The sequence below is a fragment of the Desulfosarcina sp. genome, assembly GCF_046496365.1.
Lineage (GTDB): Bacteria > Desulfobacterota > Desulfobacteria > Desulfobacterales > Desulfosarcinaceae > Desulfosarcina.
On sequence record NZ_JAWOHB010000205.1, the window covers coordinates 57,672 to 115,342 of the forward strand.

52 protein-coding genes and 1 tRNA gene (2 of these 53 cut by a window edge) are annotated in these 57,671 nt (G+C 57.8%); 28 read left to right on the plus strand and 25 right to left on the minus strand.

What is annotated here, in order from left to right:
- The 3 genes from proC to R6V78_RS19670 form a co-directional block, all read left to right on the plus strand.
- On the plus strand, nt 1-558 hold the 3' portion of the coding sequence (proC, locus tag R6V78_RS19660) for a pyrroline-5-carboxylate reductase (RefSeq protein WP_410291090.1). 297 nt of this gene lie to the left of the window's left edge; the window shows 558 of its 855 coding nt (coding positions 298-855); its start codon lies beyond the left edge, outside the window; its stop codon occupies nt 556-558.
- 221 nt (nt 559-779) lie between these two features.
- Nucleotides 780-1,478 (plus strand): cytochrome c biogenesis CcdA family protein, encoded by a 699-nt coding sequence (locus R6V78_RS19665; RefSeq protein WP_410291091.1) that lies wholly within the window; start codon nt 780-782, stop codon nt 1,476-1,478.
- Nucleotides 1,479-1,491: 13 nt separating this feature from the next.
- The gene (locus R6V78_RS19670; protein ID WP_410291092.1) at nt 1,492-1,968 is read left to right on the plus strand and encodes a thioredoxin family protein; all 477 of its coding nucleotides are present in this window, start codon (nt 1,492-1,494) and stop codon (nt 1,966-1,968) included.
- A 32-nt stretch (nt 1,969-2,000) separates the two neighbouring features.
- Here the strand turns inward: R6V78_RS19670 and R6V78_RS19675 are convergent, their stop codons facing one another.
- The gene (locus tag R6V78_RS19675; protein WP_410291093.1) at nt 2,001-2,255 is read right to left on the minus strand and encodes a hypothetical protein; all 255 of its coding nucleotides are present in this window, start codon (nt 2,253-2,255) and stop codon (nt 2,001-2,003) included.
- 76 nt (nt 2,256-2,331) lie between these two features.
- On the opposite strand from R6V78_RS19675, the gene R6V78_RS19680 reads away from it, so the two are divergent.
- The gene (locus R6V78_RS19680; protein WP_410291094.1) at nt 2,332-3,255 is read left to right on the plus strand and encodes a ChaN family lipoprotein; all 924 of its coding nucleotides are present in this window, start codon (nt 2,332-2,334) and stop codon (nt 3,253-3,255) included.
- 98 nt (nt 3,256-3,353) lie between these two features.
- Here R6V78_RS19680 and R6V78_RS19685 read toward each other — a convergent pair whose 3' ends face one another.
- Nucleotides 3,354-5,834, minus strand: coding sequence for a vitamin B12-dependent ribonucleotide reductase (locus tag R6V78_RS19685; RefSeq protein WP_410291095.1), 2,481 nt, complete (start codon nt 5,832-5,834; stop codon nt 3,354-3,356).
- Between the two features lie 443 nt (nt 5,835-6,277).
- Between R6V78_RS19685 and R6V78_RS19690 the strand changes: the two genes are divergently transcribed.
- From R6V78_RS19690 to R6V78_RS19700, 3 genes are all read left to right on the plus strand, one after another.
- Nucleotides 6,278-8,500 carry a ribonucleoside triphosphate reductase gene (locus R6V78_RS19690; RefSeq protein WP_410291096.1) on the plus strand — a complete coding sequence of 741 codons (2,223 nt, stop codon included), beginning with the start codon at nt 6,278-6,280 and terminating at the stop codon, nt 8,498-8,500.
- A 141-nt stretch (nt 8,501-8,641) separates the two neighbouring features.
- Entirely contained in the window at nt 8,642-9,364 is a 723-nt protein-coding gene (locus R6V78_RS19695) for an anaerobic ribonucleoside-triphosphate reductase activating protein (RefSeq protein WP_410291097.1), read from the plus strand.
- A 283-nt stretch (nt 9,365-9,647) separates the two neighbouring features.
- Complete coding sequence (locus tag R6V78_RS19700) at nt 9,648-11,090, plus strand: choice-of-anchor U domain-containing protein (protein ID WP_410291098.1); 1,443 nt, start codon at nt 9,648-9,650, stop codon at nt 11,088-11,090.
- A 152-nt stretch (nt 11,091-11,242) separates the two neighbouring features.
- On the opposite strand, the gene thiD is transcribed toward R6V78_RS19700, so the two are convergent.
- Nucleotides 11,243-12,055, minus strand: a complete 813-nt coding sequence (gene thiD / locus R6V78_RS19705; protein WP_410291099.1) for a bifunctional hydroxymethylpyrimidine kinase/phosphomethylpyrimidine kinase — start codon at nt 12,053-12,055, stop codon at nt 11,243-11,245.
- A gap of 160 nt (nt 12,056-12,215) precedes the next feature.
- Between thiD and R6V78_RS19710 the strand changes: the two genes are divergently transcribed.
- The gene (locus R6V78_RS19710) at nt 12,216-12,776 is read left to right on the plus strand and encodes a hypothetical protein (protein ID WP_410291100.1); all 561 of its coding nucleotides are present in this window, start codon (nt 12,216-12,218) and stop codon (nt 12,774-12,776) included.
- A 137-nt stretch (nt 12,777-12,913) separates the two neighbouring features.
- Here the strand turns inward: R6V78_RS19710 and nifA are convergent, their stop codons facing one another.
- On the minus strand, nt 12,914-14,437 hold the full coding sequence (gene nifA, locus R6V78_RS19715) for a nif-specific transcriptional activator NifA (protein ID WP_410291179.1): 1,524 nt from the start codon (nt 14,435-14,437) through the stop codon (nt 12,914-12,916).
- A gap of 193 nt (nt 14,438-14,630) precedes the next feature.
- On the opposite strand from nifA, the gene R6V78_RS19720 reads away from it, so the two are divergent.
- Nucleotides 14,631-15,806, plus strand: coding sequence for a DNA polymerase IV (locus R6V78_RS19720; RefSeq protein ID WP_410291101.1), 1,176 nt, complete (start codon nt 14,631-14,633; stop codon nt 15,804-15,806).
- Nucleotides 15,807-15,924: 118 nt separating this feature from the next.
- Here the strand turns inward: R6V78_RS19720 and R6V78_RS19725 are convergent, their stop codons facing one another.
- Entirely contained in the window at nt 15,925-16,917 is a 993-nt protein-coding gene (locus R6V78_RS19725) for a tRNA 4-thiouridine(8) synthase ThiI (RefSeq protein ID WP_410291102.1), read from the minus strand.
- A gap of 302 nt (nt 16,918-17,219) precedes the next feature.
- Here R6V78_RS19725 and R6V78_RS19730 point away from each other — a divergent pair, with 302 nt between their 5' ends.
- The 3 genes from R6V78_RS19730 to R6V78_RS19740 all read left to right on the plus strand — a co-directional run bounded on the left by R6V78_RS19730 (nt 17,220) and on the right by R6V78_RS19740 (nt 20,928).
- Complete coding sequence (locus R6V78_RS19730) at nt 17,220-17,711, plus strand: (2Fe-2S)-binding protein (protein ID WP_410291103.1); 492 nt, start codon at nt 17,220-17,222, stop codon at nt 17,709-17,711.
- A 5-nt stretch (nt 17,712-17,716) separates the two neighbouring features.
- Nucleotides 17,717-18,595: an FAD binding domain-containing protein gene (locus R6V78_RS19735; RefSeq protein WP_410291104.1), complete on the plus strand. Its 879-nt coding sequence runs from the start codon at nt 17,717-17,719 to the stop codon at nt 18,593-18,595.
- Between the two features lie 62 nt (nt 18,596-18,657).
- Nucleotides 18,658-20,928 carry a xanthine dehydrogenase family protein molybdopterin-binding subunit gene (locus R6V78_RS19740; RefSeq protein WP_410291105.1) on the plus strand — a complete coding sequence of 757 codons (2,271 nt, stop codon included), beginning with the start codon at nt 18,658-18,660 and terminating at the stop codon, nt 20,926-20,928.
- A gap of 203 nt (nt 20,929-21,131) precedes the next feature.
- Here R6V78_RS19740 and R6V78_RS19745 read toward each other — a convergent pair.
- Nucleotides 21,132-21,207: transfer RNA gene (locus R6V78_RS19745), tRNA-Ala, on the minus strand.
- Nucleotides 21,208-21,246: 39 nt separating this feature from the next.
- Nucleotides 21,247-21,468, minus strand: a complete 222-nt coding sequence (locus tag R6V78_RS19750) for a hypothetical protein (protein ID WP_410291106.1) — start codon at nt 21,466-21,468, stop codon at nt 21,247-21,249.
- Nucleotides 21,469-21,579: 111 nt separating this feature from the next.
- On the opposite strand from R6V78_RS19750, the gene R6V78_RS19755 reads away from it, so the two are divergent.
- From R6V78_RS19755 to R6V78_RS19770, 4 genes are all read left to right on the plus strand, one after another.
- The gene (locus tag R6V78_RS19755) at nt 21,580-23,472 is read left to right on the plus strand and encodes a SurA N-terminal domain-containing protein (protein ID WP_410291107.1); all 1,893 of its coding nucleotides are present in this window, start codon (nt 21,580-21,582) and stop codon (nt 23,470-23,472) included.
- A 55-nt stretch (nt 23,473-23,527) separates the two neighbouring features.
- On the plus strand, nt 23,528-23,776 hold the full coding sequence (locus tag R6V78_RS19760) for a hypothetical protein (protein ID WP_410291108.1): 249 nt from the start codon (nt 23,528-23,530) through the stop codon (nt 23,774-23,776).
- Nucleotides 23,777-23,895: 119 nt separating this feature from the next.
- Entirely contained in the window at nt 23,896-24,387 is a 492-nt protein-coding gene (locus R6V78_RS19765; RefSeq protein WP_410291109.1) for a hypothetical protein, read from the plus strand.
- A 212-nt stretch (nt 24,388-24,599) separates the two neighbouring features.
- A complete protein-coding gene (locus tag R6V78_RS19770; protein WP_410291110.1) occupies nt 24,600-27,551 on the plus strand; it encodes a M16 family metallopeptidase in 2,952 nt (983 codons plus the stop codon).
- 84 nt (nt 27,552-27,635) lie between these two features.
- Here R6V78_RS19770 and R6V78_RS19775 read toward each other — a convergent pair whose 3' ends face one another.
- The 4 genes from R6V78_RS19775 to R6V78_RS19790 form a co-directional block, all read right to left on the minus strand.
- Entirely contained in the window at nt 27,636-28,730 is a 1,095-nt protein-coding gene (locus R6V78_RS19775; RefSeq protein ID WP_410291111.1) for a DUF4340 domain-containing protein, read from the minus strand.
- 3 nt (nt 28,731-28,733) lie between these two features.
- Nucleotides 28,734-30,617, minus strand: a complete 1,884-nt coding sequence (locus tag R6V78_RS19780) for a Gldg family protein (RefSeq protein ID WP_410291112.1) — start codon at nt 30,615-30,617, stop codon at nt 28,734-28,736.
- Between the two features lie 15 nt (nt 30,618-30,632).
- The gene (locus R6V78_RS19785) at nt 30,633-31,385 is read right to left on the minus strand and encodes an ABC transporter permease (protein ID WP_410291113.1); all 753 of its coding nucleotides are present in this window, start codon (nt 31,383-31,385) and stop codon (nt 30,633-30,635) included.
- A 122-nt stretch (nt 31,386-31,507) separates the two neighbouring features.
- Entirely contained in the window at nt 31,508-32,446 is a 939-nt protein-coding gene (locus R6V78_RS19790; RefSeq protein WP_410291114.1) for an ABC transporter ATP-binding protein, read from the minus strand.
- A gap of 638 nt (nt 32,447-33,084) precedes the next feature.
- Here R6V78_RS19790 and qrcA point away from each other — a divergent pair.
- The 8 genes from qrcA (at nt 33,085) to thiC (ending at nt 43,944) form a co-directional block, all read left to right on the plus strand.
- A complete protein-coding gene (qrcA, locus tag R6V78_RS19795; protein WP_410291115.1) occupies nt 33,085-33,774 on the plus strand; it encodes a menaquinone reductase multiheme cytochrome c subunit QrcA in 690 nt (229 codons plus the stop codon).
- Nucleotides 33,775-33,834: 60 nt separating this feature from the next.
- On the plus strand, nt 33,835-36,003 hold the full coding sequence (gene qrcB, locus R6V78_RS19800) for a menaquinone reductase molybdopterin-binding-like subunit QrcB (RefSeq protein ID WP_410291116.1): 2,169 nt from the start codon (nt 33,835-33,837) through the stop codon (nt 36,001-36,003).
- Between the two features lie 21 nt (nt 36,004-36,024).
- The gene (gene qrcC, locus R6V78_RS19805; RefSeq protein ID WP_410291117.1) at nt 36,025-36,852 is read left to right on the plus strand and encodes a menaquinone reductase iron-sulfur cluster-binding subunit QrcC; all 828 of its coding nucleotides are present in this window, start codon (nt 36,025-36,027) and stop codon (nt 36,850-36,852) included.
- A gap of 68 nt (nt 36,853-36,920) precedes the next feature.
- Nucleotides 36,921-38,225: a menaquinone reductase integral membrane subunit QrcD gene (gene qrcD / locus R6V78_RS19810; RefSeq protein ID WP_410291118.1), complete on the plus strand. Its 1,305-nt coding sequence runs from the start codon at nt 36,921-36,923 to the stop codon at nt 38,223-38,225.
- Nucleotides 38,226-38,245: 20 nt separating this feature from the next.
- Entirely contained in the window at nt 38,246-38,407 is a 162-nt protein-coding gene (locus R6V78_RS19815) for a hypothetical protein (RefSeq protein ID WP_410291119.1), read from the plus strand.
- A gap of 223 nt (nt 38,408-38,630) precedes the next feature.
- Nucleotides 38,631-40,979 carry a GAF domain-containing protein gene (locus R6V78_RS19820; protein ID WP_410291120.1) on the plus strand — a complete coding sequence of 783 codons (2,349 nt, stop codon included), beginning with the start codon at nt 38,631-38,633 and terminating at the stop codon, nt 40,977-40,979.
- A gap of 315 nt (nt 40,980-41,294) precedes the next feature.
- Nucleotides 41,295-42,566 (plus strand): UDP-N-acetylglucosamine 1-carboxyvinyltransferase, encoded by a 1,272-nt coding sequence (murA, locus tag R6V78_RS19825; RefSeq protein WP_410291121.1) that lies wholly within the window; start codon nt 41,295-41,297, stop codon nt 42,564-42,566.
- 70 nt (nt 42,567-42,636) lie between these two features.
- Entirely contained in the window at nt 42,637-43,944 is a 1,308-nt protein-coding gene (gene thiC / locus R6V78_RS19830; protein ID WP_410291122.1) for a phosphomethylpyrimidine synthase ThiC, read from the plus strand.
- 23 nt (nt 43,945-43,967) lie between these two features.
- Here the strand turns inward: thiC and cysK are convergent, their stop codons facing one another.
- Together cysK and epsC are read right to left on the minus strand one after the other, a co-directional pair.
- Nucleotides 43,968-44,891 carry a cysteine synthase A gene (gene cysK, locus R6V78_RS19835; RefSeq protein WP_410291123.1) on the minus strand — a complete coding sequence of 308 codons (924 nt, stop codon included), beginning with the start codon at nt 44,889-44,891 and terminating at the stop codon, nt 43,968-43,970.
- Nucleotides 44,892-44,910: 19 nt separating this feature from the next.
- On the minus strand, nt 44,911-45,885 hold the full coding sequence (epsC, locus tag R6V78_RS19840) for a serine O-acetyltransferase EpsC (RefSeq protein WP_410291124.1): 975 nt from the start codon (nt 45,883-45,885) through the stop codon (nt 44,911-44,913).
- Between the two features lie 291 nt (nt 45,886-46,176).
- On the opposite strand from epsC, the gene R6V78_RS19845 reads away from it, so the two are divergent.
- Entirely contained in the window at nt 46,177-46,521 is a 345-nt protein-coding gene (locus R6V78_RS19845) for a hypothetical protein (protein WP_410291125.1), read from the plus strand.
- Nucleotides 46,522-46,555: 34 nt separating this feature from the next.
- Here R6V78_RS19845 and R6V78_RS19850 read toward each other — a convergent pair whose 3' ends face one another.
- On the minus strand, nt 46,556-47,017 hold the full coding sequence (locus tag R6V78_RS19850; RefSeq protein ID WP_410291126.1) for an Lrp/AsnC family transcriptional regulator: 462 nt from the start codon (nt 47,015-47,017) through the stop codon (nt 46,556-46,558).
- Between the two features lie 92 nt (nt 47,018-47,109).
- Between R6V78_RS19850 and R6V78_RS19855 the strand changes: the two genes are divergently transcribed.
- On the plus strand, nt 47,110-47,724 hold the full coding sequence (locus tag R6V78_RS19855) for a LysE family translocator (RefSeq protein ID WP_410291127.1): 615 nt from the start codon (nt 47,110-47,112) through the stop codon (nt 47,722-47,724).
- On the opposite strand, the gene R6V78_RS19860 is transcribed toward R6V78_RS19855, so the two are convergent.
- Together R6V78_RS19860 and R6V78_RS19865 are read right to left on the minus strand one after the other, a co-directional pair.
- The gene (locus R6V78_RS19860; RefSeq protein ID WP_410291128.1) at nt 47,721-49,340 is read right to left on the minus strand and encodes a B12-binding domain-containing radical SAM protein; all 1,620 of its coding nucleotides are present in this window, start codon (nt 49,338-49,340) and stop codon (nt 47,721-47,723) included. The two genes, R6V78_RS19855 and R6V78_RS19860, sit on opposite strands and share 4 nt — an antisense overlap.
- A 29-nt stretch (nt 49,341-49,369) precedes the next feature.
- A complete protein-coding gene (locus R6V78_RS19865; protein ID WP_410291129.1) occupies nt 49,370-50,518 on the minus strand; it encodes a sigma-54-dependent transcriptional regulator in 1,149 nt (382 codons plus the stop codon).
- Nucleotides 50,519-50,726: 208 nt separating this feature from the next.
- Here R6V78_RS19865 and R6V78_RS19870 point away from each other — a divergent pair, with 208 nt between their 5' ends.
- Nucleotides 50,727-51,206 (plus strand): low molecular weight protein-tyrosine-phosphatase, encoded by a 480-nt coding sequence (locus R6V78_RS19870; RefSeq protein WP_410291130.1) that lies wholly within the window; start codon nt 50,727-50,729, stop codon nt 51,204-51,206.
- 8 nt (nt 51,207-51,214) lie between these two features.
- Nucleotides 51,215-51,508 (plus strand): hypothetical protein, encoded by a 294-nt coding sequence (locus R6V78_RS19875; RefSeq protein WP_410291131.1) that lies wholly within the window; start codon nt 51,215-51,217, stop codon nt 51,506-51,508.
- 33 nt (nt 51,509-51,541) lie between these two features.
- Here the strand turns inward: R6V78_RS19875 and R6V78_RS19880 are convergent, their stop codons facing one another.
- From R6V78_RS19880 to rimM, 9 genes are all read right to left on the minus strand, one after another.
- Nucleotides 51,542-53,116, minus strand: coding sequence for an MBL fold metallo-hydrolase RNA specificity domain-containing protein (locus R6V78_RS19880; RefSeq protein ID WP_410291132.1), 1,575 nt, complete (start codon nt 53,114-53,116; stop codon nt 51,542-51,544).
- A 111-nt stretch (nt 53,117-53,227) separates the two neighbouring features.
- Nucleotides 53,228-53,746 carry a 4'-phosphopantetheinyl transferase family protein gene (locus R6V78_RS19885; protein ID WP_410291133.1) on the minus strand — a complete coding sequence of 173 codons (519 nt, stop codon included), beginning with the start codon at nt 53,744-53,746 and terminating at the stop codon, nt 53,228-53,230.
- Nucleotides 53,747-53,866: 120 nt separating this feature from the next.
- On the minus strand, nt 53,867-54,760 hold the full coding sequence (rsmI, locus tag R6V78_RS19890) for a 16S rRNA (cytidine(1402)-2'-O)-methyltransferase (protein ID WP_410291134.1): 894 nt from the start codon (nt 54,758-54,760) through the stop codon (nt 53,867-53,869).
- Nucleotides 54,735-55,106 (minus strand): YraN family protein, encoded by a 372-nt coding sequence (locus R6V78_RS19895; protein ID WP_410291135.1) that lies wholly within the window; start codon nt 55,104-55,106, stop codon nt 54,735-54,737. Before R6V78_RS19895 ends, rsmI begins: the two co-directional genes overlap by 26 nt.
- Before the next feature lie 70 nt (nt 55,107-55,176).
- Complete coding sequence (locus R6V78_RS19900) at nt 55,177-55,788, minus strand: ribonuclease HII (RefSeq protein WP_410291136.1); 612 nt, start codon at nt 55,786-55,788, stop codon at nt 55,177-55,179.
- Nucleotides 55,789-55,854: 66 nt separating this feature from the next.
- A complete protein-coding gene (gene rplS, locus R6V78_RS19905; RefSeq protein WP_410291180.1) occupies nt 55,855-56,205 on the minus strand; it encodes a 50S ribosomal protein L19 in 351 nt (116 codons plus the stop codon).
- Nucleotides 56,206-56,340: 135 nt separating this feature from the next.
- Complete coding sequence (locus R6V78_RS19910) at nt 56,341-56,910, minus strand: RNA methyltransferase (RefSeq protein ID WP_410291137.1); 570 nt, start codon at nt 56,908-56,910, stop codon at nt 56,341-56,343.
- Complete coding sequence (gene trmD / locus R6V78_RS19915) at nt 56,891-57,637, minus strand: tRNA (guanosine(37)-N1)-methyltransferase TrmD (protein WP_410291138.1); 747 nt, start codon at nt 57,635-57,637, stop codon at nt 56,891-56,893. The genes R6V78_RS19910 and trmD overlap by 20 nt, the downstream gene beginning before the upstream one ends.
- Before the next feature lie 12 nt (nt 57,638-57,649).
- Nucleotides 57,650-57,671: the final stretch of a ribosome maturation factor RimM gene (gene rimM, locus R6V78_RS19920; RefSeq protein WP_410291139.1), read on the minus strand. Its footprint extends 521 nt past the window's final position; 22 of the gene's 543 nt are visible here — the last part of the coding sequence; its start codon lies beyond the right edge, outside the window; it ends in the stop codon at nt 57,650-57,652.

Here is a 57,671-nt window from a genome sequence, read left to right on the forward strand (position 1 = left end):
GCCGGTGTTCCGTTGGCGGCGATCGAGTCGCTGCTCAAAAAAGACCTGCGTCTGATCCGGGTCATGCCCAACGTTGCCGTGGCGGTCCGTGAAGGTGCCACGGCCGTCGCCGCCGGCGGCCATGCGGCCAAGGAAGACGTTAAACTGGCCATGGCGATTTTCGATTCGGTGGGGAAAACGATTTTTCTCAAGGAGAACGATTTGATGGACGCGATTACCGGTCTGAGCGGCAGCGGACCGGCCTACATATTCATGATCGTGGATGCCCTGGCCGATGCCGGCGTCAAAGTGGGCCTTTCCCGAAAAGACGCCCTGCTCCTATCGTCCCAGACCATTTTGGGTGCGGCCAAGTTGCTGTTGGAAACCAATGCCCACCCCGGCCAACTCAAAGACTCGGTCACCTCACCCGGCGGTACAGCCATCGCCGGCCTTCATACGTTGGAAAAAGGTGGGCTGCGCACGACACTAATCAACGCCGTGGAAGCGGCTACCAACCGTTCCAAGGAGTTGGGGGAGGCCATGATCAAGAATTTTGCCAATGGCCGGACGCATACCTGAAGCAGCCATCCACCGTTGGGTTGGATGCCCTGCTTTGCCGAATTGGTTTCACCTGCTTATTATTTGGGTCGATGCATGGATTCTCTGTTTTCAGGGCTGCAGGCAGCCGCCGTCTGTGCGCCGACAGACCCATTTTTATTGTAACCCGCCAAGGGTTTGGCGGCTCACCAGCAGATAGACGTCGTTTTTGATGCTAACTGAGCCGGAGGTCAAGCTGACGCATGTTCACAGAATCGATCTCGTACCCGGCAGCGCTGCTCGCTGGCGTACTCTCTTTTTTTTCTCCGTGCATTCTGCCACTGATCCCGGCCTATTTCACCTTTATCACCGGGCTTTCACTGGATGAATTGACCGGTGCCCGGACCACCGCTGTCCGGGTGCAAGTCATCCGGAAAACCTTGAGCTATGTTCTTGGTTTTTCATTGGTTTTCATTCTTATGGGGGCATCCGCCTCACTCATCGGGGGGGCCATATTCAGATATCGGGAATGGATACGGATCATCGGCGGAATCATGATCATCCTTTTCGGTATTCACATGACCGGACTGATCCGGTTCAGATCGCTGGAGTTCGAGCGGCGCCTCCAGGTGCGGAAAAAACCACTGCATTTTCTGGGTACCTTTTTCGTGGGAATGGCTTTCGGGGCGGGATGGAGCCCGTGCATCGGTCCGCTGCTGGGGTCCATTCTCATTGTGGCGGGCAACCAGGAAACGGTGGCCAATGGTATCGGACTGCTGTCCATTTATGCCGCTGGATTGGCGATACCTTTTATGGTGCTGGCCTTGTTCGTCGATCGATTGATGACCTTTATAAAGAAAGCGTCATGGTCGATACGGTATATTAACCTAACCGCAGGCGTGCTGCTGCTGATTTTAGGTCTTTTGCTGGTTACCAACAAACTGAATCTGATCAGCGTATAGGAAACATGAACCCATGAAAAAACGATTCATTTCGACGGCAATGCCCCTGGCGCTGATCGTCGCCCTGCTTACCCTTGCTGTCGATGCTGCGGCGGCCCAGACCGACGATGGAATCCAATGGTTTTCATACGCCGAAGGCAGGCAGCGGGGAGAAACCGAAAGCAAGAAGGTGTTCCTGTTCTTTAATTCAGACTGGTGCCGATATTGCGCTCAGATGGAAAAAGAGACCTTTCGAAATCCCACGGTCATCGCCTACGTCAACCGCAATTTTATTCCCATCAGCGTCAATTCGGACAAGGAGCAGGCGATCGCGGCAAAATACAAGGTTCAGGGGCTGCCAAACACTTTTTTCATATCCGAAACTGGTGACCCGATCGCCAACCGTCCCGGCTACATCGCCCCCGACGAAATGTTGAAAATCCTGAAATTTATAGGGACAGACAGCTACCGGAGCATGAGTTTCAAGAGCTTTATGGAAAAGGGCCAGTAGGGCGGCTGCACACGCCGGGGCTGAAGAGCGATTCAGATCGATCCGGCAGAATCTCTTCTGATCAGGCGGATGAGCGTGGAAATGGTGACGGCCAGGGACAGGACCCCCAACAGGCAGGGAACCCAGACGTACTCTTTGTAGTCGGGTGTATCCAGAGCTGCGGCTATACCGGCCATGCTGAACAGGAGCACCACCAGGGCAAAGGTCAGGGTCAGCACGATGGCCGGTTCGGTGTCGTACCACGGAACAAAAGCCTTACGGAAAAGCAGCTCGCTCTTGAGTTTCACTTGCGCTCACACCTTTGGGACCCATTGACCCATGACGCTATCCTGCGATGAAAAACAAGTCCGCCCAAAGCACCATATGGCTCACCGGCTTCTGATGGCCTCTGCGGCGCTGGTGATGCTTTATGCCGGTGGGTGCGCCGTTGCACCGAAAAGCCTCTCCGTCAAGGGCATCCCGGACCGGTTGATGGAAAACACCATCTTGAATACCGCCACAGGTTCGGTGGTCTCCCGTGAACAATTGATAGCCGACCTGACCACGGCCGAGGTGGTCTACGTCGGAGAGAGCCATACCAACCCGGTTCACCACGCCATTCAACTGGATATCATCAAAGCACTGGTGCAAACGACACCGCACCTGGTCATCGGCATGGAGATGTTCGATCACACCTACCAGCCGGTGTTGGATCGCTGGACAAGCGGTGAACTGGAAACAACCGATTTCATCGAGAAGACCCACTGGTACGCCAACTGGCGCTTTGATTTTGACCTGTACCGCGACATCCTGGAATTTGCAAAGGAAAAAGGAATTCGGGTCGTGGGCCTGAACGTGCCATTTCACATCCCCGCCAGAATCAGCGTGGGCGGCATCGACAACCTGTCCGCCGATGACCGCCGACACCTGCCGCGCACCATCGACACCACCGATGCCGACCATCGGGCCTATGTGGAGGAAATTTTCAACATGCACACCATCCGGGGCCGGGAAAAGTTCACTTACTTCTATGAAGCCCAATGCACCTGGGAAGACGCCATGGCTGAGGCCGTGGCCAAAAATACAGGCCCCGGAAAGATGGTGGTGCTGGCCGGAAACGGACACATCATCCGCAAATTCGGTATCCCCAAGCGGGCCTTTTCCCGGACCCGGGCCCCCTTCAAGACCGTCTACCTGGCGCCGGTGGGCGGCAAGGCCGAGCTCACCTGGGCCGATTACCTGTGGAGCACCTCGGAGCAGCGCATGCTTCGCGGCCCGATGCACGCAGATGAAATCAAAAAACCATAAACGCTTCCTTCCACAGGAGCAGGCGCCAGTGCCCGCTCCGACACAACGGGGCGAACACCTGGGGGTTTGCCTGCGGCAACGCCCTCGAACAGATCAACCTAGCCGCACTTGGTGAAACCGCAGAAATGGCAGGTCATGCACCCCTCTTCGAAACTGATGGTCTGGCTGCACTCCGGGCAGACTTCACCCATCAGACTGCCACCCCTTCTTTTGGTTTTCTCGTCCTTCAGATAGCGGTTTTCCAGCACCCGGGAAATGGCATCGGGGATGGAAAGCACCAGGCCCCCATTTTGAAAGATGGGGTGTTCACCGCCGATTCCCTTGAGCTGTTCCACCACCTTGTCCGCCGTGACCCCCGACCGGAAGGCCAGGGATACCAGCCGACCGATGGCTTCGGTCTTGGCGGTGGTTGACCGACCCGACTTCCCGATGGTGGCAAAAACCTCAAAGGGTTTGCCGTGGTATTCGGTCACGGTCACATAGAGCTGCCCCAGTCCGGTTTTGACCCGGGTGGTGAAGCCGTCTAGGGTGTCGGGTCGCTTGCGGACCGCGGTCATGAAGGCGTCCTCTTCCTTTTTAGCCGACGAGAAGGCAAGCACCTGGTTCTCCTTGCTGCCGTCCCGGTAGATCGTAACGCCCTTGCATCCGAGTTGCCAGGCCAGGTCGTATATTTTCTGCACATCCGCCACCGTGGCATCCCGGCTCAGGTTGACCGTCTTGGACACGGCGTTATCGGTGTGTTTTTGAAAGGCGGCCTGCATGCGCAGGTGCCATTCAGGGGAAATATCGTGGGCGGTCACGAAAATCTGTTTGACCGCCTCCGGAATACCGTCAATGTGGGCGATGCTTCCGGCACCGGCAACGGCCTCCATGAGCGCCTCGGAGTAAAATCCCTGCCGCCTGGCCACGGCCTCGAAGTGAGGATTGACTTCCACGAGCTTATCGTTGTCCATGACCGTGCGAACGAAACTCAGGGCAAAAAGGGGTTCAATGCCCGACGAGCAGTTGCTGATGATGCTCAATGTGCCGGTGGGGGCGATGGTGGTGGTGGTGGCGTTGCGGTAGGCCATGAGGCTGTCTGCGCTGAAGCGGCTACGTTCGTAGTTTGGAAATACCCCGCGCTGCTGGGCCAGAGCCAGCGATGCCTGATGGGATTCGGACTGAATAAATCCCATGACCTCCTCGGCAACGGCCAGCGCCTGCTCACTGTTGTAAGGAATCTCCAGCTGAAACAGCAGATCGGCAAATCCCATGACGCCCAGCCCGATCTTGCGGTTGCCCTTGACCATCCGGTCGATGGCCTCCAGCGGGTAGCGGGACATGTCGATGGTGTCATCCAAAAAGCGCACCGCATGCCATACGGTTTCCTTCAGGGCCCCATAGTCGATGCGAGCCTGGTCCTGCGCTTCGGCCACAAACTTGGCCAGATTGATGGATCCCAGGTTGCAGGCTTCCATGGGCAGCAGCGGCTGCTCACCGCAGGGATTGGTGCTTTCGATATCGCCCAGATCAGGCGTGGGGTTGTCACGATTGATGCGGTCAAGAAAAACAATTCCCGGATCACCGTTGCTCCAGGCCTGTTTGACCAGTGCCGCATAAACCTCCCGGGCATGGAGGGTTTCCACCGTCCGGCGGTTGCGGGGATCGACCAGATCGTACCTGGCATCGGCGTTGACCGCCTCCATGAAAGCCTCGGTAATTCCCACGGAGATGTTGAAGTTGTTCAACTCGCTGTTGGTGGACTTACAGTGGATAAACTCCATGATATCCGGGTGATCCACTCGCAGGATCGCCATATTGGCACCCCGGCGGGTGCCGCCTTGTTTCACCTGTTCGGTGGCGGTATTGAAAATCTTCATGAAGGAAATGGGGCCCGAGGCAATGCCGCCGGTGGTACCCACCATGGAGTTCTTCGGCCGCAGCCGGGAAAAGGAAAAACCGGTACCGCCACCCGATTTGTGAATAACGGCGGCATTTTTAAGCGCGTCGAAAATACCTTCCATGCTGTCTTCGATGGGCAACACAAAACAGGCGGCCAGTTGTCCCAGATGCCTGCCCGCATTCATCAGCGTGGGTGAGTTGGGCAAAAATCTGAAATCGGTCATCAGCGTGTAGAACTGTTCGGTGATCTTCTGCAGGTCAGCGTCTGCTTCGTACTGCCTCTCCGCCAGGGCGATGTGCCGGGCCACCCGGTGAAACATCTGGGCCGGGGACTCCAGAATCTTTCCGTCGGTATCTTTTTTCAGATATCGACGTTCCAATACGATCTTGGCATTGGCGGAAAGATCGAGTCCGTTTTTCACGAACATCTCACGGGTCAAGCGCACCGGTTCCTGGGCATCCAGACCGTATTCGGCCAGTTTGGCCTTGACCATCTCGTCAACCATTGGAAGGGTGATATGCTTGAGGTCCATCCGGTCGATGGTCGACCGAATGAATCGGGTGATCTCTCTGGCCTGGTTTTTATCGACCGCATTGGCGCCGATGAGACTCTGGCAGAAAATTTGGTCATCCCAGACATGCGTGTTCAGGTCGACCTTTCCATCGGCCACGATGAGGATTTTCTCTTTTTGTGCCATAGGGTGTCCAAACTCCTTGGAATAGAAGCGTTCAATACCGCAATCCTGCCGTACCGGCTTGTCGATGGTCTCTCATACAACATATTGTATGTCAAGTAAATTTTAACACAACATATGCGCACTAAAATGCGACCATTTTTTCACTGGAGGGGTTGGCCGGGTTGATCGACGGGCCGGGACCGGGTCTTTTTTTTTCCAGCAAACACAGTGGGTTGACCGGTGCCGCGCCAGTCAACCCACGCCACAACATATGGAAAAAGTTCCTTGACAGACAACTACATCTTGTAATATGAACGCTGACACTGCCTGACGATCCAGGGACAAGGAAGTTCACCATATCCGACGTTACCCGATGTGTTGCACCCCCTGAAAAAATGCCGTCGCCGGCATTTTTTCGTCGTTTCAAATCATCACAACCGACGGTTGCACCCGAGGAGAGACCCGTGATTGAAAAAATCAAAAAACGTGACGGCCGAATTGTCGAGTTTGACTCATCCAAGATCACCGCTGCCATCGCCAAGGCCGGTCAGGCCACGGGGGAATTTGGAGAACGGGATGCTAAAAAGATGACCCTGCGGGTCCTTACCCTGGCCCACGAGCTTCGCTTGAGTCCCACACCGGAGGTCGAAGAAATACAGGATATTGTGGAACGGGTTCTGCTGGACTCCCCTTATTATAAAACGGCCAAGGCCTACATCATCTATCGGGAGCAGCATGCCCAGATCCGGCGGATCACAACCGAAGCCCAGGTGGACCTGGTCGAGCACTACATCCGCAAGCTGGACTGGAAAATCAAAGAGAACAGCAACATGTGCTACTCGCTGCAGGGACTCAACAACTATATCTCTTCGGATGTCACCTCGGAATACTGGCTCAACAAAATCTACCCGCCCGAGATTCGGCGGGCGCATGCCGACGGTGACCTGCACATCCATGACCTGAGCCTGCTGTCGGTCTATTGCGTGGGCTGGGACCTTACCGATCTGCTGCGCAACGGATTCAAGGGGGTCGAAGGCAAGGTGGAAAGTGCGCCACCCAGACACCTGCGTTCAGCCCTGGGCCAGATCGTCAACTTCTTTTATACCCTCCAGGGAGAGGCCGCCGGCGCACAGGCTTTGTCCAATTTCGACACGCTGCTGGCCCCATTCATCCGTTATGATAAGCTGAACTATGCCAAGGTCAAGCAGGCCCTCCAGGAGTTTGTCTTTAACATAAACATTCCCACCCGGGTGGGATTCCAGACCCCCTTCACCAACATCACCATGGACCTTTGCGTACCGGGCACCTTGAAGGACCACCCGGTGGTCATTGGCGGCAAGGATAAAAAGGCCACCTACGGCGAGTTCCAGGCCGAAATGGACACCTTCAACCGTGCCTTTGCCGAGGTGATGATCGAAGGTGACGCCAAGGGCCGCGTGTTCACCTTCCCCATCCCCACCTATAACATCACCAAGGATTTCGACTGGGACAACCCCAACCTGGAAACCGTCTGGCAGATGACCGGCAAATACGGCATCCCTTACTTTTCCAACTTCGTCAATTCGGACATGTCCCCGGAGGACGCGCGTTCCATGTGCTGCCGCCTGAGGCTGGACAACCGCGAACTGCTCAAACGCGGCGGCGGTCTTTTCGGGGCCAACCCCCTGACCGGCTCCATCGGTGTGGTGACCATCAACCTGCCGCGCATCGGCCACGCAGCCAAGGATGAAACCGACTTTTTCGACAATCTTCAGGCCCGGGTAGACCTGGCCATCGAAAGCCTGACCATCAAACGCAAGGTGCTCGAGCAGTTCACCGACAAGAACCTGTATCCCTATTCCAAATTCTACCTGAGATCCATCAAGAACCGCTCAGGCGTCTATTGGAAAAACCATTTTTCCACCATCGGTATCGTGGGCATGAACGAAGCCTGCCTCAACTTTATGGGAACGGACATCACCAGCAGTCGGGGACAGGCCTTTGCATTGAAGGTGATGGACAGGCTTCGGGCCATGATTACGGAAATCCAAGACCGTACCGGAGACATTTTCAACCTGGAAGCCACCCCGGCCGAAGGCACCTCCTACCGCCTGGCCATGATTGACAAGCGACGCTATCCGGACATCCTGTGCGCCAACGAGGAGGATGTTCAAAAAGGGGCTGTCCCCTATTACACCAATTCCACCCAACTGCCGGTGAACCACACCGACGATATCTTCGAGACGCTGATGCTTCAAGACAACCTGCAGACCAAATACACCGGCGGCACCGTACTGCACCTGTTTTTAGGTGAGCAGGTCACTGATATCGAGACGGTCAAGTCGCTGATTCGTAAGGTGTCTGATAATTATCATCTGCCCTACTTCACCCTTACACCCACCTTTTCGGTCTGTCCATCCCACGGCTACCTCAATGGTGAACAGACCCGCTGCGCCCACTGCAACCGTGAAACGGAAGTGTATTCCCGGGTGGTCGGATACCTGCGGCCGGTGAAACAGTGGAACGACGGCAAACAGGCGGAATACCGCCGTCGACGCCCATTCAGGGTCCCGCACGTGGAACACGGTGTAACGGCGGCGGTAGCCAGCCAGGCAGCAGTCCCGTGCACCCCGCCGATGACTAATCCGGTAGAAGTGATGGATCCGGTTTACGCAGACGGCGCCTTGAGACAGACAGGTTTTCTATAGCGCCACCTGTTGACGGACAAACAGCTGAAGACGGCGGCAGATCGATCCCGTTGCCGCCAGCCGCCAACGGGTCTGGTTGCCCCTCGACGATCGGTTTGGGTGAACCAACGGCTTGCGCATGCGACTGACGCAAAGATCCGCATGTCAATCCCACTCGGAGATGGATCCGTGATCCTGGCCGGCCTCCAGAAAAACTCGTTTATCGACTTTCCTGGAAAAATCAGCGCCGTGCTGTTCACCACCGGCTGCAACTTCGTTTGCCCCTACTGCCACAACGCGGACCTGGCGCGCGGCGAATACCCGACCCGCATCGAATCGGCGCAAGTCATTGATTTTTTAAAATCGCGCATCAACATGCTGGAAGGGGTTGTCATCACCGGCGGCGAACCCACCCTGGACAGCGGCATTTTCGATCTTTGCGGGTCCATTAAATCCTTGGGATATCCACTGAAGCTGGATACCAACGGCAGCCGACCCGATGTGCTTGGCCGGCTTCTGCAACAGGGGCTGGTTGATTTCATCGCCATGGACATCAAAGCCCCGCTGAACCGCTACGGCCCGTTTTCCCCCAACCCGAAAATCCATGAACGGCTGACAGCCAGTATCCGGATCATCATGGATTCCACTTGCGGCTATGAATTTCGCACCACCTGCGCAGCGCCGTTCGTCAACGCACCTGCGGTTGAAACCATCGCCAGAACGATCGAAGGCGCCGCCTGCTATGTGCTCCAGCCATTCAACCGCCGTGCCGCGTGCCTCGACCCCGAGTTCAACCGCCGGCAGGACCCGACCCTCTTTCCGGATGAAATGATACGGTTAAAAGCCCTGGCTGCACCCTTTGTCAGGCACTGCATAATCAGATAACCCTCCCGGCCTCCCTTTGTCTTCCCGCCATTGGGCCGATTACGGTTTTTGCGCATAAGCATTACTTGCCATTCCCGCACACCCGCGACCCGCCAGCGGAAATTTACCGGCATTTTTTTCCATTAGAATTAATTTACAAACGAATTCAAATAGATGTATCACGATGGCCACAATTATTGACCACCTGGCAAAACAATTGCTCTGAGGCAGGCAATCATTCCAACGGATACGCACAGACACGTCCCTGCGCCTCCATAAACGATCAGGAGAATTGCCTTCGACCATGCTAAAAAAGCCACTGCAACCGACCCTTGCCCGCATCATCGCCATCATTGTTCCCATTGTCCTTTTGCATGCATCGATTTCAGCCATGGCTGCCAGTGTCACCCTTCGCTGGGATCCCAATACCCCCACTCCCGAAGGCTACCGGGTGTTCGCCCGCAGGAGTGACCAGGCCTATAATTACAGCCAACCCCACTGGCAAGGCAAGGCCGACACCTGCACGCTGAACACACTCGCAGACCAGAGCGAATATTTCTTCGTGGTGCGCGCCTATGACGGCCCAATGGAAAGTGCCGATTCCATCGAGGCCCATTATATTCCGCCGGTGTCGGACAGCGACAACGACGGCATGCCTGATAATTGGGAAATCGACTTCGGTCTGAATCCAGCTATGGACGATGCCGATGGAGATCTCGATGGGGATGGCATCAGCAACCGCGATGAATACCGCGCCGGCCTGAAACCCGATCACCCGGGTGCGGGCAACGCACCCGTGCAGCCCGCTGCCATCCACCCGGAATCCGAGGCACTGGTAAAGCACGATCCGGTGCTTGATGCCGGAAACTTTTCGGATACCGATGGGGACGCCCACATTGCCACGCAATGGCAGATATTCGACGCCGGCTCCGAAGCGTGTCTGCTCGACGCGGTCTCGGACAGCCGACTCAACGACTTGAAGATCCCCCTCCTGTTGCTGAAAGGTGATACCCGGTACTACTGGCGCGCACGGTTCTTCGACAGCGGCGGGAAGGCGTCGTTATGGTCGCTGGAAACCCATTTCATCACTGAAGCGGCCGAAAACGACCTTGACGGCAACGGCATTCCCGATGACCGCGAAGGCGACGGCCTGACGGCGGTTGGATTCCACACATTGTCGTCGCCGACCGCCGCCGGTGTACTCACGGGCATCCGCACGGATCCTGAGGATACCATATCGGTCATCGAACAGGCGTTTCTTGTGGATCCGGTTACCTTCGACATGGATGTGCATACACCCGATCAGCTGCCGCTTGAAATGGTGGCTTATAAACTGATTTTAACCCAGCCCGGTCAGCAGGCATGGGTAACCATAGACCTGTCCGGCCCGGCTCCGGCCGGAGCCCGCTGGGTGAAATACGATGAAGTCAACGGCTGGGAGGATTATTCGGACCACGCACAGTTTTCCGCCGACCGGCGTTCGGTCACCCTATCGGTCAAGGATGGCGGCTTTGGCGATGCTGACGGTGTTGTCAACGGAATCATCATCGACCCGTCAGGGTTGGCCACAAACCCCGAAAGCGGCATTTCCACCTCAGGTGGCGGTGGCGGCGGATGTTTTCTCACCACTGTGCACAACGACGCCGATCAGTTTGCCAATCAGAAAATTTATGCCTGGCGATGGCTCCAACGATCGATCGGCCGTCTGCTTGCCGTCGTGATACCGACAGGCGCAGATGAGCGTTAATTGCCGACCGCCGGATCGACACGGACCGGCGGCGCAACGGCAATACGCACAGGCGGCCACCAATGACCGGGGTTCAACAGGCGATGATCCGCCTGATCATTGGGTGCGCCGGCGGTGCAATGCTGAAGGAAGGGGGGCGGTCCGCCCCCGCTTCAGCCCACATCCACACCCGCCCGGCGGTACAGATCGAAAAAATGGTGCGTAGGCCCGCATCCCTTGCCTAAAGACAAGGCGTTTTCAATCGCCCCGCTGATATAGACCTTGGCATGGGCGACCGCATCGAAAAACGACTCTCCCCTGGCCATATAAGCGGCAATGGCCGACGAAAAGGTGCACCCGGTGCCGTGGGTATTGGGCGTATTGATCCTTGGGCTCTCCAGCAGCCTGAATTGCTCTCCGTCAAACAACACGTCCGTGGCGTTTGCCCGCCCCAAATGCCCACCCTTGACCACCACCATTTTGGCCCCCAGGGCCGCAATTTCCCTTGCAGCGCTTTTCATGGCATCGACATCGGCTATTGTTTTTCCCAGCAGGGCCTCGGCTTCGGGCAGGTTGGGGGTCACTACCCGGGCGAGCGGAAACAGGTGGTTGACCAAAGCCGTCCGGGCATCAGGCCGAAGCAGGCTGCACCCGCTTTTGGAAATCATCACCGGATCCAGAATTACCGGCGGAAGCACTTGGATGCTGTTTAATGCCCGGGCGATGGCCTCGACCAGGGCGACGCTGGCCACCATACCTATTTTCAGCGCATGAATGGAGAAGTCATCGAACAGGCAGACGATCTGATCGTGGACGATATCCGGCCGTATCTCCTGAATGGCAAACACCTTTTGCGTATTCTGCACCGTGACTGCGGTCACGGCACTCATACCGAACACGCCCAACGCCTGGAAGGTTTTCAAGTCAGCCTGAATTCCTGCCCCTCCCGACGAATCAGACCCGGCAATGGTCAAGGCCACACGCATAACGAACTCCTCAGGGTAAGGTTGTGATGGATCGGAAACCGGCTGTCAAACAGGTCACCAGCCGGAAGCAGGCCCAAAGGCTTTCCAATGGACATCCTTGGGCAAAAATAGTCCAAAAACACTTACAGGTTTCTGCTTAACTGCCGATAATGGGTATCAAATGCATCCCAAAACACGCTATCCTGTCAATCCGACCAACAATGCCGCGGGCAGAACTGCCGGCATCCTCATTGTTCTGATCCTCGTGATGGCCCTGGCCGGCGGTGGGGGTTATCTGGCCTACAACCAATATTACAAAAAGGAGCCGCTGCGAACCAAACTGGCCTCCATGAAAACGAAAGAGGAGCTGATCCGTTTTACACGCGACCACGTGTCGACGGCCCTATACCGGAATTTGATAATGCTCGACGATGTCGTGGTAATGATGGACAAGGAGCTGGTCCGGCTGAAACGGATCGGCAAAAAATTTCCCAACCAGGGCGGCATCGTGGCCTCCCAGACCGAGGCACTGACCATCGCCCGCGGCCGGCTGGCGTCTGTGCTGGTCGATGTGACTGCCAAGGCCGAAAAAATCTATGTCACCTGGCTGGTCGATCGTTCCAGAGGAACCGGTCTGATCAAGGCCCAGAAGGGAACCCTCACCCGCCAGTTGGCCGACGCCATCCGTGGCGAAGCCGTATTGATCAGCCGGATCCGAACCAATCCCGACACGGCAACCTGACAGCGAACCACAAAATTCCCCCGGTTCTGTCACGGGTGTCGGATATATGGGTGGTTGAATACCCTGGATAATAAGCAAAACACAATCCCTGTCCAAATCGCCTTCACCCTCCGTGTCAGATCATGTAAATTAATTTATTATCGATAGTTACGGTAATCCACCCCGTACTTTTTGGCCTTGTAGGCAAACCTGCGCACCGTGGTTTTAAGGATATCCGCGGCCAGGGTGATATTGCCCCGGGTATTCTTCAGCGAGTCGATGATCATCTCCTTTTCAAGCGCACCCACGGCGTCTTCCAGGGAGAGGTCCGGAAGCGTACCGCTCTCTCTGCCTGTCTGCAGCGTGGGCGGCAAATGGTAGCTGTGGATGGCGCCCTCCTCACAGAGCAGCACGGCGCGCTCGATGCAGTTTTCCAGTTCACGTACGTTTCCGGGCCAATGGTAGGCCATGAGCATGTCGATGGCCGGCGTCGAGAGCCGCTTGACCTCCCGCCCGTTCTCATCGGCGTAGCGCTCCAGGAAATGGTCCGCCAGCAGCAGGATATCCGTTTTACGCTCCCTGAGCGGAGGCATGTAAATGGGGAACACGTTGAGGCGGTAGTAAAGGTCCCCCCGGAAGGTGTCATCTTCCACCGCCTGTTCCAGGTTCTTGTTGGTGGCCGCAATGATGCGCACATCCACCTTGATGGTCCTGTGGCCGCCCACCCGCTCGAACTCCCGCTCCTGCAGCACACGCAGCAGCCGTACCTGCACGTCGGGTTCGATGCTGCCGATTTCGTCCAAAAAAATTGTGCCCTTATGGGCCAGTTCGAAGCGTCCCGGCTTCTGTTTGACCGCACCGGTAAAGGCACCCCTCTCGTGGCCGAACAGCTCGCTCTCGATGAGGTTGTTGGGAATAGCCGCACAGTTGACCTTGACGAAGGGTCCTTTGGACCGGGTGGAATTGTAGTGGATGGAGTTGGCCACCAACTCCTTGCCTGTGCCGCTCTCTCCGCGGATCAGTACGGTGGCGTTGCTGCGCGACACCTGGCTGATCATCTGGAACACTTCGCGCATCTTGTTGCTGTTGCCGATGATGTTGTTGATGCGGTACTTGTTCTCCAATTCGTCCCGTAAACGCTTGTTTTCTTCCCGCAGGGCCTCCTTCTCCAGGTGAATGGTTTCCAGGTTGATGGCGTGGCGGGCCAGCATGGTAGCCACCACCGCAAGCAGCTTGGTGCCCTCCTCCAGGGGATAATCCGGATCATAGGCCCGATCCACACTCAGCGCACCCACCACCCGAGTGCCCTTTTGCACCGGAACACAGATAAATGAGATCTCGCCCATGCCTTTGATCCTGCGCGATGCCGTCCGATTGAGAAACAGGGGTTCTTCACTGATTTTGGGGATGGCCACAGCCTCACCGGTTTCAATCACCCGACCGATGATCCCCTCACCCAGCTTGTATTTCACACGATCCATGGCACTCTTGGAGAGGCTGTGGGCCACCTCGATGCTGATTTCGTTTCTCAGGGGGTTTAGAATCGAAACCGTCCCGCGCTCCATCTGCATGATTGTGGAAAGAATATCCAGCACCTTGTACATGGATTTTTTAAGATCCAAATGCTCGTTAAGGGCATTGGATATCTCATAAAACAGGGTAACCTGTTCAATGGCTTTCATCTTCATGTCTGTTTATATGCCCTCTCTGTGGATATACAAAATGGTTGTTCCCGTGATAATTACAACATTTTTGTAATCTCTGGCAACCCCGGAGACCGATGAAACCGATTTATTTTTTGTTGACCGACAAGGTCACCCCCGAAAGCTCATAACGGGTCTTGAAAGCAGGACGGGCAGCGGCTATTGTGCATGCATGATTCTGCACATCGATATGGATGCCTTTTTCGCCTCGGTAGAGCAACTGGACCACCCGGAACTGAAGGGCAGGCCGTTGGTTGTGGGCGGCGGCTCCGGCCGCGGGGTGGTGGCAGCCGCCAGCTACGAAGCCCGGCGATACGGGATCCACAGCGCCATGCCCATGTTCATGGCCAGGCAGCGCTGCCCCCAATTGGTGATCCGGCCCTCCCGCAGAGACCGCTACAGCAGCGTTTCCCGATCAATTATGGCCATTCTTCAGCGCTATTCACCGATCGTTGAGCAGGTATCCATCGACGAGGCTTTCCTGGATGCAACCGGGTGCACCCGGCTGCATGGCCCGCCCGAGGCCATGGCGCGCGCCATTAAACACCACATCGGGCAGGAGGTCGCCCTGACCTGTTCAATCGGCGTGGCACCGTTGAAGTTTCTGGCCAAAATCGCTTCGGACCTGCAAAAACCCGACGGGCTGACCGTGATCAGCGATGAAATGGCCGCCGGTTTTATCACCGGTCTTCCCGTTGAAAAAGTGCCGGGTGTCGGTAAGCATGCCCACCGGCAGCTCATGCAAATGGGGATCGCCACGCTGGGAGACGTCCGGTGCGTCAGGACATCGGTTCTTGTGGATCGGCTGGGCAAATTCGGCCATCGTCTCATGGACCTTGCCCACGGGCGTGATGCATCCACGGTGGCACCCCATTGCCCCACCAAATCCATATCAACGGAAAGAACCCTGTCCGCCGATACCCGGGACCGGGAAACGTTGAAACAACATCTGCTGGCACAGAGCCAGGAGGTGGGTCGCCAGCTTCGCCGCCAGGGTCTGCTCGCCCGGACGATCACTTTAAAGCTGAAGGACACGAATTTCAGGCAGATCACCCGCAGCATCACCCTGGACTGCCCCAGCCACTCCTCGGAAACGCTTTATCGCACGGTTGAAGCACTGTTGGCACATCAGGCGGTGGACAAGGCAGTCCGACTGATCGGTGTGGGGGCATCGGCATTGATTGCCGATACCACGCCGCTGCAGACAGGCCTGTTTTCTGGTGAGGACCGCAAGGCGCGCGGATGGGAAAAAGTGGATCGCATCGTGGATCGGATCGCTGAACGCTTCGGCCAGTCGGCGGTCCGCCGCGGGTCTTTGAGCCCCCCGGACGACCTGTCCATGGAATAAACCTGGGGCGGAACCCACATGTTCAGGCCTGAAGCGCGTTCAAACGCCAAAGAAATGCCGCTTGCGGTCTTCCGTATTCGGGTTTCAGGCTTTCCACCTGCGCCATGTCAACTGCGCGTTAAATCAGAAAACCCTTATTCTCGGCAGGTGCGATTCCCATCACCATCACTTGGCGGCAGCGGCTGCCCACCTGAAGGTTTACGGCAACCGGTGTATGATTGGGTGCCTTGCTGTAACCGGCACAGATACCGGCTGCCAGCATCAGCATGGGTTCGCTGCCGGCGCCCGGCATCACCACCAGCGGGCCGGGAAAATTGTCGACTTTCAACACCACGTCGTGTTGCGGGTCGATGCACTGGCCGATCTGTTCGTTTTCCTGGCGGGTGCGGCCCACCACGATCTTGGTTTGGGCGTCGAGACGCATGTGCCGGCCGAATTTGAGCAGTTCAAGATCTTTTTCCGGATAAGCCTCCTGGTGGTCGAACAGGTCCTTGAGCCGGCGGCTGAAGGTCTTGTCCGTCAACAGACAACCGCCGGCAGGCGCCGGGAAGTCGGTTACACCGAATTTTTCGGCCAGCTGCAGCTGGGGTTTTCTTGACCGACCGGAGAGATCCAGCAGCCGTTCCCGGTCCACCAATCCTGCTTGTTCCGGAAGGGTCTCGGGCAGACATCGGGCCGAAAGGGGACGCAAAATGCGCCCATCATAACCGGAGTGTTTTTCGACATAACGCAATGAGGTGCGCGTCTGGCTCATGGGCCGCTGCCCCAGCACCTCCCCGGAAAAGAGAAAATCGAAACCCCTCTCGGTCATGATATCACCGGCCAGGCGGAACATCAGCGTGTGACAATCCATGCACGGGTTCATGTTTTTGCCGTACTTGACCGACGGGGAACGCATCATCTCCATGTACAGCGGGGTGATGGTGCGCACCATCAGCGGAACACCGGTGTTCTGCGACGCCTTCCTGGCCTTTGCCGATGAAAAAAAGGGCGTCTCGAACGATATCCAGTGAACATCGATACCCTGCACCCGCAGCACCAGGGCGCTTAATATACTGTCCAGCCCGCCGGAGCAAAGCCCCAGGGCGCGAACGGTCATTGAGTCAGGCATAATTCCCTTTCCTGGTCGTTCCTGCGAAACAGCGCCGACCTTTTGCAAGAGGGTAAAGATGCACCGGGCCCCTGTCAAGCGACGGCGCATCATGTGCCGGAACGCGTCGGATTAAAAACGGGTCATCTGCCCGATGCCACCGGAATAATCAAGCCCATGATCAACAAAACCGGTTTAGGCCTTGACGAAATACATAACAGCTATGATATGGCTTCCCTTAGAAGATGGATGCCCGCACAACGCAGCGCCGGACTTTCATCCAGTCTTCGGCCCAAAAAACCTCATCCCCTTGGGAGCATCGCATGAAACATGAAATCAGCCTGACGGTCAACGGCGACACCTATGCCCTGGCCGTAGACCCCTGGCGCACCCTTAATGAGGTGCTGCGCGAGGACCTCAACCTGACGGGGACCAAGCTGGGCTGCGGATCGGGAGATTGCGGCGCCTGCACGGTGATGGTGGGCGGGAAAACCATCAGTTCGTGCCTCACCCTGGCCGTGGAGATGGACGGCAGGGAAATCCTGACCGTGGAGGGATTGGCGCCTTCCGGCGAAACGCTTCACCCCATTCAGGAGGCCTTTATCGAAAAAGGGGCCATCCAGTGCGGGTTCTGTACGCCGGGCATGGAGATCTCCGCCCTGAACCTGCTCAAGACCAATCCGTCGCCCAACGACGCTCAGATCCGATCCGCCATCTCCGGCAACCTGTGCCGCTGCACCGGCTATAATAAAATTGTGGATGCCATTGCCGAGGCCGGCCGGCGCATGAAATCCCAAGCCAAGGCCAGGAGGTGAGGGCCATGCCGGTATCCCGATTCGAATACATCGCCCCCAAAAGCATCGAAGAAGCCTTAGCCGCACTTGCCAGGGGGGGCAAGGAGACCCGGATCATCGCTGGCGGCACCGACCTGCTGGTCAAGATCCGCCATCGTATGCTGTTTCCCAGGCTGCTCGTGAGTCTCAAGGGGATTGACGGTCTGAACGCAATCACCTTTGACCGAAAAAACGGGCTGACCATCGGGGCAACGGCCCTGCTGGCCGATGTCGCCACCCACCCGGCCATCCGCCGGTATTATCCCACCGTTGCCGAAGCAGCCGGGTCCACCGCCAATGTACAGGTTCGCAACATGGGCACCGTCGTGGGCAACCTGTGCAACGCCTCTCCCTCTGCCGATAATATTCCCACGCTGATGGCCATGGACGCGACCGCGGTCATCGCCGGTCCCGAGGGCTATCGCCGCGTGGCGCTTGATCAATTTTTCCAGGGACCGGGCCTCACCGCCCTGGCAGCCGGCGAAATTGTCACCGCCATCACCGTTCCCCCGCCTCCTGCCGGATCGGGTACGGCCTACCACAGCATCTCTCAGCGGAGCAAGCTGGACTGCTCCGCCGTAGGCGTTGGCGCCATGGTTGTCATGAAGGCACAAGACTGCACTGCGGTGCGGCTGGTGGTCGGCGCCTGCGCGCCGGTGCCCATGCGCACCCACAAAGCGGAAAAGATGCTCACTGGCAAACCAATGACCGATGCACTGGTTCGAAGGGCGGCCCAGGCGGCCTCGGAAGAGACCTCGCCCATCACCGATGTGAGGGCCAGCGCCCCCTATCGCTGGAAAATGGTTTCCGTTCTCACCATCCGTGCCCTGACCGATGCCCGGAAAATGGCCTTGCGCAAGCAATAGGGCCGACCGCATCCGCAACGGCCGCAAGGCGGAACCGCACACAAGCCAAAAAAGGATTTTCCATGAACATGCACCGCATCATCGGAAAGGACATTCCCCGAACCGACGGCCGGGCCAAAGCCACCGGCCAGGCCATTTATGCCGATGATATCAAGCTGCCCGGCATGCTTTACGGCAAACTGCTCCGGAGCCCCCTGCCCCATGCCCGCATCCTGAGCATCGACACCCGCAAGGCCGCAGCCATGCCCGGCGTGCACTGCATCATTTCCGGTAAGGACATCCCCCGGGTAACCTACGGGAACTGGCGGCTTTTCCCCGGCACCCAGGACGAATACGCCCTGGCCCTGGACAAGGTGCGCTTCATCGGTGACGAGGTGGCCGCCGTGGCCGCCGTGGACCGTGAGACCGCCGAAGCCGCCATCGAACAGATTAACGTGGAATACGAGGAACTTCCCGGCGTCTTTGATGTGGCCTCGTCATTGGCCAAGGGTGCCCCGGTGGTCCACGACACGTCGCCCACCAACATCAGCATCGACCGCAGGATCGCCTACGGGGATATCGAGGCGGGTTTCGCCGCATCGGACTACGTACGCGAGGACACCTTCACCGTCCACGCCGTCAGCCATGCCTACATGGAGCCCTGCGCCTGCGTGGCCCAGAGCGACCTGGACGGCCGCATCACCTTGTGGACCTCCACCCAGACCCCTTACATCGTTCAGTGCCTGCTGGCATCCACCCTGAACATGCGCGAGAACGACATCCGCGTGATCAAGCCGGTGGTCGGCGGCGGGTTCGGCGGCAAGATGGAGCTGCGTCCATGGGAGTTCTGTGCGGCTTTCATGTCCCGTCAGACCGGCCGACCGGTGAAGTTCACCCTCACCCGGGAAGAGGAACTGGCCTTCGGCCGCCGGCGCCACCCCATGACCATCCGATCCAAAGTGGGGTTCAAACGGGACGGCACGCTGGTCGCCAAGGACCTGCACATCTATCTCGACGGCGGCGCCTACAACGCCATGGGCCCGACAGCCACATTCCTTTCCGGAAACTTCGGGGCCATGCTCTATCGCTACCCCAACTACCGTTACCTGGGGGAGCACGTTTACACCAACAAACCACCGTCCAGCGCCATGCGCGGCTTCGGCGCCCCCCAGACCCTCTTCGCCGCCGAGACCCAGATGAACATGGCCGCCGAGGAACTCGGCATCGATCCCATCGAGATTCGCTTGAAAAACGCCATGGTGTCCGGTGATGAGCTTCCCGGTGTGGCCACGATCAGCTCCTGCGGTTTCGTGGAATCCCTCAAGGAAGTACGCCGCATCAGCGGCTGGTCGCGCAAGCGCAAGGGCCTCAAAAAGGGCCGCGGTGTGGGTATCGGCTGCTACAGCTTCATCTCCGGGGGTGTCTTCAACTGGTTCAATACCCAGTACCCCTTTTCGGCTGCTGAAGTGCGCGCCTTTGCAGACGGCACCGTCCATCTGCTCAGCATGGCCTCGGACATCGGCCAGGGATCGGACACGGTGCTCAAGCAGATCCTGGCCGAGACACTGGGGCTGCAGATGGCAGACGTCCGGCTGACCGCCGCCGACACGGCCATGACTCCCCAGGCGGACCTGGGCACCTGGGGCAGCCGGGTGACCCTCATGGCCGGCAACGCGGTTCTGGACGCAGCCGATAAAATCAAGAAAAAACTGGCCGGCGCCGTTTCGGCCCGCTTCGACCTCAACGTCATCTTCGACATCGAATTCAAGGATGGGCGGGTGTTTGCGGCAGGCAAGCCGGACCGCGGCATGACCTTCGGTGAGGCGGTGGCCTTTGTCCAGAAGACCCAACGCGGCGAACCGCTGGTGGCCAGGGGTTCCTACACCCCCCGGGGCAAGGGGCTGGTGAGCCCGGCCTTCAGCTTCGGCGCCCAGGTGGCCGAAGTGAGTGTGGACACCGACACCGGCCTGATCCAGGTGGAGAAGATGTGGACCGCCCATGACTGCGGCACGGTGCTCAACCCCATGGCCGTGGAGGGCCAGTTGGAGGGATCCGTGCAGATGGGTCTGGGCTACGCCCTGTCCGAGCAGTTTGTCATGAACGGGGGAAAAACATTGAACACAACCTTTTTGGACTATAAGATCCCCAACGCCGCAGACATGCCCCCGGGGGAGTCGGTGTGCATCGAGACCTACGAACCCGAAGGCCCCATGGGCGCCAAGGAGGCCGGCGAGGGGCTGGTCTCTCCCACGGCGCCGGCCATCGCCGAAGCGGTATTCCACGCCGTCGGCTTTCGCTGCAAGGACCTGCCCATCACACCGGAAAAAGTGCTCAAGGGATTGGGCAAGTTATAGGCAGTGCCCATCCGTCAGCCGACATGGGCTTGCAGCCACTCCCCGGCAGGCTGGACGCCTTCAGCCAGAAAAGCAGCCCATGACCGCAAAATCCGATGCCGCCACACGTTCAGATGACACCCACAGCCGCACACACGGCAGGCCGCAAAAGGAAAAAGGGCCAACCGGTGCGACGGCTAACCCTTCCTCATTTTTTGTTTTTTTGGTGGAGCTGAGGGGGCTCGAACCCCTGGCCTCATGACTGCCAGTCATGCGCTCTCCCAGCTGAGCTACAGCCCCAAAAGCGAAAGCGCAACCTAACAAAATCGGTTTTCCATGTCAACGCAATTTTTTAATGACCGTTTCCATTTTACCGCCATGCAATAAATTGAAAACAGAGAAGTTGCCATACCTACCGCCTGCAAAATGGGAAGCCGGCAGCGTGAACGGTAAACTGTTGACAAATTGCGCCTCAACACTTAATGTCAATCGTTTGAAAAGATGGGATATTTTGACGGATAGGCCCGCGGTGGCAACCCAATCGGTGGCGCGTCCGGTCATGGTCCCTCTCTTTTCATCGGTTCCGGTGGCCGGTCAGTTAAACCAAAACCAACATCAAAAGCGGGATCCGACTGGAAACCCTGCATAATGATCAAAAAGAAGAGGTCGTGAATGCTCAACGTGATGCGCAAACATGCTGGCAGTTGGATGATCAAAGTAATTCTGTTCGCTATCGTAATCGTGTTCGTGTTCTGGGGCGTAGGCAGTTTCCGCTCCCGCGAGGCATCCAGAGTCGCCACCGTCAACGATGAAATCATCACCGCAGTCGATTACCGGCGTGCTTACAACAATCTGATCGATCAGTATCGCCAGCGATTCGGTTCCAGCCTCAATGACGGAATGATTGAAATGCTCCAGATCAAAAACCAGGCACTGAGTCAACTGGTCGATCGCACCCTTATCCTGCAGGAAGCCAAAAAACTGGGGTTGCGGGTTTCCGATGCCGAAGTTGCAGAATCGATCATGAATACGGCAGTTTTTCAAAACAACGGATCGTTCGATAATCGTCGCTATCGCAGCATCCTTGAACAGGTCCGCCTGACACCGGAAGAATTTGAAGCCGAACAGAAAAACGTTTTGCTGGGTGAAAAGCTCACCCGGATTATCATGGGGGCCGCCAAGGTGTCCGAAGCGGAAGCACGCCTGTGGCATGATTGGCAAAACACGTCTGTGAATGTCGACTACGTTCTGTTCGAACCGGCCGGGCAGAGCGTAACCACACCCTCGGCGGAGGAGATTGCCGCCTACTTCGAAACCGTGAAGGAAAACTACACCACCGACCCGATGGTCAACGTCCGATACGTGGTGTTCGACCCTCAGGCCTATCAAAACCAGGTCGTGGTGGCTGATGAAGAAATCACCGAGTACTATGATGCCAACCTCGCCCAGTTCAAGACTGAGAAAACCGTCGAAGCCCGCCATGTGCTGATCAAGCTGGATCCAGACGCAGACGAAGCCGCCGACCTGGAAGCCAAAACCAGGGCGGAAGCCATATCAAAAATGGCGGCAGCCGGTCAGGACTTTGCCGAACTGGCCAAGACCTATTCGGAAGGCCCAACCAAAGACAGCGGCGGCTATCTGGGCAAGTTCCAGCAGAACCAGATGGTCAAACCATTTGCCGACAGGGCATTTTCCATGGCCGCGGGTGAAACCAGCGAACCGGTAAAGACCCAATTCGGATGGCATGTCATCAAGGTGGAGTCCGTGGAGGAAGCGTCCACCAAAACTCGGGAACAAAGCAGGCAGCAGATCGTCGGCACCCTTACCGAAAATAAAGCACGCAACCTGGCCTATGACCAAGCCGAGAAGTTCTATGAGGGGTGTTTTGAAAAGGATGACCTGGTCAAGAATGCCAAGACATACGGCCTTCCCGTGATGGAAACCGGTTGGTTCAACCGTCAGGGGCCGGAAACACTGGGCGAAGACAAAGGCGTCTTCGCCAATGCCGCTTTTACACTCAAGGTGGATGAGATCAGCGATATTCAGGATATCGGCGGGCGGTTTTACCTCATCCAGCCCACGCAGTCCATCGATGCCGCCATTCCCGCTCTGGAAACGGTCAAAGCCAGGGTTGCAGAGGATCTGACCAGAAAAATGCAGGCGGAAAAGGCGGAAAAGGAAGCCGAGGCGATGGCGGCTGACCTGCGTGCGGGCAAATCCTTCGAAGAGAGTGCCGGCAGCCGCGGTGCAGCGGTAAAGCAGTCCGGCCTGTTCACACGCAGTGCGGCGATACCCGATATCGGTTCCGACCCGAAGTTTTCTGAGGCGGCCTTTCAACTTGCTTCAGTCGGAGCGGCCAGCGATGCGCCGATTCAAGGTAGTGCTGGATTTTACCTGCTGCGGCTGGCCCAAAGAAAAGCACCTGCTGCGGACACTTTCGAATCCGAAAAAGACGGCATCACGAACATGCTCCGGCAACAAAAGCAAAGAACCCTGATCCAGGATTGGGTCGATGCACGCAAAGCAGAAAGCCAGATCACCATCGAGGAAGCATATCTTGAGTAGCGGAGTACCCCGGAAAGGGATCAACTGCTGTCAGAAAGGATAAGATGGGGTTGACATGAAAACGCCAAACGCCTCAATGGGATCCGGCAGACCCGCCGGGTTTGTTTCCAAAAAATGCCCGGAATGCATGGAGTACATGCCTCTTAATGTGCAAGCCTGTCCGTCCTGCAAGCTGCCCGTCGGAAAGATCAACAAACACGGCATGGCCTCTCGCAAAACGGACTGGAAAGGGTATGCAACGGCCATCGCGGCCTGGCTGTTTTTCTTCTTTTATGTCTGGTGGGCCTTTCTCAGAGAAAATTGATCCGATTTGCTGCTTCACGGGTCTATCCTTCCATATTTAAACCCGACGAACCAATTCTCAAAACAGGGGTTGACAATAAAAGAGAAATATAATAGGGCTCAAAATAACTATCTAAATTCTTGACCAAAACCGCTTTAACAAGGAGGCTCGCGCTGATGAAAGATGTTCAGAGGAAACTTTTAGCAATTTCCACCAAGTTGTCTTCTCTCGCTGATCAGGTGGAGAAAATGGTCAAAGCCATTGAAGCAGAAAGTGCCAAGGCGGTCCCGGTGAAGAAGGCAAAAACAGCGCTGAAAGCAAAAGCGCCGGCAAAAAAGGCCCGCGCTGCCAAAAAGCCAGCCAAGGCCAAAGCGGCACCCAAAAAAAAGGCGGCTAAACAACCGGCGCCCGCTGCAGAGGAGGCAAAATCCGCCGCGGCTGCGGAATCAGCAACCCTGCTGGACAACATCTTCGGGATGATCAGCAGAAGCCGAAGCGGCATCACGGTCGAAAGACTTAAAAAAAGAACCGGATTAGAGGCCCGTCAAGTGAGCAATGCTCTCTACAAGTTGACCAAAAAAGGAAAGATCGAAGCCCTGTCGCGGGGTGTATACGGCAAGAAGAAAAGTTAGCCGTCGACCGCCTGCAGCGCGTACCACCGGATCACCGAACCCGCTTCACACAAGCCTTCCTGCGCCATCTGTCCGATGATGCCGCCGGAAGGCTTTTCTTTTTCCCGGGCATCCACCCGGCATTGCCTTTGTGCGGCACTGTATTACTATTAATTTTGTCGTCGGCAAGACAAACGTGATGGCATTTGACCCCGATACATAAAGGACTCCTGATGACCCCCATTTGCAAGGTTGGAAATAAACACAAAAGCGTTTCTGGACGCATCGCAGGCATATCGCTGGTAATCGCACTGCTGGGATGGATCGGCATCTGTACCGGCATGGATTCGTCTGCATCGATTCTCAAGCCGGCCTACGCCGCCTCCGGGCAGCCGCTCAGCGAGGAACTCCCGCTATCGACATGGCCGCATGAAACCAGCGACCTGGCACCAGACCCGGCGATTACCTTCGGGCGGCTGACCAACGGGTTTCGCTATGTCCTCATGCAAAACCAACGTCCGCAGGATCGGGTTAGTGTCCACCTTTACATTCGTGCCGGCAGTTTGAACGAGTCCGAAGAACAGCGGGGGATCGCCCATTTTCTCGAACACATGCTTTTCAACGGATCGACGCATTTCCCGCCCGGGGAACTGGTGCGCTACTTCCAGAGCATTGGCATGCAGTTCGGCAATGACGCCAACGCCCACACGAGTTTCAAAGAAACCGTATACGACATCATCCTGCCGGCAGGCGATGAAGCCAATCTGAGTAAAGGATTGCTGGTAATGCGGGATTATGCCATGGGTGCACTCCTGCGCGAAGACGAGGTCAAGCGGGAAAGCGGGGTCATTCTCGCGGAGATGCTTACCCGGGATTCGGCGAACTACCGCACGTTTAAGGCTACCCTCGAATTCGAGCTTCCGGACCTTCTGGCATCCAGACGATTGCCCATCGGCAAGCCGGATGTAATCGAAAATATGGACAGTGCGCAGCTCAAGTCTTTTTATGACGCCTGGTACCGGCCGGACAATATGGTGCTGGTGATGGTGGGAGACTTTACCATCCCTTTGGCCGAAAAGCTTATCAACCACCAGTTCAGTGATTTTAACCCCAGGGCGCTGCCCCCCGACTCGCCGGACCTCGGCAGCATCGACCACAAGGGGTTGAAGGTTTTTTTCCACCATGAACCGGAAGCGGGCGGCACGACGATCAGTATCGAAGCGATTCGTTCGCATGAACATGTTCCCGACTCCCTGGTTATTCGACGCCGGGAGATGGTGGCGGACTTGGCTGACCGGATTGTTCAGAATCGACTCGAGGCCCGGCTGAAAAAACCGGGAGCACCGTTTACATCTGCTGCCGTGGGCAGCGGCATCTACCTGAATCAGATCCGCTACGCGGAAATTTCTGCCGACTGCAGCGACGGAAACTGGCAGCCGACGCTTTCGACCCTGGAGCAGGAGGTGCGGCGGGCGAAGCTGTTCGGCTTTACCGAAGCCGAACTGGCGCGGGTTAAAAAAGAGTGGGTAAGACGGCTGGACAACGCGGTGAGAGAAGCACCCACGCGCAACAGTACTGCATTGGCCAGGAGCATTATGCGACACCTGGCAGACGACCGCGTTATCCAATCCCCGGAACAGGAAAAAAGACACCTGCTGCCCATGGTGGCGCCCGTCACCGTGGAAGAAGTCCACCAGGCTTTTGAGGAAAACTGGCCCAATGACCATCGACTGGTCCTGGTGACCGGCAACGCAGATCTGGAAAACGCGTCACCGAAGTCAGCGGAATCGCTGATTCGCGACACCTTCCTGGCCTCGGCCAGCAGCATCGTCGAGCAACCCGAAGCCGATGCCATCGCTGTGTTCCCCTATCTGCCGGAACCGGAGGAGAGCGGTACGATCGTTTCCCGGGAGGTGCTGGAAGATCTCGGCATCACCCGCATGATGTTCAAAAACGGCACCCGGCTCAATTTGAAACGCACCAATTACAAAACCAACGAGGTTCTGGCCAACCTCATCTTCGGCAACGGTCGTTCCGCCGAGCCGGCGACCCTTCCGGGCTTATCCATGTTGACCGAAGCGACGATCAATGAAAGCGGGCTGGAATCGCTGGACAGCAATGAACTGGAACGCGCCCTGGCTGGTAAAAGCACCTATGTCGATTTCAGAATCACGGACACGCACTTCAATTTTTTCGGAGAAACCATATCCGATGAGGTGGCCCTGCTCTTCAATTTGTTCTACGCCCACATCATCGATCCCGGTTTCCGAGATAATGCCTTGGCGCTGGCCCGCGAACGGTTGCACCAGGACTATCAGTCATTCTCCAGATCGATCGAAGGGGTGATGCGGATCAAAGGGTCGCGGATCCTGGCCGGAGGAGACAGCCGTTTCGGCATGCCTTCGTTTGATAAGATCCAGGCCATTGGACTGGATGATATCCGGAACTGGATCGGGCCCCAGTTGGAGGGTGCCCCATTGGAGCTGTCCGTTGTCGGCGACTTTGATGAAAACGAAGTTGTCGAACTGGCCCGGCGGACATTGGGTGCGTTGCCCGATCGACGCCGCAGCCCGCAAAGGGTCAGGCCCGACCTGCCCCATCTGCCCACCGGAACCGTCAACCGAATCGATGTTGAGACCCAGATCCCCAAGGCATTGGTTGTGGCCGCCTGGCAGACGGAAGACTTCTGGGACATCAGCCGCACCCGTCGGCTTTCCGTCCTTGCGGATGTCTTTTCCGAACGCCTCAGGCAGCAGATCCGGGAGAAGCTGGGGGCATCCTATTCCCCCCATGCCTTTAACCAGGCCAGCCGTGCCTACCCTGACTACGGTGTGTTTCAGGCTTATGTCAACCTGGCGCCGGACCAGACCGACACCGTACTGGCGGAAGTCAAGGCCATTGCCAAGGACCTGGCCACCAAGGGCATAACGGTCGATGAACTGGAGCGGTCGGTTGACCCGATTCTCACCTCGATCAAGGAGTTGCGACATACCAACGGATACTGGCTCAACAGCGTGATGACCGGATCAACGCAGCACCCCCAGCAATTCAAATGGGCCAGAAACTTCATGGAAGACTATGCCGCGGTGTCCGTCGAGGAGCTTGACTCCCTCGCCGCAGCCTACCTTACCGATGCGCGGGCATCGACCATCATCATTCAGCCGGAACGGAGATCAAAGGATTGAACGGCGCAGGTGAGCCGGTTGGACCCCAATGAAAACAGTCGGGAAAAGTCCCCAGCCGTCGGATCTCAGGCGCCGGAACGCGCCTTATTCCCCCTGTTTCAATTCATCAAGGAGCGCTTCCGGCTGGGTAATAAAACTGTCGAATTGCCATTTCTTAACCTGGAAGACCCATGGGCTTAGTTCTTCATTAAGCTGGCTGGCCGTTTTCGGCGCAGGCGCGGCATCCGCTTCGGGTTCGAGCGGCTTCTCCTCACGCGCTTCTACGTCTGATGCAGCCGGTTCAGGCGTAGACGCTGCTGCAAACACCCGCAGGGAGCGGTTTTCCTTGCCGTCATATTCAGGGACGATTATCACCTGTCTACCGTCATAGAGCTGGTAAACCAGGCGCGTTGTGCCTGGCGCTGCCCCCGGGGGCTTGCCGTTTCCGGCCTGCACGTCGTCAATGCTCAGCGGTGCAAGGGCGTCGAGCACCTGATCAATTTTAGCCTGATTGGCTGTCCTGCCAGGTGGGACAGGTGCCAACACGGCCGGATCTCCCTTACCGGGACGGGATAGCGTATAGACCGGCGTCCCCTCGTTTTCCCCAAAACAGGTCACCGACTTCACGTCAACGGCCTTGATGTCCAGGATCTCCTTTTCCAGCCACTCAGCCGGCTCGGTTTTCAGGAACTGAAAACTGCCGTCAACGAGAAAGACGGTATCGCCAGCGGCCATTTTCAGGTACTGACCGCCGCCCGTCTCACGGCTCTGGCCCAGAATAACATCGGCAAGAACCTCACCCGACTGATCCTTCAAGGTGATCTGTTTTCCTCTGCCTGAAGGTTCTGGTGCGGACGGAGCCAGCAGGGAGAGTCGGGCCAAACTCTCGGGAGAGGCGGGGAAGCTGCGCCCTATTTTCAGGCGGGAGAGCTTGACGACCATATCCCTGAGTTCATCGAAATCGGCTGGATACCCGCTGCGCTCCTGGACCTGCCAGAACGCATCGCCCTTTACCAGCGTCACCTCGCTCTCGGCATCGGCGATGGTTACGCTGACCACCGCGTTAACCGGCAGGTCGGCAAATAATTGGTCTCCCATCTGCACATCACCGGAGCGCTTCTCGCCGCCATATCGCAGAAACGAGAGGGCTGCCAGAACCCCCGCCGCAGCCAGCAGTATCAGAACCGTCTTTGCCTTCATCGGTTATGCCTTTCTTCCTCTTCGAGTGATTGCGAAAATGATCCCACCGATGCCGATAAGCAGCGGAACAAGGAAAATGTTGACAAACTTGACCGTCCTGCCCAGCTGTTCGATCTCGGCGCGCAGGTTGCGGCGCACAACCTTGAGTTCCTTGCTGATTTTGAGCTTCTCTTCCTGGAATCGGGCGATTTCCTGTTCCTGCGCTTCGCTCAGGATCGCGCGCTGGGCGGAATCCTTTTGCTGTTCGAGCATCTGGAGCTTCTGATTGGTCTCCTCCACCTGGCGCACCAGCGCCTGCTCCTGATCCAGCCAACGGTCCTGAGCCTTGCGTTCCAGCGTCTGCACCCGCGTGAAAGGCCGTTCAAAGGTTCCCCGGGAACGGATGCTGATCAGGGCAGGGTTGCCGGTCAGCATTTCGCAGCTGTTGAGCATGAAGTTGAGGTTGTCGTTGAAGATGTTGGCCATGGTGAATCCCAGCAGGTTCTGCTGGCTCAGGTAATAGCCGTCATAGAGCAGATCACTGTCCGCCACCACCACGATCACGGCGGACGCCTTGCCCTCCTTCAACGGGTCTTGCGGATCCTTGACCCCATTTTCCGGTTCGGGTTCACCTGTTTTGGGCGCCCCTTCCGGTTTTCCGTCCGCAAAGGCCGTTTTAAATTTGCCTGAAATGTGTACGGCCAGATTACGCGGGGTTCCCGACGGTTTGAAATCCCGGCGCAGGGCCGCCACATTCATATTGTGGGAGAAGGCGTCCACCATCGCGTTGTTGGAGCTGGACTGCAGCAGGGGTTCGACAGTGAAAAGGCTGTTCGGCATGATCTCGATGGCACCGGCAACCGGCAACAGCATGGACTCGAGGTTGGCGGTGGTCAGGTTGTCCGGGTTGAAAGCGTCGGCGGATGTGGAGAGCCACAACGGATTGGTCTCCACCTGGTTGTCGCGATTCCTCAACCGTGTGGCGTAGGAATAGTCGGCAATGGCTTTCCCCGGTTCCATCCGGATGCCCCAGGCCGTGAACAGTCTCTCGGGTATCGAATCGCCGGGCCCCATGCGCGGATCATCCATCAGTGAAAGCGGATCGGCAAAAACAATCACGTTTCCGCCGCCCAGCACGTACTGATCCACGGCAAAAGCCATGCTGTCGGACATATTCCTGGGGTGAAAAAGCACCAGCAGATCCGCCGCCGGATCGATGCGGTCGACATCGGGCTGCACATTGATCAGGTCGTAGGTCTTGCCCAGTTCCTGTATGAAAAACCACGGTTGCGAGCCTGGAGGCAATCCGTTCATGCCCATGTTCATGTTCGCGTTGCCGAATACCGGCAGCGCGCTGAATACGGCAATTTTCATCCGGTCCGCTTTCTGGACCCGCGCAATGATGCGGGTCAGATCATACTCCAGCCGAATCTCCTGGGTGGGATCGATAAAGGGGATGGCCGCCTCCTGGTCCGCCGCCAGGGCAACCAGGCCTAAATACACCTGTTCACCGGTCGGCAGGCTGACGGCTTTCATGCCGTATTTGATGGCCCACTCCTCCTCCTCGGAATCAGGTTTGGGATCATGGACCTCGATTTGGATACGGCCCCTGCCGTATTGTTCATACTCGGAAAGAAAATCCATCACCCGCTGGGCAAAGGTTTTGATCTGGGAAGGGATGTTGACCACGTGCTTGCTGTAAAACACCTTGACCACCACGTCCTGGTCCAGGTCGGATAGGATGGTCCGGGTTCCCTGGGACAGGGAATAGAGATTGTCTTCGGTGGCGTCCCAACGCAGCGTGCTGCGCGACAGGAGCACGTTCACCAGTACGACGATGACCAGCACCAGCACGGCACCGCCGGCCGAAAATGCGGTTTTTCCAATGCGTCTTTTTCCAATGCTCATGGGTTCAGGCCTCCTTTATGCCGACTCCCGGTTTTGCAGAATAACGCCGTTGACGAAGATCATGAAGGCCATCACCGACAGGTAGTAGATCAGATCCCTGAGATCCAGGACCCCTCTGGAAATGGAGGCAAAATGGGACAGCACACTGGTCGCGGCGACCATATCCACCAGCCACACCGGCGCCCAGCCGGATAGCACCGCCGTCACCGGTGCAAACCCGGCCAAAATGAGAAAAAGGCAGGCCACAACGGCCAGGATGAAACTGACCACCTGGCTGCGGGTGAGTGCCGAGGTCATGCTGCCCACGCTCAAGAAGGTACCGGCCATGAGGAAGGACCCCAGGTAGGCGCAAAAAATAACCCCCAGATCCGGGTCGCCCAGATAGATGGTGGTAAGGACCAGCGGGAAGGTCAGCGCCAGCGCGATGCCGATAAAGGCCCAGGCGGCAAGAAACTTACCCAGGACCACTTCGGTGACGCTCACCGGCAGCGTCAGGAGCAGTTCGATGGTCCCCAGACGGCGCTCTTCGGCCCACAACCGCATGGCCACAGCAGGCACCAGGAACATGAACAGCCACGGATGCCACTGGAAGAACCCTTTCAGATCCGCCTGCCCCGCTTCGAAAAAGTTGCTGATGTAAAAAGTGAAAAAACCGGTCAGAAGAAGAAAAATCACGATGAAGACATATGCCACGGGCGAACTGAAATATCCGCTGAATTCGCGTTTCAGGATGATGCGTATGTTTCTTAAAAAATTGCTGTTTTGCATGGGCTGCTCCATTGGTTTCAGTACATTGGAAGGATGCGTGATGGTTCTGTGGGCAACGTCCGTCGATCCGGCAGGCGCTCAACCCTGAACGCCCCCGGGATTGTCTAAGCAGGCCACAAGGATCAATTGCCGGTGGTGATATCACGAAACACATCATCCAGCCGGCCCTGTTCGATAAACACCGAGGCGATGCCGAATCCGCCTCGGCTGGCCGAAGCAATCACCCGATCGGCAACGGGCACCGCCGGATTTTCAGGAAAAACGCGCAGGGTCCTCCGATCATCATCGGATTCCACAACCGAGACCGATGCCACCCCGTCCAGTTGTGCGATCTGTTTCTGCAAACCGTCAGACACCTCACCCGTGACGGTCAGGACCACGGAGCCGTGAAAGGCCGACCGCCGCCGAAGTCCTTCAGGGGTGTCGTCGGCCACCACCTTGCCGTCGGCGATGATGATCGCCCGACTGCACACGGAATCGACCTCATCGAGAATATGGGTGGAAAAGATGATGGCCTTGGTGGTGCTCATCTCCCGGATCATCAGACGCACTTCATGTTTCTGGTTGGGGTCCAGGCCATCGGTGGGCTCGTCGAGGATCAGATATTCAGGGTCGTGCAGGATGCTCTGGGCAAAACAGACCCGCTGCTTGTAGCCCTTGGAAAGGGTGTTCACCGGCTGATGACGCACGGTGGATAGGAAGCACCGCTCCACGGTCTCACCCACCCGCTGCCTCTTGGCGACCCCGGCGAATCCACGGATTTCAGCACAGAAATCGAGGTATCGATTGACGGTCATGTCCGGATATACCGGTGCGTTTTCAGGCAGGTAGCCGATCATTCTGCGGGCGGCGATGGACTGGGTCAAAATATCGCTGCCGCCGACGACCACCGTTCCGCTGGTGGGCGGAAAAAAACCGGTGATCATCCGCATGGTAGTGGACTTTCCCGCGCCGTTGGGGCCTAGAAACCCCATAATTTCACCCTTTCCAGCGCAAAAGGAGATGTTGTTCACCGCCAGATGATTGCCGAACTGCTTGGTCAGATTTTTGACTTCAATCATGGATGTTCGCGCTCCTTGGCCTTCGGATTGACTGATGCAAAATGGCAACACCCCATCATCACCATACCCACCTCCGGCAGGGTCGGCGGCGGGCATATCAGTCAGATGACAGCGGTGATGCGTAGGTTGGTCGCTTCAGGCCGGAAGGCGACGGACATGCTCACCCTGTTTTTCAGCAAGGCGGCCTGAATTGCAGGAAAAATAATGTTGCCAGCGCACATGTCAAGTCTGTTCTTTCCAAAGCGCCATGGGCTGAATGAACGCGCAGGTCCAGGTTCCGCTGTGATGTCCGGCAACGCGGACCCAACCGCGCGAACGTTTGACAATTCCCTGCCCCGCCCCTGTTCAGGAAGGCCGCGCAGGTGCGGTCAACGGCCTGTTTTCAAGGATTTTTTCTTGACAAAACGACCGACTGCCGATAGTAAGTCGCAAGTTCAACCTTCCGTTTTTTTTCACCCGTAGGCGGGATTGCATCCCGCCTGAACAATATAGATAGAAGCATCGGCAACGAATCCGGCGCGTTCGGATCAAAATCGCCTGGAACGTTGGTTGACGCGGCGACTGGCCCAGGGGGTGTGAAGTATAATCGGTTATGGTTTCACAGCAGAAATCATCACACAGCGGTTGACGGAGATTCCATGAGTACCTTAGACAAAAAGGCCAAAGAGGTGATGGATGATGACGCAGCACCTGCCAGCGTCGTCGGGGACAACGGCGCCGGCGGCTTTATCATCCTGTTCTTCATCATCGGTTTTGCTGCCAGCATGGTGTTGGGCTGGGTTGTTTTTCCAAAACTCCTCTACTCCCAGAAGCAGCAGCCGTTGAACTTCAACCACGCGCTGCATGTAGAGGAGGTGGATGAGGGTTGTGAAAGCTGCCATTTTTTCAGGGAGGACGGCAGTTTTTCAGGCATACCCAAACTGGCCCAATGCACGGACTGCCATGAGAGTCCCATGGGCGAGACCGAAGACGAGGCCATCTTTGTCGAACAATATGTGGCCAAGGAGCGCGAAGTGCCCTGGCTGGTCTATTCCCGCCAACCGGACTGCGTCTTCTTCTCCCATGCCGCCCACGTCATCGGGGCCGAAATGGAGTGCGCCACCTGCCATGGTGACCACGGCGAAACGCAAGCGCTGCGCCCCTACGAATACAACCGGATTACCACTTACAGCCGGGACATCTGGGGCCACAACATCGCCGGTTTCGCCAAGAACACATGGGATCGCATGAAAATGAATGACTGTGCCCGATGCCACAAGGAGGCGGGCATCATTCACACCTCCAGCGTTCAGACCGAGCGCGATGCCTGTTTCGTGTGTCACAAATAATGGAACCATGCCCCGGAAAACGATTTCAGCTTCTGATTTGCATAAGGTGAGGGATAATCGATGAAAGTTGACCGAAGAAGTTTCTTATCGTTCGTCATCGGCGGCGCAGCGGGTACGGCCTTGTCGCCGTTGCCGTGGAAATTGATGGACGATAGCTCCATCTGGACACAGATGTGGCCCTGGACACCCGTGCCGCCGGACGGCAAGGTGACCTATGAAGACACGACCTGCTCCCTGTGCCCGGGTGGTTGCGGCATCTCGGTGCGCAAGGTCGACAACCGGGCGATCAAAATCGAAGGCAAGGCAGGCCACCCCATCAACGATGGCGGCATCTGCATCCTGGGACTTTCAGGCCTGCAGCTGCTCTACGGTCCCACCCGCATTAAATCGCCCATGAAGCGCATCGGCGAACGCGGCCAAGGCAGGTGGCAGAAAATTTCCTGGGATGAGGCCATGGCTATCCTGACGGAAAAACTCGCCGACGTCCGCAGCAAAGGTGAGGCCCATACAGTGGCCGCCATCGCCGGGTCAGGCAGCGGCACAGTGCCGGCCCTGCTCCAACGGTTCATGACCGCCTACGGATCCCCCAATTTCATCCGCACACCGTCCCACCGAGATGCCGATGAACTGGCCGTAAAAACCCTTTTCGGCGCCAACGGCAGAACCGGTTTCGATGTGGAAAACGCCGACTACATTCTCAGCTTCGGCAGCGGCATCGTTGACGGCTGGGGATCACCCGTGCGCATGATCCGGGCTGCCAGTTCGTGGAAGGAAAAAAACACCACGGTGGTCCAGGTGGAGCCGCGGTTTTCCAACAGCGCGGCCAAGGCCAGCCGATGGGTCCCGGTAAACCCTGGCACCGAAGCGGATCTGGCGCTGGGAATTGCCGCCGTAATGGTTGCGCACAACCTGGTTGGAGCCGGCGCGGTCACGGGATTCAGCAATTGGAAAAATGAGCTGCTGGCCAGCCATGCACCGCAGCGGGCGTCTCAAATCACCGGCGTCTCTGCCGATGTGATTGTAGACCTGGCCAAGGGGTTTGCCAGGGCCAATCGCCCCCTGGCCCTGTGTGGACGGGGCAAGGGTCAGACAGCGGGAAGTCTGCGGGAAACCGTTGCGGTCTATATGCTTAACGCCCTGACCGGCAACGTCAATCGGCAGGGCGGGATGTGGGCCGTTCCTGAGGCGGACTACATCCGATGGCCCGAGGTGGTTCCGGACAGCCTGGCTTCAGCCGGCCTGGCGCAGCCGCGAATCGACGGCGCCGGTACCGACCGGTACACCAACGCCCGCTATCTGCCCAACCGACTGGCCGACAGTGTCAACGGAAGCGGTCCCTACCCCTTGCAGGTCCTGTTGGTGGCCGGTGCCAACCCCTGCCACGATCTGCCCGACGCGCACAGCGTAAGGACGGCTTTTGCACGTATCCCGTTCATTGTCAGCTTTTCGTCGTTCCAGGATGAAACCGCCGCCATGTCAGACCTGTTGCTGCCCGACCACGTTTATCTGGAACGCTACGAGGACGTGCCCGTGGACGCCGGCCTTGCCCAACAGGTTATCGGATTGAGCAAACCCGTGGTATCCCCCCAGTTCAACACCCGCCACCTGGGTGAAACCCTGATCATGACGGCCCGGGCCATGGGCGGAACCATAGCCGATGCCTTCACCTGGGACGACTACGAAACCTGCCTCGAGGAGACGCTGGCGGAAAAATGGGACCTCCTCATGGAGGAGGGCGTATGGGTCCAAGCCGATATCGATCCTGTTGCCGACACCGTTCGCCTGGCCGGATTGGATGCGCCGGGCGTTCAAGCGGAAGGCGACATAAACAGTTTTCCGCTGCTGCTGATACCCTATGACTCAATTCGAATCTCCAGCAGAACCATCGGGACGCCTCCGTTCATGATCAAAACCGTTAACGACACCGTTATCAAAGGCAAGGACGGCTTTGTTGAAATCAACCCCCTGACCGCCGGCGCCGCCGGCCTTGACGAAGGGGCCCTGGCAACGTTGACCACCCCCCGGGGTGAAGCCCGCGTGCGGGTCCATCTGTTCGAAGGAATCCAACCCGGCGTACTGGCCATGGTCAGGGGGCTGGGCCACACCGCCTTTGACGGCTACCTGGCCGGCAAAGGGGTCAATGTCAACGAGCTCATCGGCCCGGTAGAGGACCCCTCCGCCGGTCATGACGCCGCCTGGGGAATCCGGGCCAAGCTGGCCAAAGCCTAATCAACCTGACATGAGGTTCTGATGAAACACGAGCAGAAACACTACCCACCCATGAGATTTGGAATGGCCATTGACCTGGACAAGTGCACCGGCTGCGGGGCATGCATGGCGGCCTGCATGGCCGAAAACAACATTCCCTTCAGGGAAGACGAGTCGGACAAACTGGTCAGCATCACCTGGATGCGCATGTTCGAACTGAGCAACGGCAAGACCTTTCCGGATATGGACACCTGCTATCTTCCCCGGCCCTGCCAGCACTGCGAAGGCCACGGGGGCCACAGCCCCTGCGTGTCGGTATGCCCGGCAACGGCCACCGACTACAGCCGGGAAACAGGCATCGTCAGCCAGATCTACACCCGCTGCTTCGGCTGCCGGTATTGCATGGGGGCCTGCCCCTACCATGCCCGCTATTTTAACTGGTGGGATCCGGCCTGGCCGGACGGCATGGAAAAATACCTCAGCCCCAACGTCTCGGTGCGCATGCGTGGCGTGGTGGAGAAATGCAGTTTCTGCTTCCATCGCTATCAGCTGGCCAAAAACAAGGCTTATCTTGACGGCGATCGACGGATCCCGGAAGCGGCCTACCAGACCGCCTGCAGCCAGGCCTGTCCGGCAGGGGCCATCGTCTTCGGCGATCTCAACAATCCGGAACACCAGATTCACCAGATCGTCAAACCTGACCCCGAAAAGGGCAACAACGCCAGGAACCCAAGGGCATTCCGCCTGCTGGAACGTCTGGGCACCAACACCAAAGTCTACTATCTGTCCAGCCGGGAATGGGTCAGACGGGCCGGTGACAACTACCTCGCCCACGAAATGACCGGACAGGTATCCAAACCGCACCATTAATATCGATTGTGCGGTAAAGGTGATCGCATAAGAACGGCAAACCGTAAAGATCAAGGAGTACTTACCCTATGGATTCTGCGTTAATACCCAAAGGCGTCAAGCGTTGCCCCATGTGGCAGTTCCTCCTGGGACTGGGCATTATGGGCGCTGTCCTTGCGTGGGGCGTTTATGCCATGCTGCTGTGCTGGTTCAAGGGGCTGAACCAGACCAACATGAACGACTATTACGGCTTCGCCCTGTGGATCTGGGCCGACCTGGCCGTCATCGCTTTGGGTGGCGGTGCCTTCTTCACCGGTCTGCTCAAGTACATTATCGGCAAAGATGAGTTGAAGCACATTATCAACTATGCGGTACTCATCGGCTTTATCTGCTACAGCTCGGCATTGTTGATCCTGGCCATCGACATCGGCCAGCCCCTGCGTGGGTGGTTCATCTTCTGGCACGCCAACGTGCACTCCATGCTCACCGAGGTGGCCTTCTGCCTGTCGGCCTACTTTGCCGTGCTGACCATCGAGTACATCCCGTTGATCCTGGAAAACCGCCAGCTGGAAAAGGTGCCCTTTTTTCACAACCTGAGCCACAACATGCATGAAACCATGGCGGTTTTCGCCGCCACCGGCGCCTTCCTCTCCTTCTTTCATCAAGGTTCATTGGGCGGTGTGGCCGGCGTGCTTTTCGGACGGCCCTTTGCCTTCCGGGAAGGCCTGTTGATCTGGCCCTGGACCTTCTTCCTGTTCACATGGTCGGCCGCTGCCTACGGCCCCAGCTTCACCCTGCTGATCACCTGGATTACCGAAAAAGTGACCGGCAAGAAGCTGGTCAAAGACAATGTGATTGAGCTGCTGGCCAAGATTTCAGGCTGGATGATTTTTACCTACACGATTGCCAAAATTTGCGATACCACCCGCTGGGCCAACATCACGGCGCCGGGCCTGGGCCAGACACTGGCTGATTTTTACACCGGCAACGCATTTTACGGCTACTGGATCCTATTTGCCGAAATCGTCCTGGGCGGCGTGGTGCCGGCGATTATCCTGATCAGCGCACCCCTGAGAAAGAACCCCACCTGGCGGGTAACCGCCTTCTTTTTGGGCGTCATGGGGGTTTGCCTGAATCGCTGGGTCATGGTGCTTCAGGTCATGGCTGTGCCGATCATGCCTTTTGACAGCTGGGTATTGTATTACCCCAGCTGGCAGGAAGTGGCCACCACCATTTTGCCGTTGGCCTACGGCATCATCCTGATCATGATCTCCTACCGCTACCTGCCGATCTTTCCCCAGGAAGCGGAATTAAATCCCATCGCGGATGACACAACCGCAACCACGAAAGCCCAGATGGATGCCCCGCATGACCTGGTACCGGCTAAAGCCTAGCCGGTGAAGGAGGAGAAAATATGTTTCCTTTCAGTTTCGAATGGATTTGGGACGCCGGCCACATCGTATTTCACGGCGGCCTCTGGTATGCGCTGAACATCATCGGCATCGGCATGGCTTATTGCGTCATCAAGGCCGTTATCGACACATCCAAGGGAAAAGGCGGCCACAGCCACCACTAGCGCCCTTATCAACAAACCTTGCTGAAACAAAGCGCTTCCTCCGGATTGGGGTCCACCGGGGAAGCGCTTTTGCATTTCCTATTGCCATCGATCCTGCCGCATTGAAGGAGGGGGGTTGCGACCCACCCTGGATGGGGCAGGGCCCACCCGCATGATGGCGTTGGCATTTGACCGTTTTGTGCTTATTATGAAACCAGCGAATTGCCATCAAAGGAGTACCGTCATGTCAAATCGATCCATCCCCGGAGATTTCAGAACCGTTCTCAGCATCACCCCCCTCCTGGATTTCTGGCGGGAGAAAGTTGCGCCCAAATGCGAGCATATGGCCGCGATGTTTGAGGTTTTTGAAAAACGCATCCAAGAGACACCCGACTTGCAGGGTGATATCGACCGGGCGGAAGTCGCCGCCCGACACACGGACATCCTGGCCCCGCTGATGTCGGTCGCCTTTCCCTCATCCACCTGGGAAAGCGAAATAACCGGTGCATTTACACCTTTTCAGCACCAGGCCATCTACTGCACGCCGACCTACCGCAAGCTCCTTTTCAACAACTCGGGAACAATTGTCGGACGGCTCAAAGGCCAGCAGAATGCGTTGGACTTTCAACGCCTCATCCGTGCCTATGCCCTGATCCTGAAACGAATATATGGCATCGATCAGGGTCTGGACAGCCCGCTTATCCGTATCGTGACGGATCCGGAAACGGGTCTAGAACGCCATTTCCAGATCACGCCCGATTTCCAGTTTGTCCAGGTGGGAACCGTGGGCCGACAAAGGGAACTGTCCGACCCGGAGCGGCAACAGGTTATCGACCACATTGCCGACCCGCATGTTCTGACCTCCCTGCTGCCGCCCGAAAACTTCATCTTCAGAGGATTCACGGTTGTACGCGCGGTAGATGTCACCGAATCGGAAATCACGTCGGCGCTGGAGCGCGACCTTATCGATCAGGAGTCCATCTTCTCCGCCGATGGTTTCAAGCGCCTGCAGAGCCGCTTGCGCACCTTGTTCGGCCAGTCTGATCTGAAAGCCAGTTTAGCCGCCCTGCAGCAGGACAAGGTGTTGGTTCTCAATGACGGCCATACATCCAAAGCCAACTGCCTTTTCACCAATTCCAGCCATATTCCTCTGAATGATTTGAGTCAATCGGTCTGGCTCAAAGCCGCTGCTCAAAAGGAGATTCTGCGCATACCGGACCTGAGCAAAAAACCCAACCTGTGTCCGGTCGAACAGGAAGCCGTCGACCATGGCGTGCGATCCATGCTCATCGCACCCTTACATTATCGCGGCAAAGCCATCGGCACATTCTGGATCACATCCAGCCGACCCAATGACTTAGGGGCAATTGAGGCCCAGAAAATGAACCACATCGTCCCCCTTTTTTCCATGGCCCTCAAGCGTGGGCTGGAGGACATGAACAATGAAGTTCAGTCGGTCATCAAGGAAAAGTGCACCGCCGTGCACCCCTCCGTGGAATGGCGCTTTCGCAATGCCGCCATGGACCACATGGAGCGGCTGCGCCAGGGTAAATCCTCCGAAATGGAATCCATCATTTTCAAAGACGTGATTCCGCTCTTCGGCCAGTCAGACATCCGCGGGTCTTCAGAGGCCCGGGTGCAAAGTATCCAGGCGGACCTGTCCGAGCAGCTCAGCCTGGCCGGAACCGTCATGCGCCGGGCGGCGGCGGCCAAGTCCTGGCCATTGCTCGACGAATTGAGCTACCGCATCGACCAGCGGATCGCCCGCATCAGCACCGGGCTCTCCACCGAGGAAGAGAGTGCTGTCGCATCCTTTCTTCAGCAGGAAGTTGAACCCAGCTTTGTGGAACTGCGCACCATCGGCCCAGGGGTCAGCCATGCCATCGATGGATACCATCAGGCGATAGACCCGGCAAGGGGAGTCATCTACCGGAAGCGCAAGGCCTTTGAAGAGAGTATCTCCAGCCTCAATGAACGCCTGTCGGGCTACTTGGATCAACAGCAGGCCGAGGCCCAGCAGGTGTTCCCGCACTATTTTGAAAAACACCAGACCGACGGCATCGACTATGTGATTTACCTGGGGGCGTCCATGCATCCGGAAGGTAAACACAACTTGTTCTTCCACAACAACCTGGCCCTGTGGCAATTCAAGGTCGCTTGCGGGCTGGCCTGGCACACCCGCCAGATCCAGCCGCAGCTGAAGGTTCCGTTGGACACCTGCCACCTGATTTTAATCAATCATGCGCCCCTGACGATTCGCTTCCGCTACGACGAAAAGCGCTTCGACGTGGATGGTGCTTACGACGTGCGTCAGGAGATTGTTAAATCCCGTCTGGACAAGGCAACGGTCAAGGGCAGCCGTGAGCGGCTTACCCAGCCGGGCAGAGTCGCCGTCGTCTATTCTCACCCCAGGGAGGGCCGGGATATCCGCCGCCATATCGACTATTTGCAAAGCCGCGGTCAGCTCCTGGAAGACCTGGAGATGGTTGACCTGGAAGATCTCCCCGGCGTTCGCGGCCTCAAGGCGCTGCGGGTCAGCGTGAACCTGGAGGTCGGTGCCGCCGCCGCAGCGATCGAATCGATGGCCGGTTGAGCCAGCAGACAGATCGGCCGGGAGTGGATTTCAACAAAGCGACCCGGAAATTTCTCGGCAAAGGACCGGTCATCGCCTGGGTGAGAGATCACGTGGAATGATGCGGTTGAGCCAGCATCACCGCCTGCTTCTATATCGCGCATATCCCGATGGTTATAAAACCAGTTGCCGTGATCCTGTATTTGTGCCTATTTACTGGCTCAACGGTGAGGCGGGCGATTGCATGACCATGGCAATCCCTTGAAAAAAGCACCCAGAATGCCCATGGCGGCTGCTCCTCGCGCCGTCGTGCAGAACCATTGAGAGGCACAACCAATGAGCGGTGAGGAATTCATCGAAATCCAGGGAGGCACGCCCCTGTCCGGCAGTGTCTGTGTTCAAGGATCCAAAAATGCCATCCTGCCCATGCTGGCCGCATCCCTGCTTCCTGAGCACGGCTGCAGTGTCATCCGCAACGTCCCCCCCCTGAACGACATCCTGGTGGCCTTTGAACTCATGCGCCACGCAGGCGCCAAGGTAGACTACTTTGCCAACGAAAAGGTGGTCTGCGTGGATGCCACGCATCTGACCCGATCGGACCTCCCCGAATCACTCTCCTGCCGCCTGAGGGCGTCGGTACTGTTCATCCCCCCACTGCTTAAACGGCTGGGGGAAGTTCGGCTTCCCAGCGTCGGCGGCTGCCCGCTGGGAGCTCGGAACCTGAACTACCACTACCGGGGGTTTGCCCGGCTGGGGGCGCAGATCACCAGTGACAATGACTTTGTCATCAGCGGTGAAAACTTCAATGGTGCCACCATGTATCTGGATTTCCCCAGCCACACCGGTACGGAAAACCTGATGATGGCGGCCTGTTTTTCAAATGGCGTGTCTATCATCGAAAATGCCGCATCCGATCCCGAAATTTTCGATTTCGCCAATTTCCTGATCAAGATGGGCGGCAGGATTCATGGCCTGGGGACCCGGACGTTGACCGTGGAAGGGGTGCCGGGGTTCAACCCCGTCGACCATTACGCCATGAACGACCGTCTGGATGCCGGCCTGTTCATGATGGCCGCCGGGATCGCCGGCGGAAAGATTTCGATCATCGGCGTGGCCCCCGGAGACTTACGGATTCTGATTGAGAAAATGGTGCAGATGGGAATCGACATCGGTATTAACGGACATGTTCTGGATGTCTCTTCACCAGGCAGATACCTCAGGCCGGTCAACGTGCTTACCTGTCCATACCCAGGGTTCGCCACGGATTTCCAGCCTGCCATCATGGCCTTGTCCTGCATCGCCGACGGTCAGAGCTATATCCGGGAACGCATTTTCGACAAACGTTTCAGCCAGGTGGCGGAGTTGCGAAAGCTCGGCGCCGCCATCGACCTGGATGAAGAGGACGGGCTGGCCATCGTCAATGGCCCCACCCGGTTCAGGGGCGCAGACACCAACCCGGACAACATCCGGGCGGCTTCATGCATTCTGCTGGCGGGACTGGCCTGCCCGGAAAAAACCATCATCCGCAATGTCTACCAGATCGGCCGGGGCCATTTCGACATCCAGGGCCGCTTTCAGCAGATCGGCGCCAGAGTCGTCATCAGATAGTCGGTATCCATCCGGAAACAAAGCGGTCCGAAGGCCCATTTTACGGATGGGCCACCAACGAGGTGCCCCCATGAACGACTACACCACCCAGATGGACGCCGCACGCAAAGGCATTATCACCTCCCAGATGGCCATCGTTGCCCAAAAGGAGCAGATGGCTTCCGAAAAACTGAGGGCCTTGATCGCCGCCGGAAAGGTGATCATACCGGCCAACAGGAGCCACACCCAACTGGACCCGCAAGGCGTTGGCCAGGGGCTTCGCACCAAAATCAACGTCAACCTGGGCATTTCCAAGGACTGCTGCGACATCGATCTGGAAATGGGCAAGGTCCGCCTGGCGCTTGCACTGAAAGCCGAGGCCATCATGGACCTGAGCTGCTACGGCAAGACCCGTGAATTCCGGCGCAAACTGGTGGCGATGTCACCGGCCATGATCGGCACGGTGCCAATCTACGATGCCGTGGGTTTTTATGATAAGAACCTCAAGGATATCACCGTAGACGAGATGTTCGACGTCGTGCGGCGCCACTGCGAAGACGGGGTGGATTTTCTCACCATCCATGCCGGGCTCAACCGCAGTGCCGCCGAAAAAATCAAGCGGCGGGAGCGCATCACCAACATTGTTTCCCGGGGCGGGTCCCTCATGTTCACCTGGATGCAGCTTAACGACCGGGAAAACCCCTTTTTCGAACACTACGACCGGCTGCTGGAGATCTGCCAGGCATACGACGTCAGCCTGAGCCTTGGAGACGGCTGCCGGCCGGGATGTCTGCACGACTCCACCGACGCCAGTCAGGTGGAGGAACTGATCACCCTTGGGGAGTTGACCAAACAGGCCTGGGAGAAGAACGTTCAGGTGATGATCGAAGGGCCGGGGCACATGGCCTTGAACGAAATCGCCGGCAACATGATGCTGGAAAAACGGCTGTGCCACGGTGCCCCTTTTTACGTGCTTGGACCCATCGTCACCGACGTGGCGCCCGGCTACGACCACATCACCAGCGCCATCGGCGGCGCCGTGGCCGCGGCCAGCGGTGCCGATTTCCTGTGCTACGTCACGCCGGCCGAGCATTTGCGCCTGCCCGATCTGGAAGACATGAAGGAAGGCATCATTGCGACCCGCATCGCCGCCCACGCCGCCGATATCGCCAAAGGCATCCCCGGCGCCAGGCGCTGGGACGATGCCATGGGTGAGGCGAGGGCCGCATTGGACTGGGAAAAGATGCTCGCCCTGGCCATGGATCCGGAAAAGGCCAGACGCTATCGCCAAAGCTCGCAACCCGAGCACGAGGACAGCTGCACCATGTGCGGCAAGATGTGTGCCGTGCGCAACATGAACCGGGTGATGGCGGGCAAGGACATCCAGTTGAATGACTGAGGGTGTTGGAAGCGTAATGAACACTACCTGAACAGTTCGGTGCTCAAATACCGTTCGCCGGTGCTGGGCAAAACAGTGACGATGCGCTTGCCGGCATTTTCCGCCCGCACGGCCACCTGAATGGCGGCCCACACCGCCGCCCCGGAGGAGATGCCGCACAAGATGCCCTCCCAGGATGCCAGACGCCGGGCTGTCTCGAAGGCGTCGTCGTTGGAAACGGTGACCACCTCGTCGATGAGCGCCCGGTCCAGCACCCGGGGTACAAAGCCCGCACCGATGCCCTGGATCTTGTGGGGTCCTTTTTCGCCGCCGGAGAGCACCGGCGAAGCGGCAGGCTCAACGGCCACGCATTGAAAGCCGGGCTTCTTCTCCTTGAGAAACCCACCCACCCCGGTGAGGGTGCCACCCGTGCCCACGCCGGAGACCAGGATATCCACATTGCCGTCCGTATCCGCCCAGATCTCCTCGGCCGTGGTTTCCCGGTGGATGCGCGGATTGGCCGGGTTTTCAAACTGGTTGGGCATGAATGCGCCTGGATTGTCGGCCACGATGGCATTGGCTTTTTCGATGGCCCCACCCATACCCTGGGGGCCGGGGGTGAGCACCAGTTGCGACCCCAGATGGCGGAGCAGTTTCTGGCGCTCGATACTCATGGTTTCGGGCATGGTGAGGCACAGCCGGTATCCCCGGGCCGCGCAGATAAAGGCCAGCCCGATGCCGGTGTTGCCACTGGTCGGTTCAACGATCAGCGTTTGCGGCCCGATGATCCCCTCCTTTTCAGCGTCATCGATCATGGCGGCGGCGATGCGGTCCTTGACGCTGCCCAACGGGTTGAAGAATTCGAGCTTGGCAAGGATCTCGGCCTGAAGGGTCCCACCGGTCCGGTTGATCCGGATCAGCGGCGTCCTGCCTATGGTGGTATGAATGGCTGGGTGAACGTTCATCATCACCTCCTTGCAAAGGATTTCAGGTGCCGGTCTGCCGACGGGCCTCTTTGATGATCAGCCTGGGCATTTCCATCATCACGGTGGTATCCGAGGGTATCGATTCGGTCAGCCAGACATTGCCACCCACCACCGAACGGGCGCCGATCACCGTATCGCCCCCTAAAATGGTGGCCCCGGAATAGATAATCACATCATCTTCGATGGTTGGATGACGCTTTTTGCCGCGCAATTTTTCTCCCGCATTCTTGGGCAGGGAGAGTGCGCCCAGCGTCACCCCCTGGTATATGCGCACGCTGGAGCCGATCCGGGTGGTCTCCCCAATCACCACGCCGGTGCCGTGGTCGATGACGAAGCGGCTCCCAATGGTGGCCCCGGGATGGATGTCGATGCCGGTGATGCTGTGGGCATGCTCGGTCATGATCCGGGGAAGCATGGGCACCCCCAGTTCGAAGAGCTTGTGGGCCACCCGGTAGACACTGATGGCATAGAGCCCGGGGTAGCTGAAAATGATTTCGTCGTGGCTTTTTGCCGCCGGGTCACCCTCATAGGCAGCCCGGACATCCGAGGCCAGGATCTGCCTGATCTCGGGAATGGCGTCCATGACTGCCAGGGAGATATTGTGGCCCTGTGATTCGCAACCGCTGCAAGAAAGGTCGTAGCGCAGGCAGTCGTGGCGAATATTGTGGGTGATCTGCTCCGCCAGCAAGTCGAACAGTTTGGACACGGTCTGGCCCAGGCTGTAGCGCACATTCACCGGGTCCAGCTTTTCGCGGGAAAAATAGCCCGGAAACAGCAGCTCCCGGAAAAGGTCGATCATGTCAGTAACGAACCCTTCCGCCGGAATCGGCTCACTGTCGATGTGGGTGTAGCAGGGGCTGTTCTGGCAGTGGTCGATAATCCGTTCCGCAATTTCAGGCAGTTTCGAGCGCGCCTGTTCGTGGCATTCTACTTCGGATCGGCACACACCGTCGGGGATGGAACCGCTTTCTTTCATCGGGGGTCTCCAGAAGCCAACGCCTTGTCCTGGCTCTGCCGGAATGGGTCTGGTTTAAGGGATAGGGTAAACCTGCACATCGCTATATTTGCCGCAAAAATATAATTACAACAGTAACCATAAAGAAAAGGTTGTCAAAACCGGTCGACCCGGCAAACCAGGTATTCACGGGTTCGAGTCGAAATTGACAAGCCGCCGGGTTTCTGTTTTAAGGAAATTCTGTTGGACACCAATTGGGATTGCCTTCGAAGCCACCCCTCATCATATTAAACCGATCAAGGGAAACAGGCCATGCATGGACTGGACGATCTGAAGATTGCCGTCCTCAGCGACGAGGACCTTGAAACCATCCGAATCCTGGAAAGGAAGCTGGGCACGAATATACGTCTGGTTGCCGTGGAGACCAAGGATGTGCTCTACGCCCTGGAAGCCAAATTGGCTCCCAACCAGTGGCAACGGGTGGACACGGTCTATCCGCAGATCAAGGACATCAAGGCCTATTACACCGAACACGAAAGCGCCAAGGAGGCCAAGGGCTGGCTCAAGGGTTTTCTGATCAACAACACCCTCAATCCCAAACCCCAAAAACGCCCCATCCGCATCCGCCAGGTGGTCAATACCGAGTCCGGCGGCTGAGCGCTCCTTCTTGTCGATCGACCCTTTTGCGGTATTAAGTCAGCGGCAGCATGGCGGTCTTATCCACCGGGGTGGAAAGCACGATGGCCGTGCGCGTCTGACCGAAGGGGCTCAGGCGGGCCACCACCGCTTCTAAATCCGACACATCGTCCACACGAACGTGCAGAATAAAGGAAGCCTCTCCGCTGATATGGTGGCAGGAGCTGATTTGGATCATCTCCACAGCCAGGGCCGTGACGGCCGGGTAGTTTCGGGCCTCGGTGGTCAGGTGGATGAAGGCCGACACCGATCGTCCCAGGGCAGCCGGATCGATGCGGGCATGGTACCCTTTGATGATGCCGGTTTCTTCCAGCTTTTTCACCCGCTCGGCCACGGCCGGCGCCGACAGGCCCACCATTTCACCGATGCGGCTGATGGGTGTTCTCGCATTGGCCTGCAACGCGGCAAGGATCTTGCGCCCGATCCGATCCAGCAGCTTGTCAACCTGAAAGTCCATGGCCTGAATTTCCTTGTTTTATTAAGCGGACAGGTCCGAAAACCGTGCTTTGGCCATGGCATCGGCAATGCCGATGATATAGGGTAGCCGCCATGGACTTCTCTTTTTTCATCAAAGGGCTGGTATTCGGGTTCTCCATCGCCGCCCCTGTCGGGCCCATCGGCATCCTGTGTATCCGCCGCAGTTTGGCCGGCGGCTGGACGGCCGGACTGCTCACCGGAATGGGGGCCGCCACGGCCGATGCCTTGTACGGCAGTGCGGCCGCCTTCGGCCTCGCCGGCATCACCGGGCTGCTGGTGGGGCAGCGGGCCTGGATCCAGCTTTTCGGCGGCCTGTTCCTCTGCTGGCTGGGCGTGCGCATCTTCCTGTCCGGAACCGAGGAAACACCGTTGGTTGCAGCATCCGGCAAGGCCGCCAGGGGCTATCTCTCGGCCCTGTTGCTCACCCTGACCAACCCCATGACCATCCTCTCCTTTGCCGCGGTATTCGCCGGTTTGGGCCTCGGGCGCGGCGCTGCCGGCCACACCGCTGCCGGATGGATGGTGGCCGGTGTGTTTATCGGTTCCATGGCCTGGTGGATCATGCTCTCATCGGCCAGCAGCCTGTTCAATACCCGCATGACTGCCCGTGCCATGCGCTGGATCAACCGCCTCTCCGGTGCGGTGCTCACCGCCTTCGGCCTGGCTGCGCTGAGCGGACAGCTCTAAGTCCTACCAATCGGGCCAGCGTTCAACCCTTCCAAAAAACGCCGGCAGAGATGGGTCGAAATCCGGTGGTCGTATACGGTGCCGTCGGGCTCAATCCCGCGGATGCCCCCATCCCACAGAAATGCCGCCAGCAGTTTCAGGCCGGCTTGCCGACGGTCCCGGCAGGCACCCAAAACGTGGTCCACCGGCCCCGGCTGGGGAATGGGGACGCCGGCGGCCGTGAGGTGCTTCATGAAGTTGAGGATCCGTCCCAGACGCAGCAGGGTTGCCGAATCGGTGCGCGATGTGCGCTGGTCGATGGGCAGCGCCGTGGCGCGCATGCCGGCAAATGACGCCGGGAGCAGACCCAGGTCCTGACAGCGCCGGTAATCGAGGCTTCCCGGCGCCGGATAGAACACGGAAACTCCGGCCAGCACTCGGCGCCGTGCCAGGAACAGCAGGTCGTCCACCGATGTCAGGGGGTCTTGATCCGGTGCCCCGACGATGATGTACCCCACGGCCGCTAGCCCTTCCGCCTGGGCATGGTCCAGTGCCCGATCAAACGCCTCGCGCACATCGGGTCGATTGAAGCGTTTCAATTGCCCGGCATGTGCACTTCCCAGGGAAAGGTTCAGGGTTTTGAATCCACTCAGACGCATGCATCGCACCACCGCTTCGCTGAGGGTGGGCGGGAACAAGCCGTTCATGGCCCGAAGCTCCGGCAGTCTGTCGCCGAAAAGGTCGCGCACACCGGCCATCAGCTCAAGGAACCATCCACGGTCCATGGTGAGGTTTTCATCCTCGAAATCGACAAATCCAACCCGGCGCCCCGCCGACACGAACCGCATTTCACGCAGAACAGCTGCCACCGACCGTTTCCTGAACCCCATCCACGACCCGGAGCCGGTGGCGCAGTAGCTGCACGCGAGCGGACACCCTCTGCCGGCGGTTACCACGATGCTGTCCTGCCCGAAGCGCCGATAGAACCGTCGCCGGATCAACCCATAATCCGGAACCGGGAGGCGGTCCGGGTCAGGGCACACAACGGGATCGCCGATGTGCAGGGACCCGTCGGGATTGCGCAGAACGATACCGGGCACATCGGCCGGGTCCGAACCCGCCCTCAGAGCCCTGGCGAGCCTTGGCAGACTGGCTTCGCCCTCCCCGCGCAGGACCAGGTCTACGGCCGGTTCCGCCATCACTGCCTCCGGCAGGGCGGTGGGGTGGTGTCCACCCAGAACGACCGTACAATCGGGCAGACTGGCTTTGGCCGCCCGCGCCACGGCAAGAGCCATATCGCTGTAGGCCGTAAAAAGAGACCCAATACCGACAAGGAAGGCCCCAGATGCCTTTATCTGTCGGCCGATGTGCGCTAGGCTGTAACCGAAGTGGCGAAAATGGTGGAACAGGGCAAAGGGACTGAGATCCGGCCGGCCGTAGAAGGGAGCAAGGTCACCCATCCCCTCAGGTGCGGTGATGACCCGCGACTTGCCGGTAGCCATGGCATCCAAAATGGCCACTGAAAAGCCTGCCTGCGAAGCCGCAGCGGCAATGCATGCCAGCCCGTAAGGGATCGTCCGTTTGGCGGTAAGGTAGAAATCCGCTATCGGCGGCTGGATTAAAAGGATATCGACCATGGCGGTTTGGGTCAGGTAAGGACGGGCCGTCAACCCATTTGGGAGATGGCACCGAAGGTGCGGATCTCCGCAGGCAGATCCTCGGGGCCAATGGCATTTTCAACACCCATGGCAAAGGCACGCTCAATCACGTTCTGCAGCTGAATCAGGTTGCCCGGCCAGTGGTACTGGAGCAGAATGTTCATCGCCGACGGCGTTATTCCGTATATCCGGGTTTTGGCCGAAGGCATGTCGAGGTAAAGGAAATGGTTGATCAGCAGCGGAATGTCCTCCTTGCGCTCCCGAAGCGGTGGCAGCTTGATGAAAACGGCATCGAACAGATCCAGAAGATCCTTTTTCAGGGCGCCGCTGGCGATGACCTCATCCAGATCCCTGCTGGTCCCGGCGATCAGGCGGGGGCGCTGCCCCGCATCTGTTTCCGCGTCGGCCAACAATGCCATCATGCGTTTGCGCACGTGCGCTGGAAGCGACGAAACCTCGTCCAGATAGAGGGTTCCCCCACCCAGGGATGCCAGCATGCCCGACAGGTGGGTGGTGATTTCAATTTCAGTTTTCGTTATTTTGCTCAGGCTGTTGCAGTTTACCGGCACAAAGGGCAACGCTTTGCGGTCGCTGTTGTCGTGAATGGTCCGGGCCGTCAACTCCTTGCCGGTGCCGCTCTCCCCCTGGACCAATACCATGGCATTTTCTATACTGAGGGTGTCGATCAGCTCATAGATCTCACGCATCTTGGGACAAAATCCGACCATCTTGCCGTACTGGTGGCGCTCCCGGGAAATTTTACGGATCAGTTGGGCCTTATCCTTGATCTTATTTTCCGCGACGATCCGGTCGATGATCAACTTGAGGTGGTCGAGTTTAAATGGCTTTTGCAGGTAGTCATAACTACCGAATTTCATAGCCTGGATGGCCGATTCCATGGAGCCGTAGCCGGTAACGATGATCACCTCCGTCTGCGGCCGGTATTTTTTGATGGCCACCAGGAGCTCCAGCCCGTTGAAATCGGGCATCTTGTAGTCGGTGAAGACAATATCGATCTGCTTTTCCTTTACGATCCCGACGGCTTCAATCCCGTTGTCCACGGTCGTCACATCGTATCCCTTGATGGTCAGGTACTGCTCGACCATGGCCAGAATGTCTCGGTCGTCGTCTACAAACAGAATTCGGGTGTCAGACATGGCGCTCTCCGCGGGCTGGTCAGGAAAAGGACCTGATCCTGTATCAGGTCCTTAACATAATAAACCAATGGTTAAAAATATCAACCATTGGATATGGTCCGCAGCCAACCCCGCTTCACCGAGATTCGCTGAACGGCTGTTGGCTGGATTGACTTTGAGACCGGCCACCGCTATTATATGGCTTATCATCAACGAAATTGGAGGTCTTTTGACATTTTCAGTACTCATGGTCTGCACGGGCAATATCTGCCGCAGTCCCATGGCGCAGGGGCTGCTGTTGCATCGGCTGCCGGAATCATTGAAACCGCTTGTTTCGGTCCGGTCGGCCGGAACGCACGGTCTTCACGGCAACCAGGCCGAACCCTTTGCCGTCAGAGCGGCCGCTGCACACGGTACCGACATCAGTGAACACCGGGCCAGGATTCTGGATTCCGCCATGGTGAAATCCGCCAATCTGGTGCTGGCCATGGAAAATTATCACCTGGAAAAGATCAACGACCTGCTCTTTTTCGGCTGCAAATACGCCCTGCTGCTGGGGGCATTCGACCCGCAGCGGGAAAGGCCGGAAATCGAGGACCCCTATGGGCTTCCCTTCGGCGCCTATGAAACCTGCGCCAGCGAGATTTCCGACTGCCTGCCGGGACTGATCGACCATGTCGCTCAACAGATAAACAGGGCAGCGACCTGACTTCGTCCATGGGAACCCATCACCAACAGATTGTCGCGCATCTTTTTCTGATCACCGGAACCACCCGGGGCATCGGTCCGGCGCTGGCGGCATCGGCACTGGGCCAGGCCAACAGCTTCGTGGTCAGTCTGTCCCGTGAAGCGCCCTTCCCGAGGGGCAACCATCAGAACATCCACCTTGACATCAACCATACGGGTGAGCGCGATTCACCGGTGCACGCGGCGTCGAAGCTGATCCGCCTGCTGATGCAGGACCGACATGAAAACGGCGGTCGGTACGACCTGAGAGAAATGGCGGGTTGACACCGTTGGCAGTTGGCCATCCGGCTTTACGCATCAGATGGTCATGGTTTCCCCGACCCTGGGCACCACGGCATCAAACCCTTCGGTATTGAGGTGCTCGGCAAAGGCTAGGCTCTGGTCCGCTTCGCCGTGAACAACGGCAATTTTTTTGATCTTCAGGTTGGATTGCTTCAAAAACCGGGTCATCTCGTTGCGGTCCCCGTGGGCGGAAAACCCGCCGATCTTCACCACCCGCGCCTTCAGCGGATATTCTTTGTTGAGAATCTTGACCATGGGCGGATCTCCCTTGCGCCCCGATGCTTCGTAGGCCGTTCCCTGTTCAAGAATCCGACGTCCCAGGGTGTGATCGGCCATGTACCCCACGATGAGAATGGTGTTCCTGGGGTGGTGGATCTTGTAGCGCAGGTGATGCAGGATGCGCCCGGCCTCACACATGCCCGAGGCGGAGATCACGATGTGGGGTTTATCCTCGCGCATGAGCGCCATGGAGGCATCGACGCTCTCGGTGAACTGCACCTGCTCGAAGACAAACGGGTTCTTGCCCGCCTGCAGAAAAGTCGCGTGGGTTTCATGGTCGTATACTTCGGGATGGTCGCCGAAAACCTTGGTGATGTTTGTGGCCAGGGGACTGTCAACGTACACCGGCATGCGCGGTACATCACCGGCATCGTATAACTCGTGGATCACGTAGAGCAGCTCCTGGGTGCGCCCAAATGCAAAAGAGGGAATCAGAACCGTACCGCCCTGGTCAAACGTCTCGTTGAGCACCCGTTTCAAATGGGGACCCAGATCGATCACCGCCTCGTGCTCCCGATTGCCATAGGTGCTTTCCATGATCATCAGGTCAACATCACTGCCGAGGCCGTCGAAATGGCTGGCCGGATCACGCAGGATGGGTTTGCCGTAACGGCCGATGTCGCCCGAAAAGCAGACTGTCCGCGCGCTGCCGTTGCTCCCGCAGCGGATCATGGTGATCGCCGAACCCAGAATATGGCCGGCTTCGAAAAGTGTGCAGGAAATTTTCTTGCCGATGGTCACCGGGCTGCGATAGGGGATGCCCTCAAAGGCCTTGAGCGCACGGTCTGCATCTGCGACGGTGTAGAGCGGTTCAACCCCCTGTAAGTGAAAACGGTTGATGTAATCGTTGATCACCTCGGCGTTGAGTCCGTTTTTTTCTCGTTTGAGCAGATTTTTGATCTCCAGCAGATTCCGTTTGCTGGTTAGGTCGTTCTCCCCGGGCCGCATCTGCGACAATGCGGTACGGACCGTCTTGTAGTTGAGATATTCGGCGTCACTCACCTGAATGTGGGCCGAATCCCGAAGCAGAAAACCGCAGGCATCCGCTGTCGCACGGGTACAGTAGATCCGGCCGTTAAATCCATTGCGGGTAATCAGGGGAATGCGGCCAGAATGATCGATGTGGGCATGTGATAGCACCATATTGGTCAGAATGCCCGGATCAAAGGGCAGTACCCGGTTTTTTTCGGCAGTCGTTTTGCGCCGCCCCTGATACATGCCGCAATCCAGTAGGATTCGGTCCTGATCGTCGCTCAACAGGTGCATGGAACCGGTGACTTCTCTTACCGCCCCGTAAAACGTAATGTGCATGCCGGCGTTCCTTTCGTCGTTTTCCTCTTGATATCAACCCGTTGAATCCAACAGCCACTATTGACCATCCCGGGGAAAATTACAAGGAACAAAGGGCGGGACGCAGGGTGATCAGGTTATGGCGCTGGAATCGCTCCCGGCCGGCTGCCCCTGACAGCCGCCGTCAACAGCCGCGTATATCCAGACAAGTTCGAAGTGGTGGGGAGTCAGTGCGGCAACGTGGCCGTTGAACCAAACATGGGCCACCGGCCAGTCCATCCCATCGTAAACCAGCGTCATGCGGGTGTCATCGACGATATGCGCCACCCGGCAACGCGATAAGCCGGCCATGCCCTTCCCAACGGCTTTAAGCACGGCCTCCTTGGCGGTCCAGAATCGGAAAAAGTTCTTCTGCGGATCGCCGCGGACCAGCATCCACTCTTCCTCGTCGGCCACCTTGGCCAGCAGCGCATCACTCACCGGGCGGATGGTCTCCAGATCCAGGCCGACCGGCAGCGGGGCCGCCACTCCGCCAACGACCTTTGATTTGTGGGCCACCGACCAGTGGACCCCGCCGACCGGCAGGGGCGCGCCCTTTTCGTTCTTGGGCAGGCTGTCCAGAACCAGTCCGCTCTGCGCACACGATTTCATCAGGGCTATCCGTGCAAGACGGCTCAGGAGCCGGACCTTGTTTCGACCTTTTAAAGGGTGGTCGGTCTCGGGGACCTTCAGAATAACGGGGAAAATCGTCGTCACTGCTTGGGCCATGGGTCAGGATGATTTTTGAGCTTCTTTTTGTATGTTCAAGGCTATCTCGTAGACCGTTTTTTTAGGCAGCTTGTATAGCCGGGCATAGGTTTTGGCCAGATCGGAAAGGTGTGCGCCGGGCTGGGCCAACGCTTGGCGAAGTGCCGCGATCAATCCGGTTTCGGGTTTTGCGTCCGCCTCCCCGGGCCCTTGGACCAGCAGCGTACACTCGCCTTTGACGTGGGAACGACCGGTCAGCAGGGTCTTGATTTCGGAAAGGCTGCTGCGAATGAACTCCTCATGCAGCTTGGTCATCTCCCTGGCCAGCACCGCCGGCCGATCGCCCATCGCCGAACGGATCTCATCCAGGAAAGCCACCACCCGCCGGGGAGATTCGTAAAAGATCAGGGTCCGGGGTTCGCCGGCCAGGGATTTCAGCAGTTGCATGCGTTGGCCCTTTTTCTTGGGGGCGAAGCCCAAAAACAGGAAGGCATCCGTGGGCAATCCAGATGCACACAGGGCCGTCACCACTGCCGACGCCCCCGGAATGGGAATGACAGGCAGACCCTGTTCAACGGCTGCGCGGACCAACCGGTAGCCGGGATCGGAAACCGACGGTGTGCCCGCATCGGATACCAGGGCCACGGCCGCGCCGGAACGAATTTTATCAATCAGATCCCGGGTTCGCTGGAGTTCGTTGTGCGCGTGACAGGAGATCAAAGGGGTACCAATGCGATAGTGGGATAACAACCGCGCGGTATGGCGGGTATCTTCGGCAGCAATCAGGTCCACACCGGCCAGGGTCTTGATGGCGCGCAGGGTAATGTCTTCCAGGTTGCCTATGGGCGTAGCCACCACATAGAGGCCGCCGGGGCATCGCACTGCTTCCCGGTCATCCATAGGCAAGGGCAAACGCATTTTTCACGACCTCGATATCGATTTTTCCCGCAGCGGTATCGATGGCAACCACATCGAATCGCGCACTGGCATCGGCCTGGCCGGAGCGCTTAAGGTAATCCAGGGCGGTCATGGAGATCTTACGCTGCTTGGCGGGGGTAACGGCCTCCTTGGGACTGCCAAACCGGGCGGAAGACCGGGCTTTGACCTCCACAAAAACGATGGTGCCTTCATCCCGAGCGATGATGTCGATCTCTCCGACCCTGGAACGATAGTTGGTTTCCATGATGCGGTATCCCATGCGGTGGAGAAATTCCGCAGCCAAGCGTTCACTTTTCCGGCCGAATTTTTGTTGCCTGTTCAGCATTGCCTGGTCTGATCGGTTGGATTGGTTTTTTATTTTCTATGGCTGGGACCTTTCAGCCTATCCCGCTGAACTATTTTACATACTCTCGAACCCCCTTGAAGGTTCGACGGTGAATGGGACTGCATCCATAATCCACGATGGCATCGCGGTGGGATCTGGTGGGGTAACCCTTATGCAGCCGGAATCCAAATTCGGGATACAGGGCATCCGCCTGGGTCATGATCCGGTCCCGGGTAACCTTGGCCACAATGGATGCTGCGGCAATGGAGATGCTAAGTGAATCTCCCTTTTTTATGGCCAGCTGGGGTAAATCCGAAGCGATGGTAAAAATCCCGTCCACCAGCAGATGATCCGGACCTGGCCGCAGATTGGAAACCGCAATGGCCATCGAACACAGCGTGGCCTGCAGAATGTTGACGCGGTCGATCTCGGCAGCATCCACCACGCCGATCCCGATGGCGCAGGCAGCGGCGTACAGCCGGTCGTAAAGACGGGTTCGACGGGCCGGGGTCAGTTTTTTGGAATCGTCGATCCCTGGAAGATCGACGCCGTCAGGCAGGATGACCGCGGCTGAAACGACGGGGCCGGCCAGGGGACCCCGGCCGGCCTCATCGACGCCTGCAATCAACCTGCAACCCACTGCACGGGCCTTTTTTTCAAATGTCCAGAGGTCTGGCGCCATATGATTCGACCGTTTACCGGTTCACCGAGAAGCCGGCACTACTGCCCGCTGGCCGAAGGCGGCGAATCAATTGAATCGCTTTTCCCGGATTCTGGCGGCTTTGCCGCGCAGTTTGCGCAGATAGTAGATCTTGGCCCGGCGGACCCGCCCCCGGGTGACGACCTCAACCCGGTCAATGATGGGCGAATTGGTTGGAAAGACCCTTTCCACCCCCACACCGTAGGAGACCTTGCGAACGGTGAAGGTGGCGTTGGCCAAACCTTTTTTCTTGCTGATAACAACCCCTTGAAAGGCCTGGATGCGCTCTTTGTTGCCTTCGTGGATCTTCACATGAACGGTAACGGTATCGCCCGGTGCGAAGTGGGGAAGATCCATGCGGATCTGTTCTCTTTCGATGTTCTTGATGATGTCCATGATAACTCCAGATGATAATGTTATTATCGAAGATTCCCCCTCGGCAGGCCGCGGGGAATCTTCACCGTAAGGATAAACGTCGCTTTTCAGTTTAGGCGCTGTAGCGGTTTCAATCTGCAGTGAGCGCACCGATTTTGTTTACCCGCCCAGCAGCCGGTCCAGGATGATGGATACCGCCGATCGAACCGACAGGTGATTGTATGCCCCCGCCCCGGTCAGCGGATCCAATCGGTGATCCGCCTCGGCCATGAACGTGTCCGAGAGTCCCCATGCGGTGCCGAAGGCCAGAACGACGGGTGTTGGATCGTCCAGCATCTCACGCAACCGACGGTATGACAGGCTCCCGGCATGCCGCCTGGCCGATGTGGCCACCGTCTGGGGTCGGTACCCTTCCTCTCCGGTGATGTCCGTTAGCATTTCGTCGAAGGCGGCCACGACCCGGATCAGCGCAAGTGCCTGACGACGTTTAGGGTTGTAGTCCCCCCCGGCACCGATGACCCAGTGATCGAGGATTCGCTTGATCAAGACTATCTGATCATCAAGCGGGGTGATGACATAATAGCGCTTGACCCCATAGGTTCTGCACGCCCTGGCGATGTCGTGCAGGTCCAGATTGGTCACCGCCGAGGCGATCGTTGCCCCGTTTTTGTCGATCACCGGATGGTGAACCAGGGCAACGTAAAGCCGCTTACCCGAGAAGCTGGTCAATTTCCCGGCGCCATTTCACCAGCAATGCCCGTTCCTCCGGGGAAAAATTGCGCTGCGCCAGAAGATCCGGCCGCTTCAGTACGGTGCGCATCAACGCGGTTTGCCGACGCCACCGGTCGATCTCGTGATGGTTTCCGGACAGCAGCACATCGGGCACGGGCTCATCGCCGAACGTCTGCGGCCGTGTGAAGTGGGCGTGCTCAACAAGCCCGGCGCTGAAAGTGTCGTTTCCGGCAGATTCCCGGTTGCCCAGCACACCGGGAATCAGTCGCACCACTGCATCGATCACCACCATTGCTCCCAGCTCGCCGCCAGTGAGCACGAAGTCACCGATGGAGATTTCCGCATCCACATGCTGATCGACAAACCGTTCATCCACCCCTTCGTAGCGCCCGCAGATTAAAATGAGCGCATCCGCCAACGCCAGCGAATGGGCCAGCGGTTGATCGAACCGTTTACCCTGCGGGGAGAGCATCAGCGTCGCTGCCGCCGGCATCTGCGATTGGGCCGCCTTCAGGGCTGCCGTCAGGGGTTCCGGCTTCATCACCATCCCGCAACCGCCACCGTAGGGCCGGTCGTCCGTAACCCGGTGCCGCCCTTCAGCATAGTCGCGAATATTGATGGTCGACGGGCAAAGTTTCTGCCCCTCAACCGCGCGCCGGATAATGCCGTGCCCCCAAAAGGGTTCAAACAGGTCGGGAAACAGGGTCAGCACGCAGACGTTCATGGATAACCGGCTCTAAAGCCCCTCCGGCGGATCT

Bases quoted from the DNA above. Each gene is read 5' to 3' on its own strand.
- R6V78_RS19725 (WP_410291102.1), bottom strand. From the start codon at position 16,917: ATGCCTGACTCAATGACCGTTCGCGCCCTGGGGCTTTGCTCCGGCGGG.
- murA (WP_410291121.1), top strand. From the start codon at position 41,295: ATGAGCGGTGAGGAATTCATCGAAATCCAGGGAGGCACGCCCCTGTCC.
- trmD (WP_410291138.1), bottom strand. From the start codon at position 57,637: ATGAACGTCTGCGTGCTGACCCTGTTTCCCGACCTGTTTGAACCCTTT.
- nifA (WP_410291179.1), bottom strand. From the start codon at position 14,437: ATGAAAGCCATTGAACAGGTTACCCTGTTTTATGAGATATCCAATGCC.
- R6V78_RS19895 (WP_410291135.1), bottom strand. From the start codon at position 55,106: ATGCTGAACAGGCAACAAAAATTCGGCCGGAAAAGTGAACGCTTGGCT.
- R6V78_RS19850 (WP_410291126.1), bottom strand. From the start codon at position 47,017: ATGGACTTTCAGGTTGACAAGCTGCTGGATCGGATCGGGCGCAAGATC.
- R6V78_RS19770 (WP_410291110.1), top strand. From the start codon at position 24,600: ATGACCCCCATTTGCAAGGTTGGAAATAAACACAAAAGCGTTTCTGGA.
- R6V78_RS19685 (WP_410291095.1), bottom strand. From the start codon at position 5,834: ATGGCACAAAAAGAGAAAATCCTCATCGTGGCCGATGGAAAGGTCGAC.
- R6V78_RS19750 (WP_410291106.1), bottom strand. From the start codon at position 21,468: ATGACCGGACGCGCCACCGATTGGGTTGCCACCGCGGGCCTATCCGTC.
- qrcD (WP_410291118.1), top strand. From the start codon at position 36,921: ATGGATTCTGCGTTAATACCCAAAGGCGTCAAGCGTTGCCCCATGTGG.
- R6V78_RS19900 (WP_410291136.1), bottom strand. From the start codon at position 55,788: ATGGCGCCAGACCTCTGGACATTTGAAAAAAAGGCCCGTGCAGTGGGT.
- R6V78_RS19700 (WP_410291098.1), top strand. From the start codon at position 9,648: ATGCTAAAAAAGCCACTGCAACCGACCCTTGCCCGCATCATCGCCATC.
- qrcB (WP_410291116.1), top strand. From the start codon at position 33,835: ATGAAAGTTGACCGAAGAAGTTTCTTATCGTTCGTCATCGGCGGCGCA.
- R6V78_RS19865 (WP_410291129.1), bottom strand. From the start codon at position 50,518: ATGTCTGACACCCGAATTCTGTTTGTAGACGACGACCGAGACATTCTG.
- R6V78_RS19855 (WP_410291127.1), top strand. From the start codon at position 47,110: ATGGACTTCTCTTTTTTCATCAAAGGGCTGGTATTCGGGTTCTCCATC.
- R6V78_RS19860 (WP_410291128.1), bottom strand. From the start codon at position 49,340: ATGGTCGATATCCTTTTAATCCAGCCGCCGATAGCGGATTTCTACCTT.
- R6V78_RS19845 (WP_410291125.1), top strand. From the start codon at position 46,177: ATGCATGGACTGGACGATCTGAAGATTGCCGTCCTCAGCGACGAGGAC.
- R6V78_RS19670 (WP_410291092.1), top strand. From the start codon at position 1,492: ATGAAAAAACGATTCATTTCGACGGCAATGCCCCTGGCGCTGATCGTC.
- epsC (WP_410291124.1), bottom strand. From the start codon at position 45,885: ATGAAAGAAAGCGGTTCCATCCCCGACGGTGTGTGCCGATCCGAAGTA.
- R6V78_RS19815 (WP_410291119.1), top strand. From the start codon at position 38,246: ATGTTTCCTTTCAGTTTCGAATGGATTTGGGACGCCGGCCACATCGTA.
- R6V78_RS19720 (WP_410291101.1), top strand. From the start codon at position 14,631: ATGATTCTGCACATCGATATGGATGCCTTTTTCGCCTCGGTAGAGCAA.
- thiD (WP_410291099.1), bottom strand. From the start codon at position 12,055: ATGCGTGTGGCCTTGACCATTGCCGGGTCTGATTCGTCGGGAGGGGCA.
- thiC (WP_410291122.1), top strand. From the start codon at position 42,637: ATGAACGACTACACCACCCAGATGGACGCCGCACGCAAAGGCATTATC.
- qrcA (WP_410291115.1), top strand. From the start codon at position 33,085: ATGAGTACCTTAGACAAAAAGGCCAAAGAGGTGATGGATGATGACGCA.
- R6V78_RS19790 (WP_410291114.1), bottom strand. From the start codon at position 32,446: ATGATTGAAGTCAAAAATCTGACCAAGCAGTTCGGCAATCATCTGGCG.
- R6V78_RS19775 (WP_410291111.1), bottom strand. From the start codon at position 28,730: ATGAAGGCAAAGACGGTTCTGATACTGCTGGCTGCGGCGGGGGTTCTG.
- R6V78_RS19665 (WP_410291091.1), top strand. From the start codon at position 780: ATGTTCACAGAATCGATCTCGTACCCGGCAGCGCTGCTCGCTGGCGTA.
- R6V78_RS19785 (WP_410291113.1), bottom strand. From the start codon at position 31,385: ATGCAAAACAGCAATTTTTTAAGAAACATACGCATCATCCTGAAACGC.
- R6V78_RS19820 (WP_410291120.1), top strand. From the start codon at position 38,631: ATGTCAAATCGATCCATCCCCGGAGATTTCAGAACCGTTCTCAGCATC.
- R6V78_RS19875 (WP_410291131.1), top strand. From the start codon at position 51,215: ATGGGAACCCATCACCAACAGATTGTCGCGCATCTTTTTCTGATCACC.
- R6V78_RS19730 (WP_410291103.1), top strand. From the start codon at position 17,220: ATGAAACATGAAATCAGCCTGACGGTCAACGGCGACACCTATGCCCTG.
- R6V78_RS19760 (WP_410291108.1), top strand. From the start codon at position 23,528: ATGAAAACGCCAAACGCCTCAATGGGATCCGGCAGACCCGCCGGGTTT.
- R6V78_RS19710 (WP_410291100.1), top strand. From the start codon at position 12,216: ATGCATCCCAAAACACGCTATCCTGTCAATCCGACCAACAATGCCGCG.
- rsmI (WP_410291134.1), bottom strand. From the start codon at position 54,760: ATGCGTTTGCCCTTGCCTATGGATGACCGGGAAGCAGTGCGATGCCCC.
- R6V78_RS19885 (WP_410291133.1), bottom strand. From the start codon at position 53,746: ATGAAATCGTGTGCGCAGAGCGGACTGGTTCTGGACAGCCTGCCCAAG.
- R6V78_RS19880 (WP_410291132.1), bottom strand. From the start codon at position 53,116: ATGCACATTACGTTTTACGGGGCGGTAAGAGAAGTCACCGGTTCCATG.
- R6V78_RS19755 (WP_410291107.1), top strand. From the start codon at position 21,580: ATGCTCAACGTGATGCGCAAACATGCTGGCAGTTGGATGATCAAAGTA.
- R6V78_RS19735 (WP_410291104.1), top strand. From the start codon at position 17,717: ATGCCGGTATCCCGATTCGAATACATCGCCCCCAAAAGCATCGAAGAA.
- R6V78_RS19695 (WP_410291097.1), top strand. From the start codon at position 8,642: ATGTCAATCCCACTCGGAGATGGATCCGTGATCCTGGCCGGCCTCCAG.
- R6V78_RS19740 (WP_410291105.1), top strand. From the start codon at position 18,658: ATGAACATGCACCGCATCATCGGAAAGGACATTCCCCGAACCGACGGC.
- cysK (WP_410291123.1), bottom strand. From the start codon at position 44,891: ATGATGAACGTTCACCCAGCCATTCATACCACCATAGGCAGGACGCCG.
- qrcC (WP_410291117.1), top strand. From the start codon at position 36,025: ATGAAACACGAGCAGAAACACTACCCACCCATGAGATTTGGAATGGCC.
- R6V78_RS19680 (WP_410291094.1), top strand. From the start codon at position 2,332: ATGGCTCACCGGCTTCTGATGGCCTCTGCGGCGCTGGTGATGCTTTAT.
- R6V78_RS19780 (WP_410291112.1), bottom strand. From the start codon at position 30,617: ATGAGCATTGGAAAAAGACGCATTGGAAAAACCGCATTTTCGGCCGGC.